Source organism: Pedobacter terrestris (genome assembly GCF_052343045.1).
Lineage (GTDB): Bacteria > Bacteroidota > Bacteroidia > Sphingobacteriales > Sphingobacteriaceae > Pedobacter.
Window position 1 is genome coordinate 2,362,671 of the sequence record NZ_CP180264.1, and the last position, 57,671, is coordinate 2,420,341.

Here is a 57,671-nt window from a genome sequence, read left to right on the forward strand (position 1 = left end):
TTAAGCCGAATATCTCATCTATGGTTGGAGAGTTATATCATGAAAAAGACAATAGACGTGATGCAGGTTATGGTTTATTTTATGCAGGTATAAATGTTGGCGGTTTTCTTGGCGGTGCAATGTGTATTTACCTTGGTAAATACTACAGCTGGAATTTATGTTTCCTTTCTGCGGCATTGGTAATGGCTTTCGGACTAAGCACCTTCATTTTCACCAAAAAATACCTTGGCCCTATCGGGATGTCTCCTTTATTGCACCTTGAGAAAACAAAGCAAAAAACCTTTGAAATTGCAGTTTATATCGGTTCGTTATTGTGTATTCCATTAATATTCATCATGGTAAAAAACACCGATTACACCGACTATTTCATGTATACACTTGGTGTGGTTGCATTGCTGTATTTTATTTATGAAACCATCCGCATTAAAGATGCAAACTCACGATACAAATTGCTGGCTGCATTTGTGTTTATATTTTGTTATTTCATTTTTATGGCCATTTCTGAGCAAAGTGGTGGTTCGTTATCACTTTTCGCAAAAGATAACCTCGATCATAAAATCCTGTTTTTCAATATCGATCCAAATGTGGTAAACAATAGTGTAAATTCATTTTTTGTTATTGTGTTTAGTCCGATTGTAGGTATTTTATGGCTGGGCATGCACAAACGTAAGCTGGAACCTAATACAGTTGTTAAATTTGGTTTGGGTTTTATTTTACTTGCGGCAAGTTTCTATGCCTTTTATGCAACACGTTTTTTTGCAAATGCAGAAGGCATCAGTTCTCTAAATATCTTTACCTTTGCATATCTCTTGCTAACGATTGGCGAACTTTGCATTGGCCCGATTGGTATGTCTATTATTACTAAACTTTCCCCAAAAAGGATGTTTGGAATGATGATGGGTATGTGGTTTTTATTTAGTGCTTTTGGACAGTTAGCCGCCGGAAAACTGGGTGCAGAAATGTCTAGCATTGAAAACGCCAGTTTAAGTACAAAACTAATGACCTATACAGAAGGATATAAATCCCTGGCTTTGTATTCATTAATTGCTGGTGTTGCATTAATTTTGTTTTCGCAGCTGATTAAACGCCTGATGCAAGACGTTCGTTAAAATCCTTTTAACAATATTTAACCCGTATCAATATTCTTGATACGGGTTTTTTCATATTTAATTTTTACTTTCGCAGCTTAAAATGCTGAAATTAAATCAACACACGTGTCCGATAGTTTAGTCATAATACCTACATACAACGAAAAGGAAAATATCGAGAAAATTATCCGTAAGGTCTTCTCTCTTACACAACCTTTTCATGTTCTGATTATTGATGATGGTTCTCCAGACGGTACAGCCAATATTGTAAAATCATTGCAAAATGAATATGCAGACCATTTATTTATCGAAGAACGTTCTGGCAAACAAGGTTTGGGCACTGCTTACATTTATGGTTTTAACTGGGCTTTGCAACGCAACTATCAATACATTTTTGAAATGGATGCTGATTTCTCTCACAATCCGGATGATTTGGCCAGATTGCGTGACGCATGCGTGCAAGGCGCAGATGTATCCATCGGATCGCGTTATGTAAAGGGTGTAAATGTGGTAAATTGGCCAATGGGCCGTGTATTGATGTCGTACTTCGCTTCAATGTATGTACGTTTCATTACACGCATTAGCATTCAGGATGCAACTGCAGGTTTTAAATGTTACCGCCGTTTGGTTCTGGAAACTATCCCTTTGGATAAAATCCGTTTTGTAGGTTATGCTTTCCAAATTGAAATGAAGTTTACGGCAATCAAGTTTGGATTTAAAGTAGTTGAAGTTCCAATCATTTTTACTGACAGAACCGAAGGTACATCTAAAATGAGTACACGCATTTTCCGTGAGGCATTTTTGGGTGTAATCCAAATGAAAGTAAACAGTTGGTTTAGAAATTACAAGCGTTAGAAAAGCGTTTATATAGGCTTAACTAAGTATTAGGTCATTTTGCTTACCATTTGTTATACTATGTAGAATTACCATATAGAAACATAGAACATACAGTGGAGCTGGTTTAGAGAAATTTTCATTGTATCTAATCTCAAATTCTTTCGTGACTTCAGTGTTTCCGTGGCAACTATATAGACCTATAGAACTTATAGTGGAGTTGCTTAAGAGAAAATTTTCTTCGGCATCTAATCTCAAATTCTTCCGTGACTTCAGTGTTTACGTGGCAACCATGTAGACATATAGTGGAGCTGGTTTAGAGAAAATTTTCTTCGGCATCTAATCTCAAATTCTTCCGTGACTTCAGTGTTTCCGTGGCAACCATATAGACATATATGGAGCTGCTTAAGAGAAAATTTTCTTCGGCATCTAATCTCAAATTCTTCCGTGACTTCAGTGTTTCCGTGGCAACCAAATAGACATATAGAACATATAGTGGAGTTGCTTAAGAGAAAATTTTCTTCGGCATCTAATCTCAAATTCTTCCGTGACTTTAGTGTTTCCGTGGCAAACAGTTTGTGTGACTAAATCTAAACTCCAGCTACAAAACTCCCGATTTAACGTAAATTTCTGAATGCCATTCGTTTATCAATTTAAAATTATCTGCTTTTTTCCGCTTCGGAAAACAACTAATTTTTCTACCTTTGTATCCCGTACAAAAAGCATCAAAATACATTTGTTGCACTAAAAGAAATCCATGACTAAGTATATTTTTGTTACGGGCGGTGTTACTTCCTCTTTAGGTAAGGGCATCATTTCCGCTTCTTTAGCTAAACTTTTACAGGCACGTGGTTACCGCGTAACCATTCAAAAATTCGATCCATATATCAATATTGATCCGGGAACTTTGAATCCATATGAACATGGAGAATGTTTTGTAACTGAAGATGGTGCAGAAACAGATTTAGATCTTGGCCATTACGAACGTTTCTTAAACGTTCCTACCTCGCAAGCCAATAACATTACCACCGGCCGCATTTATCAAAATGTAATCAACAAAGAACGTAAGGGCGAATATCTTGGAAAAACTGTTCAGGTGGTTCCGCACATTACAGACGAAATAAAACGCAACATGCGTATTCTAGGCGATAGCGGCGAATACGATATTGTAATTACAGAGTTAGGCGGAACAGTTGGAGATATTGAATCTCTTCCTTTTATTGAGGCTGTACGCCAGTTTAAGTGGGAAGAAGGCAATACCAATGCCATTGTAATCCACCTTACTTTAATTCCGTTTTTGGCTGCCGCGGGCGAGTTAAAAACCAAACCTACACAACACTCGGTTAAAGCTTTGCTTGAGTACGGTATTCAGCCAGATATTTTGGTTTGCCGTACAGAACACCATATTAGTCAGGACATCAGAAAAAAAATTGCACTTTTTTGTAACGTAAACATCAATGCAGTAATTGAATCAATGGATGCATCAACAATTTATGATGTGCCTTTATTGATGTTTAAAGAACAACTGGATAAAACCGTTTTGGCGAAGCTAAAATTGCCAACTAAAAACGAGCCGGATATGGAAAGCTGGAAAGATTTCTTGGGCCGTTTAAAAAACCCTACTGCCGAAGTTAAAATCGGGCTTGTAGGTAAATATGTAGAATTGCCAGATGCATATAAATCTATTATCGAGGGTTTTGTACACGCTGGTTCTAAAAATGAATGTAAAGTCCGGGTAGAATATATTCACTCAGAAAGTATTTTTCCAGATAATGTTGCAGAGAAGCTTGGTCATTTACAAGGCGTTTTGGTTGCGCCTGGTTTCGGAAGCCGTGGTATAGAAGGAAAAATAGATACCATTAAATATGTACGGGAAAATAATATTCCTTTCTTCGGAATTTGTTTGGGTATGCAATGTGCGGTAGTAGAATTTGGTAGAAACGTACTAGGACTTAAAGATGCGCATACTACAGAAATTGAACCGGAGACAAAAAATCCGGTAATCAATATGATGGAAGAGCAAAAAAATATTGTAAATATGGGCGGAACCATGCGTTTGGGTTCTTATCCTTGCGATATTAAAAAAGGAACAAAAGCTTTTGCAATTTACGGAAAACAACACATCACAGAACGTCACCGCCATCGTTATGAGTTTAATAACGACTATCTGAAACAATATGAAGCTGCCGGAATGATTGCTTCAGGAACAAATCCTCAGACGAATCTGGTGGAAATTGTAGAGCTTAAAAACCATCCGTTTTTTGTTGGCGGACAGTTTCACCCAGAATTAAAATCAACAGTTGCGAATCCTCACCCACTTTTTGTTAAATTTGTGGCCGCTGCGATGGAGTTTGCGAAGAAAAAAACCAATTAACAGCAGCATAGACACGTATAATGGATAGAAATACCTTTACAGGATTATTCCTGATTTTGATCATTTTGGCTGGATCATTCTACTTTTTTAAGCCAAGCGAGGCCGATATGAAAAAGGCCAAGCAAAGAGACAGTATTGAAGCAGCAACTAAAGCAGGTCTTCCCGCAACGGTAAAAGATACCAATAGCAAATCTGCATCTGTTACTCCTGCAGTTGATTCATTGGCGCTTAAAGGTCCATTTGGAACAGCATTAACCGGAGCAGAAGCAACTTCAGTTTTAGAAAACGAAAATCTTTTAATCACTTTTACCAATAAAGGCGGTAAAGTATTATCGGTACAGGTTAAAGGACAAAGAACCTATAACGATAAACCACTAATTCTGTTCGATGGCAACAGTAATAAATTCGGGTTGAATTTGAATGCTGCAGGTAAAGTAATTAATACAAACGATCTTTATTTTACGCCAACTAAAAGCGGAAACACGATAAGCATGCGTGCAAATTACGGCGCAAATGCATATATAGAATATGTTTATGATCTTAAAGCGTTAAGCAACAAAGTAGATTTTAAAGTAAACTTAGTTGGATTGCAGCAGGTAATTGCCGGAAATTCTATCGGTTTAAACTGGCAAACCACTCTATTGCAGCAAGAAAAATCTATTGAAAGTGAACACCGTTACTCGGCTCCATATTACAAATATCTGGATGGCGATGTAGATCATCTAAGTATATCTAAAGATGAAAAAGAAGATTTATCTAAAGGAAAAATCCAGTGGTTTTCATTTAAACAACACTTTTTCTCGGCATCTTTAATTGCGAAACAAGGTTTTGAAAAAGGTAGTTTGGAAGTTAAAATCCCAACAGAACCTGGTGTAGTTAAGTTTTATGATGCCAATATGCAATTGCCATATAGCCACGTAGCCAATCAAACATATGATTTGGAGTTTTATTTCGGAACGAATAAATTCTCTGCATTAAAAGATCAGGGTTATGATTTGGAGAAACAAGTTGATTTGGGTTACTGGCCTTTAAAATACATCAACCGTTTTATTGTACTTCCGGTATTTAACTTCTTAAATAACTTCGGATGGAATTTTGGTTTGATCATTTTAGTCTTAACCATTCTTCTTAAAGTGGCGCTATCTCCCCTAACCTACAAATCATACTTGTCTATGGCAAAAATGAGGGTTTTGAAGCCAGAAATGGATGAGATTAAAGCTAAAGTTGGTGAAGATAATCCAACACTTGTTCAACAGGAATATCTAAAATTATACAAAAAAGCAGGTGTAAATCCACTTGGTGGTTGTTTACCAATGGTACTTCAATTGCCGCTGGTAATGGCTTTCTTCTTCTTCTTCCCGAATTTATTTGAGTTAAGAGGCGAAAGTTTCCTTTGGATGAAAGATTTATCCACTTATGACGAGTTTATTAAATTCGGTGTTAAGATTCCTTTCATTGGCGATCACTTGAGTTTGATGTGTGTATTGATGACCATTTCTCAATTAATCATGACCTACTTCAACAACCAGACATCGGGCGCAACCGGACAGATGAAATACATTGGTTATGTTATGCCAGTAATATTTTTAGGTGTTTTGAATAGCTATCCGGCAGGTTTAAATTATTATTACTTCCTGGCCAACTTAATGACTTTCGGTCAGCAGATTTTGATCAGAAGAATGGTAGACGATAAAAAAATCCATGCCTTAATTCAGGAAAACAAAGCAAAACCTGAAGAAAAAAAGAAAAAATCTAAGTTTCAGCAACGCTTAGACGATTATATGCGTCAGCAACAACAAGCGCCGAAGAAATAATTCAGGTATTATAAATTTATAAGTCCCGCTGGTACAATTACCGGCGGGATTTTTTTTTTGCACAATTGCCACTCACAATGTAATATTTGGCATACAAGTTTCAGAATGCCCTAAAAATTTCCAATTTTAGAAGATTAATATCAAAACCAAAATTAATTCTGTAAAATGCAAAAAAGACTTACACTCATCCTTTTATTTGTGGTCAGCTTTGCCTATGCCCAGAAAAAACCGTTAGACCATTCGGTGTACGACAGCTGGGAATCTGTAGGAAGTAAGCAATTATCTAACAATGGCCAGTGGGCCATGTACAGTATCTTGCAACAAGAAGGCGATGCGCAATTGTACTTGCTCAATTTAAAATCAAATGTTAAGGCTAATGTTCCCCGTGGTTTAAACGCTCAATTTACCAACGATTCTAAATTTGCTGTTTACAGTATAAAGCCTTTATTCAAAGATACTCGCCAGGCGAAAATTAAGAAGAAAAAGGCTGACGAAATGCCTAAAGATTCATTGGGAATTACCAACCTAACCAACAATACGACAATTAAATTTGATCGCGTAAAATCATTTAAACTGGCAGAAGAAGGAAATACTTTTTTAGCCTATTTAAAAGACAAATTAGATACGGCCAAAAAAGCTGTTGCTGCACCAAATAAGAAAGACAGCGAAAGCGATTTTGCTGATGATGAACCTGCCGGAAAAGGAAAAAGTGAAGAAGGAAGCGACCTTATTGTACGCAACCTAACTACCGGAGCAGAAAAAACATATAAATACGTAAACGATTATACTTTTAGTAAGGACGGTAAACAACTAGTTTTTTCTGCTACCGGATCAAAGAAAGACAAAACGGCACCTCAGGGTGTGTTTATGTTGAATACAGAAAAAGGTACTTTGAAAACGCTTATTGCCGGCAAAGGTTCCTTTAAAAACTTTGTATTTGACGAAGAAAGCGAACATGTTGCCTTTGTAGGAGAACAAAGTCCGGAGAAACAGGAAATTAAAAACTGGAATATTTACTATAACTCGCTTAGTTTAGATACAGCACAAATTCTGGTAGATTATGATATGCCAGGCTTGCCTGCTAAATGGTCTGTAAGTGGCGACGGACGTGTAAATTTCAGTAAAGATGGCAAGAAATTGTTTTTCGGTATTGCGCCAGTGAAAAAACCGAAAGATACTACAATTGTAGATTTTGAAGTGGCTAAAGTTGATGTATGGAATTACAAAGACGATTATTTGCAGCCAATGCAACTGCGTAATGCAGATCGCGACAGCAAAAAAACATATCTTTCGGTAATTGATGTATACAGCAGCGATCCAAAAGTTATTCCATTAACCGATGTTCAACTGCCAGATGCCAATATGGTAAGTGAAGGCGACGCCGATTTCGTGCTGGCGTCTACAGACTTCGGTCACCGTATAGAATCTCAATGGAGTGGTTCTACTTCCAAAGATTATTATTTGGTAGATACCAAAAATGCTTCAAGGAAAAAAATAATCAGCAGTTTAAACGGATATGCAATGGCTTCGCCGGGAGGCAATTATGTCATTTATTTCGATAGAACAAATGGAAACTGGTACACATACGCCATTGCGAGCGGAAAAGTAGTTCAATTGAATGCAGGTTTAAATGTGAAATTTGTTGATGAAGATAATGATGTGCCAGATTTGCCATCTGCATATGGCATTGCAACCTGGACGGAAGGCGATAAAGCTGTTTTAATTAACGATAGATATGATATCTGGTCATTTTCCCCAGATGGAAAATCTGCTGCAAAAAATATTACAAATGGCTTCGGACGTGCAAATAAACTAACTTTCCGTTATGAGCGCGTAACGCAGGAAAACCGTTTCGAAAGAAATGTAGATAACAAGTTTGTTAAAGGCAATGAAGTGGTTTGGTTGGACGGTTTTAATAATGAAACCAAAGAAAATGGTTTTTACCGCACTAATGTTGGTGCAGTTAAAGCGCCTGAATTGGTGGTAATGGCCAAATTCAAATATTCTAACTTGCTGAAAGCTAAAGATGCAGATGTCTATATCTATGATAAAGCAAATTATGTAGAATCGCCAAATGTATATGTAACCACAGATTTTAAAACCGAACGCAAGCTGAGCAACACCAATCCACAGCAACAAAACTACAACTGGGGAACCGCAGAACTTGTAAAATGGACAACGCCAAAAGGATATAAATCCGAAGGAATATTATACAGACCAGAAAATTTTGATCCGAATAAAAAATATCCGATGATCGCTTATTTTTATGAGAAACTTTCTGATGGTTTATACACCTATCAAGCGCCGGCACCAACTCCATCTCGGTTAAATATCTCATTCTTTGTAAGCAATGGTTACCTGGTTTTCGCTCCGGATATTAGTTACGAAAATGGCCATCCAGGGCAATCGGCTGTAGAATACATCAATTCTGGCGTAGAAAGTTTAAAGAAAAATAGTTGGGTAGACGGAACAAAAATTGGTATTCAAGGACAAAGTTGGGGCGGTTATCAGGTTGCATATCTAATTACGCAAAACGATATGTATGCAGCAGCCTGGGCAGGCGCACCGGTTGCAAACATGACTTCTGCTTACGGCGGTATCAGATGGGAAAGCGGTATGAACCGTCAGTTTCAGTATGAAAAAACACAAAGCAGAATTGGCGCAACACTTTGGGAAAAGCCAGAATTATATATCGAAAACTCTCCTTTATTTATGTTTCCGAAAGTAAATACTCCGGTTGTGGTAATGGCAAATGATGCCGATGGCGCAGTTCCATGGTATCAGGGTATTGAAATGTTTACAGGTTTACGCCGATTGGGCAAACCTGTTTGGATGTTGAATTACAATGGCGAAGCACATAATTTAGTACAACGCCAAAACCGTAAAGATATTCAAATCCGCGAGCAACAGTTTTTTGATTACTATCTTAAAGGTGCGAAAGCGCCGGCTTGGATGACTTCGGGAATCCCGGCCACGGAAAAAGGAAAAACCTGGGGTTTTGAACTTACAGATGAAAAACCATAAAAAGGTTAATAAATAGAAGATGGGGAAATAAATTTAAAATTTATTTCCCTTTTTTATTGGCACAAGTTTATAGACCAATTGCGCCAAGGAGGCTTTTGCTGATAATATCAATCACACCGTTTTTAAATTGATCAATTGCAATTAATGCAACGCCCGCATTGGTTAATGCCCGCATTTCAAGCAAGTCTTTTTCACCAAAAATTAAATCTTTAAATTCCAACTCACTAATGTCACCAGCAATGAGTTGAGTGGTATACTTAACCAGATTTGGCTTAATCTCTTGTAAAAAAGCTTTATTTTCTTCAGCCAGTTTTTTTATTGTGCCACCAAAAGTTTCTTTCGCCAGTGTTGAAATGGCCGTTCCGATACTCTTTAGCAATTCATCTATATTAATGTTCTGAGCCATAATTTATTTGATTTTACTTGCTTCTAGGGTAGATATTTCATCGAAAGCTTTAGAAAGCTGAACTTTCTTATTTTCGATATACGTTTTACTAAGCTTTTTCTGTTCTGCCCATAAACGCATTGCGCCGCCAAACAAATTGCCTTCAGGATCAACAATTAATTTCCATTGCGCTGTTGTAATTTCATTTTTTGGTCGAAACCGCTCATATTCATATGCTTTTAATAATTTCATTTCCAGCGCCTTAACGTCAGTAACTTTCTCCGCATAATTATTTGTTCCTTCATCCAATAAAGCCAGTGTTTCAACCTTTAAAGATGTAGATTGCACATACGCATATTGATCAAATTTGCTGATTAAAGAACAGGCAGAAAATAATATCGCGATATATAAAAAAACGATCGACTTAATTGCCTTGTGGTTTTTGATGCTCCTAAAACCGCGTAAATCAGACTTGAATTTATAATTTCCCTGTATCATTTTGCAACTTGATTTAGTTAAAAATAGCGTTAAACTTTCCATCAACAATTCTCATTTCCAACACCTTAAATTAACACTTTAAAAAAACACTTCAAAACGTTTATCGTTATCAAAAGATTAAGCTTGCTTGCACATTCAGAATGTTGGTACGATTTTAAAATGTGCAAAACAAAACGCTAATATTTTTAGTCGGGAATTAAAATATAGGTATTTTTGGCACCAGTTTATGAATAATCCTACGTCCGATCGTCCTTTAATTTTAGATTTTCTCGAACAAACCAATCAGCCGATTTTTCTCACGGGAAAAGCCGGAACCGGGAAAACCACACTTTTAAGAACAATTAAGGAAGAAACGAAAAAAAATTATGCGGTGGTAGCGCCAACTGCGGTTGCCGCAATTAATGCTGGTGGCGTTACGCTCCACTCCTTTTTTCAGATTCCATTCGGGCCGCTTCCGCCTACGCCAGAAACAGAGCAACCACTCAAATATTCTGAAGAAAAAACCAAATTATTGCGTTGCCTTGAATTGCTTATTATCGACGAAATTAGTATGGTGCGCGTAGATATTATCGATTTCATAGACCGTACTCTAAAAAAATTAAAGGGTTCTAACCTGCCTTTTGGAGGTGTTCAGGTTTTGATGATCGGCGATCTTTATCAGCTTTCGCCCATTTTTCATGATGCGTGGCACATTTTGGGCGCACATTATAAAAGTCCGTATTTTTTTGATGCACAGGTTTTCAGGCACATTAAAATGGTCACTTTTACATTAGAGAAAGTTTACCGGCAATCTGATCCATTATTTCTGGAAATTCTGAACCGAATACGTGAAAACACGATGGACGCTGATTTGCTGGCGAAATTGAATGAACGTTACGATGCAGATCTGGAAACCGGCTGGAAAGAAAATTACATCACACTAACTACGCACAACCAGCTGGTTTCAGAAATCAATATTGGTTGTTTGGCGATATTGCCTGGCGAAGCTTTCACGTATAAAGCCGAAGTTTCTGGTGATTTCCCTAAAGATGGTTTTCCGGCAGATGAAGTACTCGAGCTTAAAGTTGGTGCACAGATTATTTTTATCAAAAATGATTCATCGGGCAAAAAACAATTCTACAACGGAAAAGCGGCAAAAATCACACATCTCTCAGAAAACAATATTCGTGTTCAGTTTTCCGATACTAGCGATGAAATTGAAGTAGAGAAAGAAATCTGGCAGAATGTAAAATACAATCTGAATACAGAAGATAACAAAATTAACGAAGTAAATGCAGGCGCTTTTGCGCAATATCCGTTTAAACTGGCCTGGGCAATTACAGTGCATAAAAGTCAGGGCTTAACATTTGATCGGGCCATTGTAGATGTAAGTGCGGCTTTTGCCCACGGACACGCGTATGTGGCATTAAGTCGGTGCAGAAGTTTGGAGGGTTTGATCCTCAAATCTCCGGTAAAAATGGAAAATATTATTACCGATGCACGCGTTGCGAACTTTACGGAATTGTCCAGTTCAGAATTGCCTACGCCAGAAATTCTGGAAAACCACAGCAAACAATATAGTTGGAATCTAATTAAAAGTACTTTCGATTTTCATTTCATCCAACGCGATTGGCTGGCTTTGTCTAATTCTAAATTTAGCAGTCTGGAAGATAGAAATGTATTTTTGATGGTTTATGATCAGGTTGATGCGATTTTATCGCCGCAAATCATTAAGGTTGCAGAACGTTTTATTCACCAGGAATTTTCCAAAACCGATCAGAATACCAATCCAACCATTCAAACTGCTTTTATTACGCGATTGATTAAAGCTTCAGAATATTTCATTCCAAAATTTGAGGCAGTATTAAAAGAAATTGAAAAATTACTCGAAATTAAGCTGTATAACGATGAGCATTCTGATAAAATTTCGACATTATTGAATGATGTTCACAGCGCATTAAAAATCAAAACATCCATTTTCGGGCTGGATTGGAAAACATTTACAATAGAGGATTTTATTGGCCTAAAACACAACGCAAGCAGTAAATATCAACTCCATGAAAAGAAAATCCCATTTAAACCATCTTTTATCGAAAAAGAAATCAGCAATCCAAAACTATATCAAAACCTGGTAGACTGGCGAAAAAGTATTGCTACGCAACGCAACGTACCAGAACACCATGTACTCTCAGATCAGGCATTGCAATCTATCTCCGCAAAATTGCCCAAAAATACCGAGCAGCTCGCTGCACTAAAAAGTGTTGGTATGGGAAATGCAAAAGAATTGGGTAGCCAGATAATTAAATTGATCAATGCATTTCTAGGTACTAGTGAACTGTTTTAACAACCAAGCTTCAGTTATTATTAACTAATACCTGCCATTTGATTGTGAATATAACAATACAACCAACGCTCATTAGGTTCTGATGAAATGACAACGGGATGAGATTCTTTACGGCAATGGTGAGACATGTGTTGCATTGGTGATGAATCGCAACATAAGGTTTTGCCACAGGTTTGGCAGGTTCTCAGATGCACCCAATCGCTACCAATTTTTACGCATTCTTCACATAGAAGTTCTTTTGCCAGCTTGAGCGTTTTGATATTGCTGATGTCTGTACATATATTTTTCTGTTCCATAAGTTAAATTTTTAAGGTTAAAGTTTGGCCAAATATTGGTGAACTTGTGTAACGGCCATTGCACCTTCGCCAACGGCAGAGGCAACACGTTTTACAGAATTAAAACGCACGTCGCCTGCAGCAAAAGATCCTGGAACACTGGTTTCTAAATGATAAGGTGGTCTTTCTAATGGCCAGCAACTTTTATATTGGTCCAGTGTGATCAAATCATTTCCGGTGTACAAATATCCATTTGGATCTCTACAGATTGCCGTTTCTGATGCCCATTCTGTGTTCGGTTTTCCTCCAATACAAATAAAAAGTTTTGAGGTATTGTACCAGGTTTCAGAATCATCCTGGTTGTTGCGGATTTTAATTTTCTGAAGATATTCATCTCCTTCTAATGCCGTAACTTCTGCGTGGTATAAAACATGAATATTTTTGATAGTTGCGATACGTTTAATCAGATATTCAGATAGCGTTTCTGCTAAATTTCCTTTTCTAATTACCATAAAAACTCTTTTCGCAAAGCCCGAAAAATAGGTTGCCGCCTGTCCGGCAGAGTTTCCACCGCCAACAATGTATAAATCTTTATCCTGACAGAAAAACGCTTCACTGGCACCTGCGCCGTAATACACACCTTTATGAAAAAAACGAGATTCATCGGGCAAGTTCAGTCGGGCGTACTCCACTCCTGTTGCACAAATATTGGTCTTGGCCACCAGTTTTTCTCCGGAAGCGAAATCAACATGAATGCGGTTATCGTAAAATGTTCCCTTTACGCCTTCTTTTAACAACAGAATTTCTACACCAAATTTAAGTGCTTGCTGCCTTGCGCGTTCGGCGAGCTCGGCGCCGGAAATGCCTTCGGGGAAACCCAGGTAATTCTCGATTAATGAGCTTGTTCCGGCTTGCCCGCCAATGGCTTCCCGTTCTACTAAAATTGTTTTCAAACCTTCTGATGCTGCATAAACCGCTGCGCTTAACCCCGCCGGACCAGCGCCATAGATAGATAAATCGTATTCATTGTATTTGGGTTTTATAATCCAGCCAAGTTCTTTGGCGATTTGCTCTAGAGATGGATGAATGAGTACTTTGCCGTCTGGAAATTCTATTACCGGATGTTTTTTCTCCGCAATATCGCCAATATATTTGCTTTGCGTGTTAATGTCTATCCATTCAAAATCGACTACACTGCGTTTTAAAAAATCCCTTATCGGATAAATCTCCGGAGAATCCGGTTCTCCATAGATTTTAAGTTTATTCATCATCAGAACGTACAAATAAGGTTCAAAAAATTAAATCAAAAACAAATACTTTAATCTAAGCGACTGGGAATTTTACAAATCAACGCCAGCTGATCTTCATCAGCAGAAATTCCGTAACCATTCACAAATACGCCCAATATAGATTTATCTATGGATGAAATGGCATATAAAACCGCTTCATCTTCTGGGTTAGAATCGCCTTCGAAACGGTAAACACTATCTATAAGAAACTGTTCTGGATTTTGTTTCAGAAGCGAAACACTTCCATTTTCATCAACACGGTTAAAATCTATTGTATAACCTTGTTTGTTTAATTCTGCCAGAACATGGCTCAGCGTATTCATTTCTTGCATATAGATTTTCTTTGATGTTGAATTTGAGAATAATAGCGCATGTGATATTTTAACCAAAGCATGATCCAAACCATAACAATTTAGCAATCAAAGAACTACATTCAAAACCTTTTTATAGAGAATTACGACATATCGTTAATTTATGAATGTTTTAAAATGCAAACTTAATTTTTGGATATAAGAATTAATAGCTGTGTTTTTTGGCCAAACCGAGACGTTTAATTTTAGAATTTAAAGTTGTTGCAGGCACGCCAAGTAATTTCGCAGCACCATTTGGCCCGGATATTTTTCCGTTGCATTTTTCCAAAACAGCAAAAATATGGTCGCGTTCATTTTCATCTATAGTTTTTACTGAATTGCACGTAGTTCGCTCTGCGAATCCATTTTTTTCAGCTTTTGGAATATCTATAGATGTAATTAACGGCCCGGTACTCAGCACAACCTGTCTTTCTATTAGGTGCTCCAGTTCTCTTACGTTGCCCGGCCAGTTGTAGATTTTCATCTCACCAATTACTTTTTTTGAAAATCCCTCCAGTTGTTTATTTGTTTTGGACGCAAACTTTCTCAGAAAAAATGCTGCCAGCGCCGGAATATCTGTTTTTCGATTTCGCAACGCGGGGATGAAAACCGGGAATACATTTAGTCTATAAAAAAGATCACGCCGGAAACGGCCAAGCTCAACTTCTTCTGCCAGGTTTCTATTTGTTGCAGATATAATCCGTACATCGGTGAAAATTGTAGTTTTACCGCCCACTCTTTCTATTTGTTTTTCTTGCAAAACGCGTAGAAGTTTCACTTGCAAATCAAGCGGCAGTTCTCCAATTTCATCCAGAAAAATAGTTCCACCATGCGCCAGTTCAAATTTGCCAATTCGTTTATCTGTAGCACCGGTAAAACTGCCTTTTTCATGCCCGAACAATTCTGATTCGATCAAATTCGGTGGAATTGCCGCACAATTGATTTTGATCATGATTTGTTCTTTCCGAACTGAAGCATCATGAATAGCTTTGGCAATCAATTCTTTACCGGTTCCGGTTTCACCCAAAATCAATACAGTTGTTTCAGAATCCGAGACTTTACTGAGCAGATTAAACACCACATTCATCTGTTCGCTTTTCCCGATAATCTCCGGATAATGCAAAACTGTCTCAATTTCAGTTATAGGTTCTGCCAGAAATTTATCGTTTAGTGTTAAGTTTTCAATTGTCGACTTACACTCGTTAAGTTCTGTTTGCAACAAGAATTGATTAATGACTTGCGATAAGAAAATATTAAAAACCGAGTCGAAAACCGCAGTAATCGTTTGATGATCTGTAAACGATTCATACGTTAATAAGATAAATGCGGGCTGATTCGGCATTTCTAACGGAATATACAAGAGCTGTTTTTCGCGCTTTTTTTTAAAATTGTTAAGCTGTTTAGGTGTGAGATTAATCTTCTGAACTTCTGCAATATCCATTAAAGTAACTTTGGGATAAAGTGTTTCCATCTGTTGATCAAGAATGCCCCAGGCCATCAAATCAGCAGCATGGTTATCGGCAAAAAATGCCGCAAGAATGTTTTCAAATTCTTCTTCGTTGCGGGCCTTTGCTGCGTTTTTAGTAAGTAAGCTAAGTTGCAGTATGCGATTTTGCTGATGCTCAACGCGAATATTTTCGCTACAGCCGCAAACATTTATTGAGTTTTCTTGAAAATTATGAAGAGAACCGGCTAGAAAATCTGAAATGGTGCAACAGAAAGTCAGTCCGTCTTCGCTCAGCTCGTGCTTATGGTTGTGTAATTCTAAAGTACCGATAACCTTCCCGTTCACTTCCAGCGGAAGGTAACAATGAAAATGATAATCGCCGGTGTGGTTTGGCAAACAATGGTTTTCGCCAAAATCTGAGATCCAATCTTGTCTGGATTTTAATACCGGAAATTGAAATTCCGCAATTTCAGTTGTTAATAAAGACAATGCAATTGGATTTGAAACGGTCTCTAAACAGGAAATTTCACCATTTTCATTTTTCTCGGAGAGATAAGCACGTTGGATACTTATTCTGGGCGCGTCATACAGAATTATTGCTGCACAGTCTATTGCAAAAAGCTGATGGATCTTGGTAAAAACACTTTCGAAAAGATCAGAAAGATTAAGCATCAGCGGAGCAAAAGCCTGCTGTTTTTCTGTTGAACAGTTGACGATTTGGTCGCTTTCAAGTTCTGATGTATGCTTTTCCATTTCTTTATAAAATTTAACTACAATACAAGGCGTATTGAGTCTATTTTTCAAAGAGTATGCCAGCAGACTAATCCGCTGGAAAACACAGATTTCGTCCTGATGCATTAAAAACGACGCACCACATTTCGCTATTTAACGAAGAATTTCCGCGAAATATCGTAATATGGTGCGCGATGATGACGGGCGCTGGTGTGCTGACCCAATCGTCCTTTCGAACGCCTTTTCAGGCGGAGAATCTATTAAACCGCTGTTTTTTATAGCGGTTTATCGCCGCTCGTTGAAAACCTGAAACTCTGCTATAGATGCTGTTTCTGCGGAATGTTCTATGCGGATTCTGAGCTTGCTGCTCCATACACGATTGAAACGATGGATTTTAATTCTCTCGCTGTTTTTCCCTTCAAAAAGAATTTTCCAGGTTACGCCATTCCAGTATTCCAATGCATAGCGATCAATATTTGCTTTTTGTTCTGCAACAACGATCATATTAACGGGTTGTTCATTCTGTAAATCTACTTCAAACCAAGGCTTGGAAATAGTGGGATTGGAAGTCCACGAGGTTCTGTAACTGTCGTCATTTGCAAAATCCATAATATTCATATCGTCACTCCAACTCGCATTTGCAGGTTTTTTGATTGCAATATTACTAGAAATAATAGGTAAATCTAAAGCAGGCAACTTCGCAACTGCGCCTTCATTTTTCCAGATTTTTCCTACTTCTTTTAAAGCAGCAATAGCATTGTCATCAATCAATCCATCGCGATTTGGCGCAACATTTAAAATGAAATTACAACTTTGCGCATTTAGTGGTTTAATCAGATTATTTACAATTTCTTCCGGTTTACGTACCGGAACCGTCGGAAAATCTGTTTTCCAAAACCATGAGGTATTGATAGGCAAACAAGCCAGAGAAGGCATAATTTTGCTGTCTTTAGCCATGCGTTGGCCCGCACCCATTTCGTAGGTTTTAATATCGGTATAATACAAACCTTCTGCAGGGTATTTCGCGCCATTCAAATCCATTACCAAACATTCTGGTTGCAATGTTTTTATTAAGGTATAAATGTCTTCAAAAGGAACTTCATCGTAAGAAATTCTAGACCAAGGTGCATCCCAACCATCAATAATCAAAGCCTCAATTTTCCCATAATTTGTAAGCAATTCTGTAATTTGTTGTTTAATCATTTCCACATCTTTGTGGGTAATCTGGTTCGGTCTAATCTTGTGGTGTGTATCCAGAATAGAATAATACAACATTACTTTTAAACCGTTTGCACGGAAAGCGTCTGTAAATTGTTTAACAATATCTTTTCTGTACGGACTATGCATTACATTATATTCTGTGCTTTTGGTATCCCAGATACAGAAACCGCTGTGGTGTTTGGTGGTTAAACATCCGTAACTCATATTGGCAGATTTCGCGGCTTTTGCCCATTGGTTGGCATCAAGATGTTTGGGATTGAACAGGTCTGGTGATGCTTCCGGATCTGGCCAATCTGCATTTGCATAGGTTGGAATATTGTAATGGATAAACATTCCAAAACGAAGATCTACAAATTTCTGCTGCAAAGCATTGAGTTTTTGTGATTGAACATTGTCTGGCTGTTGTGCGGATAGTGATGCTGAAATCAGCATTAAAAGTATTACTAAAACGTTTTTTAATTTTGTCATGAGATGAGTTTTAAGGTTTAGGGTTTAATTTTTTTTAGAGAGATGTTTGGGTAAAATCAATTTTTTTGGACGAGAGTGCCCAGAAGATCCAGAGGAGAATACAAATCATTAATGCCGTTTCCGGATAGAAAAATGAGACTGCAAATGCAGTTAAATAGGTTGGAAAACCGTAAAGATAATTCTTACTGAGTTGCCGGATTGCAGCTTCATTAATATCTGGCCGAAGCAATTCCGGATGTTTTGCCGCTTGCTGCCAAAGCAAGTTAAACGCCAGATTTACAGCAACAAAAAGCGCCGTATATAAAGTAACAACTAACTGTTTTGACGGACTGGCATAAAACCGGGAAAGTAAGGCACTGGAATACGAAACGATAGATACCAGAAAAAGGATTAAACCATTGGCGAACATAATGCCGGTATTGCGTTTGTAAATCTGTTTAAACACTTTGTGGTGATTTACCCAGATGATAAAAATGCTGAAAAAGGAAATGGTGAAGGCCAAATATGATGGCCACTCTGAAAAGAATGACGCCATCAATTTTACTGGATTTTGCCCCAAATCAATCTCCGGAACATGCAATTCCAAAACCAATAAGGTAATAGCGATGGCAAAAACACCATCGCTAAATGCTTCAATCCGGGCAGTTTCCTTCTCCATTTCCATTAAATAAATTAGCTGAATATTAATTTATTCACTCGGTTAATCTCCGATTGAGTGATGGTATGACCCATATCGCGATAGATAATTTCAGTAACTTTTGCACCCATATTTTCGAGCACAGCGGTACTTTCCTGTACGCGAGATACGGGAACATGAAAATCCGGATCGCTGCTGCCGATAAAAATTGGCGTTCCATCAAAATCACCTGTGTAATTTCTATGGTCAATTTGTTCGCCAATTAATCCGCCGGTGAAAGCAACAATTCCCCCATAACGCGCTGCATGTGATGCGGCAAATTCAAGAGATAAACATGCGCCTTGAGAAAAACCTAAAATATAAATCTGCGATTTTGCAAATCCTTTTTCTATCAATATATCAACAAGTTGAGCCAGTTGATTTAATGCATTAGATAAACTTGGCTCATTAGCGGTTCTTGGTGCCAAAAACGATTGCGGATACCAGGAACCGCTTTGTGCTTGTGGCGCAATAAGCGCAAAATCTTGTACATTCAACTCCGCGGAGAGTGATAAAATATTTTCTGCAGAACCACCGCGCCCGTGAATCATAATGAGCGCTTTTTCAGCTTCATCCAGCGCTTTCCCAGCTGTTACCGTATTTTGTAGCATAATTAAGATTCGTTTACTTTGTTCCAGATATCCTGATAAAGCGCTTCGTGGCGTTTAAATTGCGCATGTACGTAAGGGCACATTGGGATTACCATCAGTTCGTTTTCCCTCACATAGGCCACCATTGCATCGAGCATCAGCTTTGCATAACCTTTGCCTTCATGTTCCGGCTCAACTTCTGTATGGTAAACGGTTAAATTTTTACCTTGAATATCGAAAATCATTTCGCCGGCTTTGCCGCTCTCATCGTACACTTCGAATGCACTTGGTCCGTCTTCCGGATGGATTAATTTTACTTCTGCCATTTGATTATGAATTTAATTTTGGTAAGATATTTTCGAGTTCTCCTCGTAAATGAGCGTGTTGGTGCGGCAACATCAGGCTTTTGCCTAGTTCGCTAAGTGGCTCATCTACTGTAAATCCAGGATTTTCTGTAGCAATTTCAAAAAGTACGCCGCCTGGTTCTCTAAAATACAAAGAGAAAAAGTAATCGCGGTCAATCTTGGGCGTAATTTGAAGGTTTTTACTTAGAATTTTTTCTCTAAATTCCATTTGAACCTGTTCGTCTTTAACTCTAAAAGCAACGTGGTGATTGGTTCCTGCAGCATTTCGTCCGCGGTGCCCTGAAGGGATTTCCAACAAATCAACAATAGACGCATTTTCGACAGCATCGGTAATAAAGCGATAGCGATTGCCTTCCTGGTTTAACAAACGATAGCCAAAAATATCGGTCAATACCTTTGCCGTTTTGTCAATACTTTGCAAACTCAAAGTGGTACTGTGAAAACCTCTTGTCGCGGTATCACTTTTGATATCTGGAGTTTCCCAAGGTTTTCTTTTGTCTTCTGCAGTTGGTACAATGAGCGCTAATGAAAGTCCGTCTGGATCTTTAAAAGCCAGAAATTGTTCGCCAAAACGTTCAGCAATTTCGCCAACTTTTACCTTATTTTCCAGTAACCGCGATTGCCAAAATTCTAAACTTCCTGCGGGAATTGCGTAACCAATTTCTGTAGCCATACCAACTCCTTCCGTTCCGCGGCCAATACCTTCCCAGGGGAAAAAAGTTAAAATCGTACCGGCAGAACCGCTTTCATCGCCATAATACAAATGATAAGTGCCCGGATCGTCAAAATTTACCGTTTTTTTAACCAACCTTAAACCAATCGTATCGGTATAAAATTTAAAATTTTGTTGTGCATTGCCAGCGATTGCTGTAATGTGATGCAACCCTAAAATACTGTTTTCCATATTCATTAATAATTTTGGCTTTAGGCCAGATTAATTTTCTATTTCATGATGCCCGATAAGACTTATCAATCTGCGCATCGTATTGGGGATGGGTAGTAATAAATTTAGCAATAAACGGACAATAAACCATAACCAGCCGGTGTTTTTGTGCTGCAAATGCAAAGGCGAAAACTGCCAGTTGCGTTGCCAAACCGCGGCCAGCCAAAGCCTTAGGCACATAAGTATGCATAAAGGCAATGTATTTTTTATAAAAGCGATAAGACAGGTATGCAATCTCATCTTCCTGTTCTATTTCAAACTGGAGGTTTACTTCATTGTGCCTTATTTTGTATTCTTCCATCCTTATATTTTGTTGTAAAGTGCTGTGGCTCCTTCTTCTTCCAGCAACAATCCTTCGTGTTTTTGAAAACAAACATCTAGAATAAGTCCGCCGGCATTCCACATTCTGATGTGGCCGTTCAACTGCTCGGTTAATCCGGTCATTAAACTCATGCCTAAAGATTCGCTGTTTTCAATCTCAAATCCATCGGGTAAGCCTACTCCATCATCCACAATTCTCAATTCGCAAATTTCATTTTGCATAAAACGAAAAGAAATGGAAACCTTCCCTTTCCTATCCTCCGGAAAAGCATACTTAATAGCATTACTGATGGCTTCATTGAGAATTAAACCCAACGGAACGGCTTGTGCAACATCGAGTTTAATGGCTTCTACATCTAATACGAACAGAATTTTCCGATCGGTATCAAAACATTCGCGCATATAATCTACCAGTTCTTTGATGTACCATTTCATATCAATTTCGGCCAGATTATCAGACCGGTACAGTTTATGGTGAATGAGTGACATAGCATGCATGCGGTTCTGGCTATTTCTAATCGCAACCAGCGCATCTTCATTATCCAGGTAGGCAGATTGCGTGTTAAGTAAACTGATCACAATTTGCAGGTTGTTTTTTACGCGGTGATGTATTTCTCGAAGCAACCATTCTTTTTCATTGAGTATTTTTTTCAGCAAATCGTTCTGCGCATTGATTTCGGCCTGTTTTTCTTCTAAAATAAGATTGCTCCGTTTTTTTAACCTGTAACGGTTATACATTAATGCGGCAAATAATGCTGCGAGTGATAAACCCACAATAAAGAATGCTCTGATAGTACCATCTTGCTGAATGCGAATGCGCTGAATCTGGTTCCGCTGACTTAATAAAGCGATGTCTTTATCTTTCTGCTCGGTTTGATATTGAACCTCCAAACGGGAAATCTGCTTTACTTTATCTTGATTTGAAATCGAATCTGAAAGCCGTTTAAACGTTTTGTAATGCTCAATTGCTGCCCAGGGTTTGTTTAAGCCAGAATCTACAGTGAACCACATTCTGTGCAATTGCCACAAGGCCAAAAGATTACTTTGCGCTGTGGCCTGTTTTTCATGCGCAAGCAAGTATTTCTCGGCAAGGGCGAAATTTTTATCGTGTGTATACTTCCGGATGATACTTCTGTAGAGATACGTTTGATTGATATCGTCATCTGGCAGCTCTTGATGAAATTTCATCAGCGTTTTAAAATAAAGCTCTGCTTTATCGTACTCTTGAATATCGTAATACGTGTTGAAAAGCAAATAAGGCAACCTTAACTTCATTTGCGTTTCCGTAGGCGGATAATTTTTAGCAAGATCTTTCAGTTCGGCTATACCTTCTTTAAACTGTTTCATCCGGATTAAAACTGAAGCGATATTGGCCACAACCGTCTGAATATAACCGGCATCGTGATATCTTTCGGCAAGTTTTCTGGCTGCACGCCAATACTGCAAAGCCTTTTTATCATCGCGGAGGTAATAATATGTTAAAGCAATATGGTTGTAAATGGAACTTTTCTGCAAACTGGTATCCTGAACCAGATCTGCCGTTTTTTCGGCCATAAGTCCGTATTTCAAAGCTTCAGAAAAATTCCCCAATTCGTTGTACGTAATCGCCATATTGTTGTACACACCTTGCAATTCTTTAAACTTTATTGATTTATAAACCGAAAGTGCGGTATCCATCAATTTAATAGCATAAGCCGGACGGGCTTTTAACATATAATAATCGCCTAAATTCTTGAGCGAATTGGCTTCTTCCAACTGATTGGAAGATTGCCGGTATAAGGATAAAGCTTGCTCGTTCAGTTCAATTTTTCTTTGCAGCTGCGCACCTTCATTGTTGTATAATTGCCCTTTTGCCGATAAAGCTTTGGCCAGATTATCTTTTAAATTTTTCTGTTGTGCCAATTGAATGGCTTTATTATACTCTTTTTCGGCATCAGCAGCGCGCCCGGACTCCCGCAGAATATCTCCTTTTAGAATCAGACTTCTGACCAGCGCTGTATGTAAATTTTCCCGATTCGCGACAGCAAAAGCCTGTTGCTGAAAATTTGTTGCCTGTTCAAGATCTGTTGGATTTTCTCCTTGCAAATTCAGGTAATAACCGCCGATTTCAAGCAAAATACTCGCCTTACGCTCTGTATTACCGATTTTAGCGAGTTTCTTCAGTGCTTCATCTAATTCTGGTTTGCTGCGTATTTCTTGGGCGCGTAAGCCATATTTCGTGCTTAAATTAAACAGCAAACAGATAATCGCACAGCGGAAGAAAAACTGAATTTGGCGGCTATTATTCATGCGCAATTAATTGCTGGAATTTGAAGGTATACCAGAAGTTTTTGTAGAGAGGTAACAAATGACCATTGCAACGCCTGGGATAGCGATACCCACTAAACCGAAAAGTTTACCCACGTACGCACCGAACACACAACCCAACAAAAAACCACCCAGCGTAACAATTCCTTTAAAAATTCCTGCATTTGCTGTAGCATCAGTAAAACGACTGGTGAGAACATTTCTAATATCTAATGCAAACTGCGTTACATTTCCCGTCATCATCGTCGTTGGTCCATAAGTTTCCTTTGCATTCAGTTTGCCAAATGCGTTTTGCAAACCCATTGCAAAAACCACAATCATGGTAACGGCATACATTGGCCAGCTTAATATGTGGTCGTCTAGAAAACCGAGTGAGTAAGCTAAAATGCCGCCTGCAATAAGCAAAACGCCCTCTAAAAAAAGAATAAAATGTTTGTTTAAGAAGCGGATGGCAATCCATCCGCCGGCCATTACAGAAATCATAAATACAGGAAAAGTAATCAGCTTTATCCATGCTTCGCCTTCTGCCCCATTCACCATTTGATAGGCAAAAACGATAAAGTTTCCTGTTACATGTGCCGAGAAAATTTTATCTGCAGCCACAAAAGTAATACTATCGCAGTAGCCTGCCACAACCGTCAGCACGAGCGTAACAAACCAGATGTTGTCTTGTTTCTTTTCCATCTTTACTATTTTATGCCAAATGTGCTCTTAACATCCAAGCCATAGATTCATGCTTTTCCATCAAACCAGTAATGTAATCGCTTGTGCCTAAATCTTTAAGCGGAACAGCGAATTTGTCTATATTTTCACGTAGGTGAATCAGAATACTTTCATGATCTGCAAGAAGCATTTTGATGTAACCCTGACTATCATTTTTTGCGCGATCGTCTTCTGTTAAATGGGTAAGCTCCAGAAATTGCTTTAACGATGCCGGTGCGTAATGACCAAGTTTACGGATGCGCTCCGCAACATCATCAACAATATCTGCCAACTGATTGTATTGCTCTTCAAAAAATTTGTGTTTGTTGTAAAAATCTGGTCCTTCTATATTCCAGTGTGCTTTACGTGTTTTAGTGTATAGTACAAATTCATCTGCCAGAACTTTACTTAAAGAATGTGCAACCTCTGCAAGGTGTTCTGCACTAATTCCAATTTTTGTTTCCATGTTTTTTTTATTTTAAATGTTAAAGAATGTGTTTAGTATGTAATGATCTGCAGAGTATGTTCCCGGCCCTATAAACCAGAGAAACAACATGGCGAGTGTGTACATATAAGGCACATCACGTACTTCTGCAGAATCTTTTCTATGGACGATAAAATATCCGATTGCAGTTACACCGATTGACGGCAATAAAAACAAACGCGTGCCCAAACCAAGCGCAACAAATACAGGAACTACAGTATCAGAAACCGTAGCCATCAAATTATTTAGTTGTTCTGGCAAATGAAGTGGATTAGGGACATGCTCTTTTTCGCCATTTTGCAACCTGAATTTTTTCATTCCATGTACTCTGAAAAGTTCGAGCATCAGCAATACCCGAAAAACCAGCGCTGCAATGTTGTTGATTTCTGATCCCAGATCTGATACCAACAAAAATTTGATAATGTTATCCATGTTTTAAAAAGCGAAGCATGAACAACCCAGTGCGCCCCAAAACACGGTATAATTATTAATTGGCAGATTGCTTTGCCGAACAGCATCGTGCTGGTGCGCATGCACATTGCAACTGCCCACACATGAATGTACCATAGCAACTACTGAAGGTTTTTGCCCTTTCGTTATTTCTGCGCCATGTTGTAAAGGCGAGTAATAACCGTTGTAACGGTTTGTCGGCGACCAATCTGGCAATACCGGGATTTTTGGTGGTGAGAACGAAGAAAAATCGCCTTTGGCATATACAATCTTTCCGTCTACAACAGTTAGCTCAGATTCAATCTGTTTAATTTCTTCATCAGGAATTTCAAAATAATCGCGGTCTAAAACGGCCAGATCTGCCAGCATACCAACAGCAATATCTCCTTTTTTCTGCTGTTCATTTGAAAACCAGGCACTGCCGCGCGTATACAATTCAAGAGCTGTTTGTCTCGATAAAACGGTTTCATCGTCATATATTTTTAAACCGCCAACTGTTTTGCCTGCACTTAACCAATACATGGAAACCCAAGGATTGTAACTGCTCACACGTGTAGCGTCAGAACCGCCACCAACAGGCACGCCCATTTCCATCATTTTTTTTACAGGCGGCGTTTGCAATGCAGCTTTCGTACCGTAACGATCGCTAAAATATTCGCCTTGATAGGCCATTCTGCTTTGAATGGCAATGCCACCGCCCAAGGCTTTTACGCGCTCTATGTTGCGTTCATCAATTGTTTCGGCATGGTCAAAAATCCACGGAAGTCCGTTAAAAGGAATATCCTGGTTTACCTTCTCAAAAACATTTAAAAAACGGCTAATACTTTCGTTGTAAGTGGCATGGAGCCTGAAAGGCCATCTTTTTTCGACCAGCAAACGTACAACACGCTCCAAATCTGCTTCCATATTTTCTGGCAAATCTGGTCTGGGTTGTAAGAAATCTTCAAAGTCTGCTGCAGAAAACACAAGCATTTCACCCGCTCCATTGTGGCGATACATATCGTCGCCTTGATAAAGTTCAACGGAATTTGTCCATTGATCAAAATCTTCAAATTCCTGTTTTGGCCGTTGTGTAAACAAATTGTATGCAATACGAACAGTGAGTTGGTTTTGCGCATTCAGCTCATTGACAACTTTATAATCGTCTGGAAAATTCTGAAAGCCACCGCCGGCATCAATTACACTTGTAATCCCGAACCGATTCAATTCGGTCATAAAATGACGTGTAGAATTAACCTGATGTTCGTAAGACAATTTGGGACCTTTTGCCAATGTAGAATACAAAATCATGGCATTCGGATTGGCAATAATTAATCCGTTAGGTTCGCCAGAGGCATCTCTTTGTATTTCTCCGCCCGGAGGCGCCGGCGTATCTTTTGTATATCCAACAGCGCGCAAAGCGGCTTTGTTCATAAACGCACGATCGTATAAATGCAATATGAAAACAGGTGTATCCGGAGAAATTGCATTAATTTCATCAAGCGTTGGCATTCGTCTTTCTGCAAACTGAAACTCTGACCAACCGCCAACAACGCGCACCCATTGTGGTGATGGCGTACGGTCTACCTGTTCTTTTAACATACGCAAAGCATCTGCCAAAGAAGGTACACCATCCCAGCGAAGCTCTAAATTATAATTTAAACCTCCGCGAATTAAATGGATATGCGAATCGTTAATTCCGGGTACGGCAAGTTTTCCTTTAAGGTCTACAAGTTTAGTTTGCGGACCAGAAAAAGCCATTATTTCGGCATCGGTACCCACAGCAACAAACTTTCCGTCTTTAATTGCAACGGCACTTACCTTTGTTTTATGGGTTGCAATGGTATGGATTTTACCATTGAATAATATCATATCTGCACTCATGAATTTTAGTGTTTTGGTTTTTTAATTTTGAATTGCAGCAATGGCTTCTTTAATTCCTCCACCGGCAACGGTAAAAAACGACGGGCCAGCAAGTAAAATCACTTTATTTAATTTTTGTGTTTCTGCCATTTGTTTTTCTTTAAGCCAAAGTTGTGTGCGGTAAGCCTGAAAAATGCCTTTTACCACGTTTCCTGCAACCAAAGCTGTTGGCGAATCAATGCCGGCATCTTTAAGATCGCTCGCGAAAGAGAAATTGCTAACGCCAAGTTTTAGTGCTTCTCTCGCAGCTACAGCGCCTATTCCTGTCATTAACTCCGGCGTAAAAACGTTGCGATCGCCAAGGCCAATCAGTAAGAGTTTTTTTCCGCCGATGTAACCTTTCGGCGGACTAATCAAAATGGTTTCATAGGCATGGCCGAGAAATTTTCCGCTTTTGCGCAGTTCTGTAATTATCCCTTTCATATCATGATCAAGATGAACCATTCCATTTAATGCGGCCGGCAATGCGGGGGGCGAATTGAAAATATCGCCTTCGGTATATTCAAAAACACAAGCCACCTGAAGATCACTCACCTGTGCAGATGGCCCTTGCACAACGCCTTCAATCTGTATTCCATCTACGGTTCCCCAAACTTTTGACGTACCTACTGCAGTAGTTTCTTGTGCATTTACATTGAGCGTTAAAATAACTAACGTGGCGATTATCCACCATGTGTTTTTATAATTTTTCATCTTTTTTGTATGTTATGGGTTAAAACTTGAAAGAGATTTGTGCGTTAAAAAATTGCGAATTGCCCCAATCCGGAACAATATCTTTAATGAAACTGCCTACCTTAAAATATTGCCCGCCACAACTTGCAGAGAGGTAATTGTTGAATTTGTATTCGGCACTAAGCAAATAGGTTGTACCGATAAACCGATGTCCAGATAAAGAACCTGCAGTATTAAAATTGCCACTTGGACGGTAAATTCCATCTTGCAAAGTGTTACGCCAGTTCAAAACCAAATCTGCTTGTATCGCAAGTTTTGGTGTCATATTTAACGTTATATAAGGATGAAGATCAATCAGGTTTGATGGGCCAATTAATGGATTGAAACCAAAGTATCCGCCCCGTGGATATAAAGGATTAAAGGTTTGCAAATGCCCGTCGCCAGCTTTACGATCACCAGAAATATAATCATTACGTAGATTTATTGATGGCGTAAAACGTGTATGTTCAAACAAATAGCCAAACTCAATCGCTGTAGTCCAGGCACTGATCCTGCCATTGTCAAAACTTCCAAACTGGTAAGCAGCTTCCACGTTATAGATAAAACCGCCGCCACTTTTCCAATACCGAGTAGCGATTGTATGCCGCAACTCTTTTCCGATTCCTTCTTCAAAACGTGCCTGATCCCGGCGGATGCCTAGATAGTAGAAATCAAAATTTCCGCCTTTTTCTATCATCAAATTGGCGTAAGTGCCCCACAAATTGGCTTGCTTACTACCTTTATTATCAAATATGCCAGGATTAACTTCATCAGCTTCGAGTACAAAAGCATCAACTGAAAACCGTTTACTTGCAAACATCATTTTAGCACCGGTAAAATATTGCCGTGCAGTAGTACCTTCGCGCACAGAAATCAATCGGCCAGAACCATAATTAATTTCCTGCCGGCCAATGCGCAAAGCGAGATTAACATTATCAGGTGTCAAAAGCTGATATTCGGCAAAAAGATTCTCTACCACCAGTTTATCTTCATCAACCGGCGATGGCCCGTATTTACTTCCGGCTTCTAAAGCGCTGTTAATCTGCGCAAAAAACCGAAGTTTAGTGCCCAGATGTATATCGCTGTAGACGCTGTAGCGTTGCAAAACGGAATGGTTATATCCCTGATTTTTAATCCAATCTTCATTAAACTTGCCGCCATATTCGGCGCGCATTTCACCACCAAAAGTGATGTAAGATTTACCGTCGCCTGTAATCGGCAGGAATTTGAAACGGTTGTACAAATTCCTGCTCGAATCCTTCAGGTTGCTGTAATCCTCGTCATAACGCATTAGTTTTATACTTTGCGCAAACGCGAAATTCACCTTGAACTGTAAAATGCAAAATGTGATCAATGCAACGGTGAAGTACAGGATTCTCATTTGTGTGCAGAGAATTAGTGTTTAATCATTTTATGCGCGTACTGGATGCCTAAGCCATAACCTGCACCGTATTTTTTCATTAAATCTGTAACCGGAACATACGTTTCTGTTCTGGCCCAATCGCGTTGCAGCTCCAATAAATACTGAACAGCAGTTACAGGTTTTACACCTGCATGCACCATTCTCTGGATTGCACGTTCATGCGCTTCATTACTTACGTCGCCACAAGCATCCGTAATTACAAAAACCTCATAACCTTCTGATAAAGCAGAAAGCGCCGGACCAACAATGCAAACGCCTGTCCACAAGCCAGCCAAAACCAGTTTCTGTTTTCCTGTTCCGGTGATGGCTTTATAAGCCGCTTCATCTTCCCAGGTATTCATCGATGTTCTGTCTATATAACCTGATGTAGCTTGCGGATAAACTTCTTCAATTTCTGGAAAAACTGGTCCGGCGAAAGAATCTTCAGCAACCGTAGTTACAATAGTTGGCACATTAAAAATTTTTGAAGCCCCAGAAACAATCGCAACATTGGTGCGCAATTCAGTAATTGAAATGCTTTTTGTAGCGAAGGCCATTTGCCCTTCAAAATCGATTAGTACCAAAGCATGGTTTTCTGGAGACAGTAAATTTGGTGATGGTTTCATAATGATATTTTTGTTTCCACCATTTATCCAACAAACATACCACGCAGCAAAACGCTAACGCTCAGTAAATTGCCAGAAAAATGCCAAAAATTCACTTATGATATATCGTTGATTTACGAATTGCTGAAATATTTTAAGGAAACAGTCTACAAATGCCGAGCAAATAGCAAGTGGTGAAAATTGATGTTAACGATTTGTCGTTATATTATTCATTTTGGCGAATATCCGTCCAAAGAAAAACAAATTTATAAAAATGTTAATTCACTAATAATCAATTCATTAAAAAACACTAAAACGATATTTCGTTATTGGTTTTAAAATAATTTACAACCAAAATATTCTTTATTTTGATACCTTTACAAGCATGAAAAGCAACGCCGAAGAAACAGAAACTCAGAATTATGTTGCGCAGCATGTTACGTTATCCGATTACCAGCAACACGTTCTGGTTATTAACAAGATTAAAAACAGAAGTGATCTGTTAACGTTTTTGCAAAATAAATTTGAAAACCGCTTTAAATACGATAAAGCAGTTTTCATTTTTAATGAAACCGAGGCGCCTGAAGATTATCGCTTTCTGGAAACAGATACTGGCGAAACCTGCGTCAAGCGCTCACCTATAGATTTTAATCTGTTCGATACGATTTCAACAGCGTGTGAAACAGAAATTATAGACCTTTCTTCATCGGCATTGCCCAAACAACTTTCTGTATTTTATCGTGAAGGTTTCAAGAATTTGCTTGCCTTTAAAATGAGCGGAAACATTGGCGCATTACTGTTATTTTATACAGAAAGTAATATTCCTTCGGTACAGGAAAGCACATCCATTCAAATGCTTATTCCACACCTTTCTTCGGCGGTTGAAAATGTTTTCCTTCGGGAGACACTTCAAAAGAAAGACCGGGATGCCAGCATTTTACTTGCTTTAAGCAATTCTATTGCAACAATTCGCAATAAGCTTGATCTTTTTGATGTGATTGATCAACAACTCAAGAAACTGTTTCATTTTGAAGATTTTGTGATTTGCCTGATTAACGACGATAACCTTAGTCACAGTCCTTTTATTTACAACCACCGCGAAGATTTTCTGAAACAGGAAGGTATTGCCCCTGCCGAATCTAAAAAATATACGCTCGATGATGGCATGTGCAGGGCAATGATTTCAACTGCAGAACCCGTTGTTTTTAATGTAGAAGAGGTTTTAAAATGGCCAGATGCTCCGGCCTGGCTTGGTTTCTGGCACAATATGGGCATTCGCGAAATGATCGCTTTGAAGCTTACCGATCGGGATGAATGTATTGGCTTTTTTTATCTCTACGCCAAGAAAACCAATGCTGTTTCTAATATCTACTATGGTTTATTAAAAAATATATCGCTTCAAATATCCGTTGCCGTATCTAATATTAAGGCAAATGAAAAAATTGAACGGCAGCTGAATGAAATCCAGTTGTATAAACAGCAACTGGAAGAAGAAAAAACCTATCTGCGTGAAGAAATCGAACTCAAATTTCAACATTCAGAAATGATTGGTCAGAGCGAAGTTTTAAAAAGAGTTTTTTATTTATCGGAACAAGTAGCAACATCAGATAGCAGCGTGCTGATTCTTGGCGAAACGGGAACCGGAAAAGAACTTATTGCGAGAAACATCCATAAAATGTCGCCACGTGCAGATTTCTTACTTGTTAAAGTAAACTGTGCCGCGCTGCCTACGCAATTGGCAGAAAGTGAATTGTTTGGCCATGAGAAAGGCAGTTTTACAGGTGCAACAGAACGCCGGATTGGAAAATTTGAACTTGCACATAAAGGCACGTTATTTTTGGACGAAATTGGAGAGCTTTCTCCCGATTTACAAGTGAAGTTGCTGCGTGCCTTACAGGAAAAGGAAATTGAGCGTGTTGGTGGTAACCAAGTGATTAAAACCGATGTACGTATTATTGCGGCAACCAACAGAAACCTTTTAAAAGAAGTAGAAAAAGGCAATTTTAGAAGTGATCTGTATTATCGCCTAAATGCATTTCCTATTCCGGTACCGCCACTGCGTGCACGCCGAGAAGATATTCCGCAATTAACGGCCTATTTCATTTCAAAAACTGCAAAAAAGACCGGCAAACCATTAAGCAGTATTTCTAAAAGCGCGTTGAATAAATTACAAGCATATTCCTGGCCAGGCAATATACGTGAGCTTGAACACTTTATAGAACGCACCATTTTACTTAACAAGGGCGAGCTGATTAAAGAAATACATTTACCGAAAACAGAAAACCCGGAAAACTTTGATGATGGAAATAGCCGTATAAAAAGCATTTATGAAAATGAGCGCGCGCATATTTTATCGGTTTTAAAAAGCTGTAATGGTAAAATTTCGGGTGTTGGTGGTGCGGCAAAGGTTTTGAACATTCCGCCAACTACACTCAACTCAAAAATTAAAAAGTTTAACATTAAACGGGCGCACATCCAAAAATAAAAGAACCGTCATCCCGATGAAAAAAATCCTTGTTCATTCGCTCAGACTAATTTTTGCGCTCATCAGTATCTTATTTTCTGCAAAATCTATTGCGCAGCCAACTTTTTACAAACCTTTGCAAGGGCGTGATCGGTTAAGCAATACTGCGCTTCGTAAATTGCTCGCACAACCATTGGCAGATACATTGCGAACACAATATTTGCTTGCTTTGGCAGATACATATATAGACCGAATTGGAAGTGAAACCCGCGATTTAGACAGTGCAGCTATTTACCTTGCCGAAGGATACCAACTCGCTTTGCGCGTGCATTCTATAAATTGGCAACATAATGCATTGATGGAATATGGACAGTTTTATGCAGAATCTAAACAAATTGAAAAGCAGGAACAAATTTATCAAACGGCGTTAAAGCTTGCGCAAAAAACCAAAAACAAAAGGCATGAAGCGGATACCTGGTTTTACTACGCCCATAATGTAGATTTTGAAGATCCGTCTTATACCCGAAATATTGCATACTGCAAAAAAGCGATGGCTTTATATCAATCTCTCGGATTAGAAGAACGCCAGTCTTTTTTACTAAAATGTATTGCCGATTTTCACCTCATGACAGGTCAATACACGCTTGCAGAACAGGAATTATTAGCAGTATTAAAACGCTATAAAAAAATCCATTACCCGGATTTGTTTTACACGTATGATTTACTCTCTGCTGTAAGTAATAAAAAAGGAAATTTAAGCAAAGCTTTATATTACGCGCTCTGCACCGTTAAAGCTTGTGAAACCGAAAAATTACAGGTGCCAGGAGTATTTTTACGCCGCGTTTCTGAAGCGTATGTAGCTATTGGAAACAGAAAAGAAGCTATAGACTGGGCCAGACAAGCATTTAACTATTTCTCTGAACATGACGATATGAGCATGCTTTACCTGGGTTTATATGAATTGAGCGAACAACTTGTAGAAAATAATGAAGCCGGCAAAGCACTGAACCTGGTTTTACAAACACGACGCAAATTTCAAAAAGCAAGTCAAAGCGATATTTTTTATTACGATATGGCGCGCGGAAACTGTTACCTGAAAATGGGAAAATTTACCCAAAGCGGTCGTGCATTTTTGCCTTACAACAATTCGTATAAACTGAAACAAATGGATGGCGCGGCACAAGCAACAGCGTATTTTAACATCGCCAGATATAGTGTTGCACTAAAAAACTTCGCAGCTGCGGCGGCAGCATTGAAAGAAATGGCGTCTGTACAAGCGCCAATAAACATTCCGGTACAAATGGAAGTAAGTAAAATGCTTTTTGAAATAGACCGTAAACAAGCGCGTCCGGAAAGCGCCATTCAACACTTGCAACGCTTCCACGTACTAAGAGATTCTTTGTTTTCTTTTGAAAAGCTAAGTCTGATTGAACGCCTGCAAATTGAGTTTAAATCGGCACAAAAGGAAAACGAGAATGAACTGCTTCGTAAAAAGGATCAATTGCAAAGTCAGGAACTGGAGCGGGAAAAAATATTAAAAAATGCCATTTTAGGGGGCATTGCGCTTTTACTCATATTTATCGTGCTGTTGTACAGCCGTTTCAGGCTAAAAAAGCGACTGCACAATTTGTTATTGTTACAAAACAAAAGTCTTGATGAAGCGTATCACGAGCTTCAGGTGTCTATAGAACAGAAAAACCAATTGCTTGAGGATAAGGAATTTTTGATCAAAGAAGTCCACCATCGCGTAAAAAACAATCTTCAGCTTACCATGAGTTTGTTAAACAGCCAGAGTTTCTATCTGGATGATGCCAAAGCGGTAGCGGCAATAAAGGAAAGCCAGCATCGCATGAAAAGTATAGCCTTAATTCACCAAAAACTCTATCAAACTGAAGGAATGGCATCAATCCGCTTGCGCGATTATATTCTTGAGCTCATTTCCTATTTGCAGGAAAGCTTGGATCATCACCGAAAAATTAAATTCAAAACTCATATTGCAGATATAGAACTTGATGTATCACAAGCGGTTCCATTGGGTTTATGTATTAATGAAGCCGTTACCAATATTTTCAAATATGCCTTTCCGGATAACCGCGATGCTTGTGTGGACATTTCTTTTGAGGTAAAAAATGACACAGAATACCTGCTATTTATCCGCGACAATGGAATTGGTTTGCCTGCAGACTTTGACCTGAACCAAAGCGATACACTTGGCATCACATTATTAAAAGGCTTAAGCCGTCAGCTGGGAGGAGAACTGAAGTTTATTCCGCACCACGGCTTAACGGTATTGATAGAATTTTTCAAAAAAGACAGTTTAGCGGAAATTGGATAGTATATGAAACAGATACTAATTGTGGAAGATGAATTTATCGTAGCCCACGAACTGCAAATGATTTTACAACGTGCAGGATATCAGATTAAAGGCATTGCCGATTCTTACAATAGCGCATTGACAATTCTGGAAAAAGATACCGTTGATCTCGTTTTGTTGGATATTTACCTGAAGGGTAAACAAACTGGAATTGATTTGGCGCAACAACTGATGAGCAGACAAATTCCGTTTATCTACATCTCGGCAAATTCCAATGAAAAAGTACTTGAAGCTGCTAAATCTACTCTTCCTTATGGTTTTATTGTAAAGCCTTATCGTGAACGCGATATTTTAATGAGTATAGACATTGCCCGTTACCGAAAAGAAAATAGCAATGCAATGAAAAATAGCAGCGCAGTTTTTATGAAAGACTTTATTGTAGACATCTCAATGAAATCACTAAGCTGGCAAAAAAAATTACTATCACTGGCCAGTGCTTTCCAGCCGTATATTCCATTTGATTTTATTGCACTGTCTGGTATGGATTATAAAGGAAAACGATACAATGAAATTGGAATTACACGCGAAAATTTTGATCAGTATGATACATTCACGGTTCAGGATTTTTTAAAGTTTAGCAACATCAGCCAAAAGAAGTTTCATCTACTCAATCAGCTGGTTCCTGAAACCACTCAAGATGCAATTTATATAAATCATAATTTTGAAGCTGTTAAAGAAGTTGCGCCGATGAAGAAGCTCATGGCAGAAACATATACATTAAATGCGAACCTGGTAAAGACTTTCTCTACAGCAAATGGCGACCGGATTACATTTTCTTTTTACAGCAGAATGCCTTCTATTTATACCCCTGAACATCTTGAATTGCTTCAGTTTTTATCGCCAACTTTAGAAAATAAACTTAACCACATTATTGAACTTACCGAGGCTGGGTACACTCCTGAGCATAACCAACCCTACCGGGCAAAACAAGTGAGCTTCGAAAATATCATTGGTAAAAGTACCTCAATATTAACCGTATTAGACAAACTTTCTGTAGTTGCACCAACAGATACTTCGGTTATGATTACGGGCGAAAGCGGCACAGGAAAAGAAGAGATTGCGCGCAGCATTCACCGTTTGTCGCCCAGAAAAGATAAACCTATGATTGCGGTAAATTGTGCGGCTTTACCAGCAGATTTAATTGAATCTATTCTCTTCGGGCACGAAAAAGGTGCGTTTACCGGAGCGCTAAATAAACGCATTGGCAAATTTGAAGAAGCCAACGGAGGCACCATTTTTCTGGATGAAATTGGCGAAATGCCGATAGATTTGCAGGCCAAATTGTTGCGTGTATTACAAGAAAAAGAAATTGAACGCATTGGAGGCAAAACACCTGTAGCCGTTAACATTCGTATCATTGCCGCCACCAATCTTCATCTTGAAAAAGAAATTGCAAAAGGGAGGTTTAGGTTAGATTTGTTTTTCAGACTTAACGTTTTTCCGCTGCATATACCGCCATTGCGCCAAAGAAAAAGTGACATTTTGCTGTTGGTAGATTATTTTATAGAAAAACACGCTAAGAGTCTTTCGCGTCAAATCCATCAGATTGATGAAAGTTATAAAGCACAGCTGATGTATTACAACTGGCCCGGAAATATCCGTGAACTGGAACATGTAATTGTAAGAAGTTTAATTCTCTCCAATTCAGGTGTATTGGATGCATCACTTCTGGACTTGGGTTTGGAAATACCGAATGAAGAAGGCGACAACACAGTTAAAACCATTTCAGAAAACGAACGTGATCATATTGTAAAAGTTCTGCAGTTGTGTAAAGGCAAAATTTCGGGCAGTGGCGGCGCAGCAGAACTGCTCGGTATTCCGGCAACTACGCTCAACTCCAGGATGAAAAAACTCGGAATAGAAAAATAATTATTGATGTCATTTCGTGAATTGGCGACATATCATCAAATCACCTTATGCCCGCAAATGATAATTTACTGACGTAATGAGCATTAACCATTGGTATCTAAATTGATAAAAGCAACACATCTGCCAACCACAAACCTACTTTCGCCAGAAGGCTTTGCTCAAAAATTTCTGAACGAAAATGGACTGCAAAAGCAGGTTAATTTAACGTGGCTTAAAAAATGAAAGAAAAAATTTTAATTGTAGAAGACGAATTTATCGTAGCCAATGATCTTCGGATTATGCTGGAAAAATCCGGTTATAAAGTGTGCGGCATTGCGCCCTCGGTTATTAAAGCTTTAGAACTAATTGAATCTAAACAGCCAGACTGGATTTTGCTCGATATTTTTCTGCAAGGCGATAAAACCGGTATAGATTTGGCCGGCAACCTTACTGAAATGGACATTCCGTTCATTTACATCTCTGCAAATACCAACCAAGGAATATTAGAAGCAGCTAAAGCAACCCTTCCTTACGGTTTTCTGGTAAAACCTTTCAGAGAAAAAGACCTGATGGTTATGTTGGATATTGCCCGTTACCGCCACGAGCAAAACTTAAAATACCAGCACCATGAAGAGCCTACGTTTCAAAAACAAATAGAACATATTCTTACTAAGCAAGAAACGCTAACCGAAAAACTAAAGCAAGTTGGCGCAGTATGGCAAAATATAGTTCCATTTGATTTTCTTTGGATTACCCGCGCCATACCGCGTACAAGCAACCGCGACTTAAACATCATATATAACGGCGGAAATTATACCGTATTTAATGCCGAAAAATTAGCGGCAGAAATGTCTGTTTCTTTACGCGATTTCAAAAATACAACAACACTTTCAGTTCCAACTGCTGGGAAAACTATTTTCAATGGATATGATTTTAGAAAGCTGAGAATGGAACATGGCTGGATAAAATCGCTTTCAGATTATTTTGAGCTTGAATCTGCCTTGATTACAGAAGTACAACATGAAACCGAAACCTTTCAATTTGTATTTTTCAATACTTCGGCAGACCTGTACACAAAAGTACATTCTGGCGTACTAAATCAATTCAGGAAAATCTTAGAATTGATGGTTCAGAAGATTGTTTACGGTAAAGAAGTTGAGGAGATTAAAACCGAAGAGAAACCGCTTACCGTTCAAAACAATAACGAAAAACCGGCAAAAATACCTGCACAAAGTTCAGATTTTAATGGAATTATTGGCAACAGCAGTTTGCTGCGCGATGCTTTTTCAAAAATAGAATTAGTGGCGCCAGACGAAACTTCTGTTTTGATTTTAGGAGAAAGTGGAACCGGAAAAGAACGGATTGCGCATACCATTCACAAATTATCGCCCAGAAAACTTAAAACAATGGTTACTGTAAATTGTGCTGCACTTCCGCTTACATTGATAGAATCTGAACTTTTCGGCCATGAGAGAGGTGCGTTTACAGGCGCTAATGAAAAGCGAATCGGAAAATTTGAGCAAGCTGATGGCGGAACAATTTTTTTGGATGAAATTGGAGAATTGCCGTTAGAGGCACAGGTAAAACTACTTCGTGTGTTGCAAGAAAAAGAGATTGAACGTCTTGGTGGAAACTATACCAAGAAAATTAACGTTCGGATTATTACGGCAACCAACAGAAATCTGGAAAAAGAAGTTGCCGAAGGTCGTTTCAGGTTAGATTTGTATTACCGATTAAATGTATTTCCGATAGAGTTGCCAGCGTTGCGACAGCGCAAAGAAGACATCTCCTTATTAACGGAGCATTTCATTCGCAAATACAGCAAAAAATCTTCATCGCAGGTAAATGCTATTTCGCCAGATGCAATGGAACTTTTATTGCAATACGATTGGCCGGGAAACATTCGCGAGCTGGAACACCTGATTGAGCGTACCATGCTACTTACTGAAGGCGAAATTATTACGCATATCGAAATGCCTGCAGCAAACGCATTACATGCACAAAAAGCCATCCACGGGGTTAAAATTAAAACCATGGAAGAAATGGAACGCGACCATATTCTGAGCATTTTAACCCTTTGCAAAGGAAAAATATTTGGACCTGGAGGTGCAGCAGAAATTTTAAACATTCCCTCTACAACACTAAATTCAAAAATCAAAAAGTTAGGAATCAAATACGAGTTTGTAAAATAGAAGTTCTATCTAAATGTGATTGATGCATTTTGATTTTACCTATAACATAAAGCTAAACTGCCCGCGTAATACATCTGAGCTATATTGCGTGGGCAATTATCTTTTTTGAAGTACAGATTTGAGTAAATTGATTTTTACTTACCTTGCACCGCTTTTCTTTTTGGGATTTTAATATCCGATAAATCGATCTGAATTTCCTGTTTGCGAATCACTTCGTCGCTAAAAGATTTCTCTTTTCTGATTTTGTACAATTCCTGACGTTGCAAATGATATAAATCGCGCAGAACATCGTTATATATTTCCATCTCAGCAGATTCTACAGCTTCGCATTCCATAGATTCTAATCTGCGCGAAGCATGACTAAGGTTATTTTCCAGATCGGTTTTCAGCGCCTTTACAAGTTCGATGTCTTCTGCTTCATCTGCATATTTTTCTTTAATCCTTTTTAAAGAAATGGTAAGCAAACGGAGTTTAATTGTAGCTTCCTGTTGTTCTTCCGGCACTAAAGGATCAATCTCTTCTATCTTAATTAATTTAATTAGATAAGGCAACGTAAGACCTTGAAAAACAAGCGTAACCAAAATCACTACAAAGGTGATAAATATGATGAGATTGCGGTGCGGGAAATGCACATCAGACGAAATCATGATTGGCAAAGAAAGTGCCGCAGCCAATGAAACTACGCCACGCATACCAGCCCAACCAATAATTAACGGCCCCTTCCATCCGGGAGCAACTTCCTTTTCTCTCACCTTTTTAGAAATCCATCGAGGCACAAAAGCTGCCGGATAAATCCACAAAATGCGAATGACAATGACAACAGCGCTGATAATTAATCCGTAGGTAATCGCTTCCCAAAGAGAATATCCTTCTAAACCAGCGGTAATAACCGGCAACTCTAAACCAATTAGAATAAACACCAAAGCATTCAAAATTACCGCAAGTGTTGCCCAAACATTTATGGTTTGCAGTCTGCTTTGGCCGTCTACGAAAATTTCGTGAGAGCGATAAGACAAGAATAATCCGCCAGAAACCACTGCCATTACACCAGAAAAATGAAATTGTTCTGCCAGTAAATACATAAAATATGGAGAAACCAATGTTAACGATGCATCAATACTGGGGGTGGTTGGTAAAAACCGATGAATAAAATACATGATGTGGGCAACCCCAAGTCCGATGGCAATGCCAACCACGGTACTCAGAAAAAAGTCTATTGTGGCCTGCCCCATTGAAAATTGCCCGGTAATAACCGCAGCAAGTGCAAAACGCAAAACAATAAGACTGGATGCGTCATTAACCAGACTTTCACCTTCCAAAATGGTGGTAATTCGTTTTGGGATTTTAATATTTTTTAATACCGAAGTTGCGGCAATGGCATCTGGCGGAGATACAATTCCACCAAGCAAAAAGCCCATTGACAATGTGAAACCCGGAATCATAGAGGACGTTAAAAACGCTACCGCTAAAGAAGTCATAATGACCAAGCCAAAGGCAAGCAGAGAAATTGGCCTGCGCCAGCGCCAAAAATCATTCCATGAAGTGTACCACGCTGCTTCATAAAGTAATGGCGGGAGAAAAATTAAGAAAATAATTTCCGGATCTATAGACATTTCCGGAATACCTGGAATATAACTTATGCCTAAACCCGCCAGAACTAAAAATATAGGATATGAAATCTTCACTTTTTGAGCCAGCAAAATGAGCAAAAATGCTACAGAAAGTAAAATCAGGTATTGTAAAAGCGTATGGTGCATATTATTATCTATACAAGGATCAAACCAAAGGCCCAATATACAAATAACCAATAATTTGCTGTGAAATTCTTAAACTCCGGCTAGTGCAATCATTACGATATATCGTTATTTTACGAAAAAGTATGGGAATTTGTGTGGAAGAGAATATCGTAAATTAAAAAGCGTGTCTTTTCACAGAACACGCTTTTCAACCAATTATACGATCTGATTTTAATTAAAAATTGGCTTCTACAATTAACTTGCTTCTGGAAGAATCAACAAAATCCATTGGAATAATACCATACTTGCCAGAATTATTTGTAAAAAATGTTGCAATACGGGGATTAATATTATTTGAAACAGATGGAATATTCGGTATACCGAACAATCCGGAGGTATAACCGCTTGAGAAGTTAATGTATAGACGATTAGATTGATCCACTTTCGCTTCATTTAACAAATTTTGAATATTCGTCCATTTAGTATCCACATTACTAACCGCGTAAGCATCCTGAACTTTAATTAGAGCCGAATTGGTATTCATTTCGAACGTCTTATTATCTTGCCAACTAGAAGCATCGATACCTGCTGTTGTACTCGCTGAAAAACGTCTCAAAAGAACAATTTTTCCGCGGCTCGACCCTACTGTTGGAATACTTTGTGTTAGATTCCATTTCGCAGGATTCTGATCAATATAACTATTGAAGGTAGCCTCGAAACTGCGTGTAACATTCGAAGAATTATATTCCTCTTTTATACTCATCACGATTGTCTCTGTAGGATTGCTATTCAAAAAGGTATAGCAAGAAGACAAAACCTGATCAAAAGTCAAATTTTGATCAACGTAGGAATGATAAATCCGGAAAGAATTGTTCATGTGTCTACAGCGAATGTCAAGAAAACGTACACCGGCATTCAGCTGATCTGGAATACTTAAGTTCTGGTTTTTTGCAGTACCGGTCAATGGTTCCAGCGTAGCACCAGAATCGTGCGTACCAGGAACAGAAAGCATTGATAACGAAGTGTCGTCGTTTATAAATCCCATCCAATTGATCATTCCGAACGTAGCCGCCTTTGTGGCATCATTGACAGACAATTTAGAAGTACTCAGCTGCAAATCTTTTTTACAGGCATTTAAAGTAATAATCGCTGCAATGAGAAATAAAATGTTTAGTTTTTTCATTTTTTAAATTGATGTTTATGTGTATAAATTGGTAAATTCATGTTCAAAGTAATTTGGATACTCAAGGGATGAAATTTTATACTACAGGGATGTTTTCTACTCTATCGATGAAAACAAAATGCGCTTTAACATCAATTATATACATGTCAATCCAAAGGCGATAAGGTACCAACCAAGAATGTTAGCTTTAGGTTATGTTATTGTTAATCTGATTTGCTCCATTAAATGAAATAAAACAATCTGATTTTCATAAGCATACAGAAACACGCAAAAAAAAACATTTAACTAAATAAATTTCAAGAAAGTATGCAACATTCTTTGCGGGATGGCGACTACCATACAGAAACAGTAAGAAACTATATTAACAAACTCGCGATTGGAAACCAAAGAAAAGATACCCGATCAGGAATTGATGAACATGTGCCGCGAAGGAAAAGACCTCGGATTTACTTTGTTGTACAACAGATATTCCAAACGTGTATACAACTCAATTAGTCGTTTTATTTCCCACACGGGCGAAGCCGAAGATATTTTGCAAGAAACCTTTTTTACCGTTTTTGGCGAGCTGAGTAAGATGAAAGAGATTGTAAGTTTTGAAGCCTGGACAAGGAGAATCGCTATAAACCGATCTATCTCTCATCTAAGGAAACAGAAAATTCAGTTTTCTGATCTCGGAGAGATGGAAATTCCAGCCGGCGAAATATATGATCCGAGAGAAAATGAACTTTTTGAATGTAAAGTAGAAGATGTAAAAAATAGCATAGCGGCTTTGCCTACAGGTTATAAAACTATTTTAAACCTCTATCTATTTGAAAAGATGACGCAAGAAGAAATTGCCGTAATGCTGGGCGTATCGCACACAACAGTGCGCTCGCAATACCACAGGGCAAAGAAAAAAGTATTAGAATCATTAAAAGATAAGCCATATTATGCATGATCCTTTAAAGAAATTTGTAGATGAACACCGCAATGAATTTGACGAGCTTGAGGCGCCGGAATTTAATATGGCAATGTTTAAAGCCCGCCACGAAGTGGAAGAAATACCGCTACCAAAAAGAAACATTGTATTTCTTTTTGGCACTAAATGGCTAGCCGCAGCCTGTGTGGTTTTATTTGCTGGAACAGCTTTTTTAATTTATCAGCAAAGCGAAACCAGCGAAAACGGTGTTGCTGCAGTGGTATCAAAACCGATAATTAAACCGATTATCCCTGCTGCGATTAAGAATGAAATTGTTTCTCCGAATGAAAAACAATATGAGGCTGCAGTAAAGAAAATTGTGTTGAAGAAAATTGATCAGCAAGAACTAGAAAAAACAAATTGGAACGCAAAATTGCTTGATAGCAGTTCGGCAGCCAACAGATTGACTGCGATATTGAATATCGGCCAATCCAAAAATATCAGCAATGCGGATTTGGATCAATTGGCCAGAACGCTAAATCAAGATCAAAATTCTAATGTACGCCTTGCTGCTTTGGATGTGCTAAAAAAATACAGCGACGATGATCATGTTGCTGCGCTATTACTAAATGCATTAGACGTACAAACCGATCCGATGGTGCAACTGGCTTTGGTGGCTTTGTTTGGAAATTCACACAATCAAAAAGTAAACGAACGCCTTTATGCACTGGCCAATAACCCGGAAACATTTGAAGCGGTAAAAGATGAAGCCTTCAGTATTTTACTGGAGCAGAATAAACTCTAACAAACAGGAAATTGAAATATAGATTATGAAAAAGAAAATTACACTATTACTTACACTTTTTGCACTTAGCCTAGGTACATTTGCACAAAAAGAATACAAACTTGCAAAATCCAGCGGACGTTTAAATATTAACCTTCCAGGTGCTACCATTATTGGTTACAATGGCAAAGACATTGTTTTCTCTGCTGCAATTGATGAAGAAGGAGGTGAAGATTTACGCGCAAAAGGTCTTAAAATGATTAATGGAAATGGATTTACAGACAATACCGGACTTGGAATTGATGTTTCTGTAAGTGGCGAAGAGATCAACGTAAACACCGTTGGAAAAAAATTAGATGGCGCAATTACGATTAAAGTGCCGGAAAATATCAAAATTGTTTACAAATATAGCTCTACATTTAACCGCGATTCTGTAATCCTTCAAAACCTGAAAAATGAAATTGAAGTTTCAGCAAGTTACAACTCCATCAAATTGCAAAACAATAGCGGCCCAATGAATATAAAAACGCTTTATGGATCTGTAGATGCAACATTCAATTCAGATATTAAAGGCCCGGTAAGTATTGTTTCTGTATATGGTTATGTAGATGTAGCCATTCCACCGTCTACAAAAGCCAATGTAGAACTCTCCACAAGCTATGGTAATCTTTACTCTGCCGATGGTTTAAAAATTGCTATTGATAAAACCGCCACAGCAAGTACGCCAGAAAAACAAAATGGGCAAACAATGGCAAACGTTAGCGCGCTTACACGTAAGCCCAATGCTACAAGTTCGGTTATTGGTGCAAATGAACCCGCAGTTGCAATTGCTACAAGCAATAGCACAGTACAAGGAAAATTTACAACATCAAGCAGTAGCAGCAATACAAACACGCAAACCATCAGTACTGTATTTTATGGAACCAAAGAACCTGAAGCCATAAAAGGAAAGTTAAACGGTGGAGGCACAGACTTGATTCTCAAATCAAACTATAAAAACGTTTACCTGCGTTCTAAATAACAAACTACATAGCAAAAGAAGGTCGGCCAAATTCAAATTTGGCCGATCTTCTTTTAAAATAACCTACTCTTTAATTTTTTTATCGTAAGCTTTCTGCAATTCTGCTAAAGTGAGGTCATAACCTTTCTGATCAATAAACGCTGACGGATTATAAGCGTCGCCAGGTTTATGTTTCTGATGAAGATTGAACTGACTGGCATGTGATGACAACCAAATATCAAAAGATAGATTTTTCAACTCGCGCAAGGTGTACGCATAATCTTCTTTAATAGTAGGATAATCTGTAATTGTAGAAAATTTCTTATCGGTTACAATACTTGGCATATTCGCGATCAAAACACGGTAACTTTTATCCGGATCTTTAACATCAAAAATAAAACTTGAAGAACCTTTTGTATGCCCCGGATGGTGCAAAACCGTAAGTTCCATATCGCCAAGCTTAACAACTTCCCTATCTTGCAGCAATTTATCGGGCTTTAGAGGTTGATAACTGGCTACTGCATTTCCGAGCGCATAATCAGACGCGCCACCGCTTTCCATTACATCTGCATCTTTTGCATCAACCATTACGGCTGCTTTGGTCATTTCTTTTAGCTTCGCCATAGCGCCCATATGGTCAAAATGCGCCTGTGTGGTCAATAAAATCTTGGTGTCGCTTAATTTAAAACCAAGTTTTTCTATACTCGATTTTATTTGATCTGCTGAACTTGCAAGTCCGGTATTGATCAGAATATTTCCTTTTGACGTCACAATCAGGTAACAAGCCAAATCATACGTACCAACGTAATATAAATTGCCAACAATTTTAAAAGGTTGATAGGTTTTAGACCAACTGGGATCTGTACCTTGAGGTTCTTGTACCGTTTGGGCTTTTGTATCGGTTGATAAAACAGTGAAAGCTGCAATCACAGCAAAGACCAGTAGTGTTTTCTTAAACATAGTTGTGCTAAATATTTGCAAATATATGAAATTAAGATGCACTGACGTGTTCATCAAACAGTGTGTCGCAACAGGGAAATTGTTGATTTGTTTGAAATTAACATATTTATCCGAGATGTTCTGTGCCCTCTGTTTCTGTATTCAAATGGCTAAGTAACATACGCAAAACCTGATCACGTTGTTCAAAACGTTCCGCATTTTCTGGTATAATCTGAATAAGATTTTGATCAATTGAACTGTTTGCTGAGGGCATTTCTTCTGAGAATTGAAAGGAATTGTTCATCGTCGGGATTTTTAGTTTTCTTAGTTATGGATCTGACTCTAATTTTGAACACATACTTCCCAAAATGGTTTGATAAATTTTAAATTTAACAACCATTGCATTGCCAGCAAGATTTTGCTGCATATAAAAATGTGACGCAATGACATCCAGTTGCTTTTTAGTGGAATAACAATTCTTTTAACGATTCGGTTAAAACCCCGGTGATGGCAGCAAATGCAAACAACAAAATACCAAGAAAAATTAGCAAATCCTCCCTGTTGAACCGAGAAATCCAATATTTTGGCGCTACCCTAATGTGCAGCAAATAAGTTAAAAATAAAATAAAACGCCGGCGCAAAAGATTAAACTTCCCCATATTAACCGCCAAAAATTGAGATTAAAAGGAGATTAGAACTTAATTCTGCGTACACAGAACCGGATTTGAGATTTGAGGCATTAATAAACTGCTGATACATTTGGTTAGAAATAATATTCTATAACATAAATTTAACCATTTGGTTTTGATTGTGAAACAAACAATCAGTAATAATGTGGTGTCATCTTGTTTTAGTTACGGAACTGCTACCTAAATACTATACCTGCTTAATACAATTTTTTAAGATTCCATTGTTTCCCCAGCAACAACTGATCAACAATGATAAGCAATTCCATCACCATCAACAATCAACACAAACAATATAAATATTTGATTATAAGATACTTAAAACACTGGCACAACTATTGAAATTGGCCTGAGCGTAAATGTGATTTAATTATGGAGAACAATCAATTTAAAGAGAAAGGTCAGGATGCTATACGTTTTGCTTATTGGGTACCTAATGTAAGCGGTGGTTTGGTGGTGAGCAAAATTGAACAGCGTACCAGTTGGGATATCAACTACAATAAAAAACTAGCTCAACTGGCAGAGCAAAATGGTTTTGATTACGCATTAAGCCAAATTCGCTTCACTGCTGGTTATGGTGCAGAATTTCAGCATGAACCCGTAGCGTTCAGTCATGCTTTGCTTGCAGCAACAGAAAGGCTAAAACTAATAATTGCTTTATTGCCCGGCCCCTGGAATCCTGCAGTGGCGGCAAAACAATTGGCTACGATAGACCAGCTTACTGAAGGACGTGTAGCCGTAAATATTGTAAGCGGCTGGTTTAAAGGCGAATTCCACGCGATTGGCGAACATTGGCTGGATCATGACGAACGTTATCGCCGCTCAGAAGAATTTATTCATTGCCTGAAAGGAATATGGACAGAAGACAAATTCACTTTCCGTGGAAACTTTTATCGTTTTAATGACTATACGCTTTCGCCAAAACCAATACAGCAACCACATCCGGAAATATTTCAGGGGGAAGCTCAAGAGCGGCAAGAGACATGGTTGCACGCGTTTCCGATTGGTATTTTACCAATGGAAATACACTTGAAGGTATTGCAGCCCAAATTGAAGACATAAAAGAAAAAACCAGGCAAAGTGCGCGTCACGTTAAAATTGGCGTTAATGCATTTGTAATCGCCAGAGATACCGAAGAAGAAGCCAAAGCTGTTCTTCATGAAATTATAGACCAAGCCGATACAGATGCGGTGAAAGCCTTCGCCCAGGCTGCAAAAAATGCTGGTAAAGCCTCTCCGGAAGGAGAAGGAAATTGGGCACACTCTTCTTTTGAAGATTTGGTTCAATACAATGATGGTTTTAAAACCAACCTGATTGGTACACCAGAACAAATAGCTGACCGCATTATAGCGCTTAAAAAAATTGGTGTAGACCTGGTACTTTGCGGTTTTTTACATGCACAAGAAGAAGTAGAGTATTTTGGCAAAAGAGTATTACCGCTAATAAGAGAAAAAGAAGAGAAAGCCAAAATTAAAAGTGCACAATATGTATAAAGTAGTTCTGCTGTCGGGCAGTCCGGCACAACAATCAAAGTCAAACCAGATTCTTCAGCGTTTATCGCATCAGCTAACAAATTTAGGCTTTCAAACACATTTGGTTAGCGTAAAAGATTTCGCTCCTGAAACGTTGTTGTATGCTAAAATTAGTGATCCGAGCATTCAGGATTTCATTACACATCTACAATCTGCAGATGCCTTTATCGTAGCTACGCCTATTTATAAAGGGACGTATACCGGCGCATTAAAAACAGTTTTAGATATACTGCCACAATATGCCTTAAGGCACAAAACCGTTTTGCCAATTGCAACAGGCGGCTCCGTAGCGCATCTGCTGGCGATGGATTACAGCATTAAACCCGTTTTATCTATCCTGGGAAGTTCAGACATTTTGCAAGGCGTTTTCATCAGCGACAATCAATTTTATGTATTGCCTGCTGGCAATTTTAAACTCGATGACGACATTCAAACCCGTTTGAATGAATCTGTACATCATTTGGTTAAAGCCATAAAAAATAAGGTCAGTAAGGAGCAACTGCTCGAAAATTAACCCGATGGAATAAAAAAATATCCATCCTAAACAAAACACGATGAAAGTATTATGGTTTATCCCAACTTATGGAGATAGCAGATATATTGGCTCTGCCGTTGGCGCACGCGGAACGGATTTGGCGTATTTAAAACAAGTAGCGCAAGCGGTTGATGATTTAGGTTATTACGGCGCGCTACTGCCTACCGGAAGAACTTGTGAAGATGCATGGATTACAGCATCTGCCCTCGCTACCGTAACCAAAAGAATGAAATTTTTGGTCGCCGTACGCCCAGGCTTAATGTTGCCTTCTGTTGCCGCTCGAATGGCCGCAACACTTGATCGTTTCTCTGACGGAAGATTGCTTGTAAATGTTGTGGCTGGAGGCGATCCGGTTGAACTGGCATCCGACGGAATTTTTCAGAAACATGATGAACGCTACGACACTGTAGACGAGTTTTTACAAATCTGGCGCCGACTCTTAAGTGGCGAAGAGTTTAATTTTAATGGCGATCATTATCAGGTGCAAGACAGTCAACTTTTGTTAAATAGTGTGCAAAAACCACATCCAGAGTTGTATTTCGGCGGTTCCTCTCCGGCCGGACAAGCTGTTGCCGCGCGCCATACAGATGTTTACCTTACCTGGGGCGAACCACCTGCACAGGTAAAAGAGAAAATTGATGCCATGCGTACACTGGCCGCAATTGAGGGCAGAACAATCCGTTTTGGTATAAGATTACATGTTGTAGTACGTGAAACGGAAGAAGAAGCCTGGCGTGCGGCCAATGATTTAATTCGATATGTAACGGATGAAGGCATACAAGCAGCTTTAAATGTATTTAAACGTTTTGATTCTGAAGGTCAACGCAGAATGACCGAATTGCATTCCGGTAACCGCGATAAACTGGAAATTAGCCCGAACCTTTGGTCTGGAATTGGATTACTACGTGGCGGTGCCGGAACAGCTTTGGTTGGAAGTCCCGAAATTGTGGCAAAAAGAATGCAGGAATATGCCGATCTTGGCATCGAAGAATTTATTTTATCCGGCTATCCACACCTCGAAGAAGCCTATCGCTTTGCAGAACTGGTATTTCCTTTACTGCCCAACCAAAAAGTGCAGAATGATGAGGTTCTTACGCCATATGTAAGTCCGTTTGGAGAAATAAAAGCTGCACAATAAAACATCCCAGGAAAATAAAATGGCAACATTATCACATACAGATCAAACAGTGCAAACAAAGATTTCTGCTTTAGAAACCGCCAGAAAAGTTGCAATAGCTTTAGATGAAACGGCTGTAGAACGCGATAAACAAGGCGGAACGGCATACCACGAGCGTAATATTATTCGACAAAGTGGATTGCTGGGTTTGATTGTTCCGAAACATTTAGGCGGATTTGGCGAAGATTGGACTTCGGTAATGCAGATTGTTCGCCTGTTCGCATCTGTAGACAGTTCTATGGCGCATATCTTCGGTTTTCAACATCTTATTCTGGCTTCAATTGAATTATACGGAACTGAAGAACAACGCGATTATTACTTTACAAAAACCGTTTCAGAGAATATTTTCTGGGGAAATGCATTAAATCCACTCGATAAAGGCACTCAGGTTGTTGAACAAAGCGGCCATTACATTTTTACCGGAACTAAAGGTTTTTGCTCTGGAGCCACAGATTCTGATATGTTGCTTGTTTCTGGCTTTTTAGATGATAAACTGGTAATTGGTGTTACGCCATCAAACAGTAAAGGCATACAGATTAACCAAGATTGGAACAACTTTGGGCAACGCCAAACCGATAGCGGAAGTGTAAAATTTGATGGATTATCAATTTCAGCGGAAAACATGTTGCTTGTGCCTGGTCCAATGGGAAATGTACGCTCTACCCTTCGCTCCTGTATTGCACAGCTTATTCTCACCCATATTTATTTAGGTTTGGCCGAAGGCGCATTTAATGAGGCAAAAAAGTATACTTCTGCCCAAACGCGTGCATGGCACAACTCTGGAGTGAACAGCGCTGCAGAAGATCCCTTCATATTAAAGCGTTACGGACAAATGTTTTTGAGTCTCCAAAGCAGTGTTCGACTGACTGAAATGGCAGTTTCCTCTCTACAGCAAAGCTGGAATCTTGGCGATAAAATTACGGAAAAACAACGCGGACGTACTGCTGTAGACATTGCACTGGCTAAAGTTCAAGCTTCTGCAACAGGACTGGATATTTGCAGCCAGATGTTTGATGTTACCGGCTCTCGCGCTACCAATGGTTTTGCAAGGTTAGATCGTTTTTGGAGAAATATCCGCACACACAGTTTGCATGATCCGGCAGACTATAAATTGAAAGAACTTGGAGATTTCGCTTTAAACGGAACTATTCCAGCTCCGGGGTTTTATTCATAAGTTTTTTTCCCGATTTTGCATTCGGCTTTACGATTGAAGTAACTCCCCGACTTTTACATCCGGTTGGCCAAAATCCTTAATCGTAATATATTTATCAGCTACAATGTCCAATCGCAAATATTTAATAGAACTCCCAACAGGTACCACAAGTCCACTTTCCATACGCGCAAAAGTGCTGGTTTTTGAAGATCCAAATTCTCAAAAACTATTACAGCGTGTGCGGAAAATTGCCCCAAGTGGAGCAAATGTGATTATTATCGGTGAAACAGGTACCGGAAAAGAACTGCTGGCGCGAGAAATTCACAATTTGAGCGACAGAAAAAATCAACCTTTTATCGCTGTAAATTGTGGTGCTTTTAGCGAGGCTTTAATAGAAAGCGAATTGTTCGGCCACGATAAAGGTTCATTTACAGGTGCAATCTCATCAAAAAGCGGTTGGTTTGAAGAAGCCAACGGTGGAACACTTTTTTTAGATGAAATTGGTGATATGCCTTATCCGCTTCAGGTAAAAATGCTTCGCGTAATTCAGGAAAGACAGGTGGTTCGGCTGGGCTCCAGAAAACCAATTGATATTGATGTTCGCATTATTGCGGCAACCAACGTTAATCTTGAAGATGCGGTAAATGCAGGTCGCTTTCGCGAAGATCTATATTATCGCCTAAATGTGGTCAACCTCATTTTATCACCCTTAAAAGATCGGCCGAAAGATATTCTTCCACTAGTGAATCATTTTATGGGTGTTTATACCAAACGTTTGGGAATTACAGATATGCAGCTCAGTACAGAAGCTACCCGCACATTGGTAGAAGAATATTCCTGGCCGGGTAACATCCGGGAGCTGGAAAATGTAATTCATCAGGCGTTACTCGTTTGCCGTGGCAATATTATAAAACCGGAAGACCTGAATCTATCCAATAAAATTTCTAAAAACTCAAAAACAAACGATACATTTTCATCAAATGAACCAAAAAACGGCAAGCAAATGCTTCGTGAGGCTTTGGCGCAATTGTTTGAAGAAAACCATCAGAATTTGTATTCGGTTATTGATCAATCTGTTTTTCAAAATGCATTCGAATATTGCTACCACAACCAACTGGAAACATCAAAACTGCTAAACATCAGTCGCAATATTTTGCGCTCCAGATTGATTGAATACGGATACCTGAATCCGAAATTCAGAAGCAATAAAAACACATAAAAAAAGCTATGAACATTAAATATTCACAGCTTTCTTAATTTTAAATCTCGATTGTTAAATGGCCTTTGTTTTGACTTTTAGCCATTCTTTTTCTTCTGTTGATAAATGCGGACTCAGTTTATCAAAAACAGTTTGATGGTAAGCATTTAACCAAACAATATGTCGGTTCTCCAGCAGATCTTTCTGGATTAATGCGGTTTCAATTGGTGCCAGAGTTAAAGTTTCGAAAGCATAAAAAGATCCAAATTCACTTTCCTGATCAACAGTTGTCAATACCAGGTTTTCTATACGAATACCATGTTTACCGGGGCGGTACAAACCTGGTTCAATAGAAGTAATCATGCCGGGAACCAATGCAACAGCAACATTTGTTGGGTTAAAAACCTGCGGACCTTCATGTACATTTAGATAAAAACCTATCCCGTGGCCGGTCCCATGACCGTAATTTAAGCGGTAATCCCAAAGCGGTTTACGACAAATGGCATCAATCTGATAACCGCAGGTTCCTTTCGGGTATTTTGTTAATGAACCTTCAATCATACCTTTTAAAACTAAGGTATAATCCATTTGCTCTTCCTCGGTCAAAACTTCAAACGCAATCATTCTGGTAATATCGGTTGTACCATAATGGTATTGACCGCCAGAATCAACCAAAAACAAACCTTCATTTTCTATCGTGCTGTTGCTGCTTTCTGTTGCAGAATAGTGAGGCAATGCTCCATGTGCACGATAACCAGAAATGGTATTGAAACTGTTGCCAACAAAACCCTCCTGCTCTGCACGGAACTGCTCCAGAACGGCAGCTGCAGAAAGTTCGGTTATTTTTTTCTGGCCAATATGGTCTTCAATCCACTTTAAAAATTTTGTCATCGCTACGCCGTCTTTCACCATCGTTTTACGCATGCTTTCAATCTCTGTTTCGTTTTTTACCGCTTTAGAAAACGTAGTTGGATTTACATCTTGAATAATGTTCAATCCTTTTGGCAACAGTTGATACAAGCCAAAACAATTTCTCTTCGGGTCAATCAGAATTGTACCTTGTGCTGGCAGTTCTGCAATCGCTTTATCAATATCTTCATAAGCAGCTAAGCTTACGCCGGCATGCTGAAGTTTCTGTTGTTCCTCTCCTGATAATTTTTCTTTATTGATGAAGAGTGTTGCAGTTTGTTGTGTAATTAAAGCAAAGCTGAGTACAACCGGATTAAAACTTACATCTTTTCCTCTGATGTTAAAAAGCCAGGCCAAATCGTCAAGAGAAGAAATCAACTGAAAATCTGCCCGTTGGCGCTTTAATTCTTCACGCAACTCAGCAATTTTATATGAAGTAGATTTTCCGGTATATTTTTCGTCAATCAAAAATGCCGGCTGGCGTGGCAATTCTGGTCTGTCTGCCCAAATTGGATCAAGAAAATCGAAATTTTTCAATTGAATATTTTTCAGCGCAAATTGTCTGGTCAATAATTCGCCCAATAAAACCGATAAAAGGCGATCATTGCAGGCAACCACTGAGCCATCTGGTAAATTGTTGTTTAGCCAATCTATGTATTCTGGTGTATGCTGCACTTTGAGTTTCATCAATGCATAGCCAGAACCTGAAAGTTGTTCTTCCGCTTGTTCAAAATATCTAAAGTCCGTCCAAAGTCCGGCAAAGTCTTGAGTGATTACTAATGTACCAGCAGAACCCGTGAAACCTGAAGCAAATGGAATACATTTAAAATGATCGGGTAAATATTCGCTGATATGCGGATCTGCAGAAGGAATAATGTAAGCTGCAACGTGTTGTTTTGTCATTTGTTCACGTATTGCAGCTAACTTTTCGATGTAGGTCATGGTATTAATTTTAGTTGTGCAAAGGTATTGTTATCGGTCAAAAAGACGTCAGAAAGCCGTAATTTTTGCATTTTCCAACTTTTGAGTGGATACAATACGCATCGTTTAAGTAGCAATCGGATGTATTTCAATGGGAACTATTTTCCTTTGTTTATTTGCTTAATTCAGTTTGGTTCCTGGAGTAATTTCATAGGGTTCAGTTCCCGGCTCAAAAACTCTTGTTGATTCCGTTCCTTCAACAGAGATCTTTTCTCCAATTCTTCTAATCCAGTTTCCTTCGCGTAAGCCAACTACCTTAACATTGTTCTGTGTTAAAAACTCCATAATTCTGGTTTCACGCGTTTCGCCATTGTGCCGAAGATCCGGATTCGGATCTAAATAATGTGGATTCAGATTAAATGGGACCAAACCCATACAATCGAAACTGGATGGATATACAATAGGCATATCATTCGTTGTTTTCATATTAAGTCCGCCGATGTTACTTCCGGCACTGCATCCCAAATACGGTTTACCGGCACAAACATGATCTTTCAAAACAGACATAAGCTGCTGTTCATGCAAAATTTTAACCAATAAGAATGTATTGCCGCCACCAGTAAAAAAACCTTTTGCTTCATTTATTGCAGCCACAGGATTTTCAAACTCATGCAAACCGCGAACGCCAATGCCAATTGTTGCAAAAAAACTTCTTGCTTTTGCAGTGTAGTCATCATGAGAAATTCCACCCGGCCGCGCAAACGGAATAAAAACAATCTCTTCAATTCCGCTGTACAAATCAATTAGTTCTGATTGTAAATATTCCAGATAATTCCCTCCAAATAAGGTAGATGTTGATGCAAGTATAATGTTCATTCTAATAATTTGTTCTAATCTTCAAACAACTACAAATATACTCATCACAAATCTTTTGGCCATTCATCAAAGCAACGCGTTCAAAAAAAGTAAATGTTTATTAAAATTCCACAATCAATAGTCTATTAAAGACATAGATTTTATAGAAAATATTTTCGCTCGCCCAATTTGTTGCGTATCTTTGTATTCATTTACATAGATATCCCACAAATGAACATAAAATCCCTTTTGTTATTGGCCACAATTTCTGGCTTAACAATAACTGCTCAGTCGCAGAATATTTCCCAGGCTGATCAGAAAAAAGCATCAAAAACACGTACAAAAACTGCACTTGGCACTTGGCGCGGTGTTTTTAAAACCCGGCCGGATGTAGAAGTTCCTTTTAATTTTGATATTGAACGTAGTAAATCAAACACGGAACGTATTGTTTTTCGCAATGCGGAAGAACGTTTTGATGGCGGACAAGTGACTTACCGCGGAGATTCTGTTTTTGTACACCTAGATCAGTTTGATAATGAAATGGCTTTAAAGCTTTCTGGCGACTCTTTAACGGGAGTTTTAAGAAAACAGGGGCAGACCGAAATTACAACACCAATTACTGCAACCAGAGGAACCAATTACCGCTTTAAGCCAAACGGCGAAAAAGCACTTGCAGATTTTTCCGGCAAATATGATATCGTTTTTAAATCGGCTAATGGAACCGAAGAAAATGCCGTGGGCATATTTAAACAGATCGGGAACAAATTAACAGGAACGTTCTTACGCATTACCGGCGATTCCCGTTATCTTGAAGGAGCGGTAGAAGGCAATACTTTCTATCTTTCAAGCTTTATTGGTTCGGGTCCGTCTTATTTTAAAGGAGAATTTCTGGCAAACGGAACGCTAAATGGCGAAGTAATTTCTGCACGCGGAAACCAGCCTTTTAGCGGAGCAAAAAATGAAAATGCGGCGCTGCCAGATGCAAATAAATTAACTTTCCTGAAAGATGGTTACAAAACACTCGATTTTTCCTTTCCGGATGTAAACGGCAAAAAGATTTCGTTAAGCGATGAAAAATACAAAAATAAAGTAGTCATTTTAACCATTACCGGTACATGGTGCCCCAATTGTGTAGATGAGGCATCGTTCATCGCACCCTGGTATAAAGCCAATAAAAAACGTGGTGTAGAAGTAATCGCTTTACATTATGAACGCCAGCTGGATTCTGCCTACGTACGTAAAGTCCTTACACGTTTTCGTGAGAAATTTGGTGTACAGTACGATCAGTTAATTGTTGGAAAACCAGATAAGCAAGTTGTTGCAGAATCTCTACCAGCCTTAAAAAACTTCTTATCATTCCCTACTACCATTATCATCAACAAAAAAGGCGAAGTAGCGAAAATCCATACCGGTTACAGCGGGCCTGCTACGGGAAAGTATTATACAGATTTTGTCAGAGAATTTAATACCGAAATTAACCAACTGTTAAAAGACTAAATACTTTGGCTCTATTGCAAAAAAGGGTTTCTGAAGCTGTTCAGAAACCCTTTTTTGGTATATGACACAATGCATTAACTGCCCCAGTTTACTTGGATATTGTGTTTTTCTGCATAAACTTTGGCCTTATCCATCAGATTGGTAAACTGCTGATCGAAATTGGCTCCGTATTTCTCATCAATATTTTTGATGATCTCATTCTTCTCTTCGGCGCTGCCTTTCGTATCACAAAGCTTTGCGTATTTCTGGTACTCGTTTTTATATACCGGAAGTATAAGTGCGTATAAATTAAGCGAAAGCTGTTTAATTTCTTTTTCCTCGTCGTTAGAAGCGGTTAGGTTTTTAACTTTTTCTACAGCTTGATCCATATAGGCAATTTTGTTATTTACAAAGGTTTGCGCTTCATCGCCTTTCTTCTTGCTTGATGGAATATCTGGATACTCTTTGGTTTCGAGTTCAATATATCGTGCAAGGTTTGGACTGGCAAAATCAGTAAACATATTGCTGTTCAGCACGGCGATATCGAAAAACTTCTCCGGACTTTCTGGTATGGAACAGGAAGAAATAAAAAAAGACATAAACGCCGTAAGCAGTAGAACGGCGTTTCGAGAAAATGTTGGGGATGGCTTCGTCATATTATAATCTGAAATTTGTTAAAGCCGCTTAAATACAAATATTAAGCCAATGCCGGCGAGAGCGACTGGTTTTATTTGGGGCATAAAATGGAAATCTTTACCATTTCTTATGCAAAAGCCTGACTATCAATTGCGGCTACGCTTTAACAAAAATAAAATTGTATTTAACAGAATTAAGACTTTCGAAAAAGGTTTCGAGATTCTTGTTATACTAAAACAAACAACAGATTGTAAATATGCAACAGCAAGCATCTGTCGGAATTCTCATTCATGAACTCGGTCTTGCACTTGGTTTGTTTCCTGAACAAACACGCTTAGACAGAGACCAACATGTAGTTATCAACTGGAATAATATTGATGCGGCGTTTCAGTACAACTTTTATAAATATGACGCAACGTCGCGTCAGAATGGGACGTCAGTATCCGGAACAGATTACGGCTTGTTCGATTCCTGGTCAATTATGATGTACCCATCAAATGCATTTGCAATTGATCCAAACGTTCCCACAATTACAGATTTATTGGGAAATACATTCCAACCCAAATTAGTTATTTATCACAGACAGATGTAAGCGCAATCAATTATCTCTGTACACCATAAAAACCATCTTAGATATTGTATGCACAAAAAAGGAGTTTTGCCGATGGCGAAATTCCTTTGAATGGTGCTACTCTTTACCAGAATAAAATCTAACAAATCTGTTTCATCTTCCTGATTTCTGCAATCTGCCCTGAACTTAGCGTAAAAATGAAAAGCAAAAACTGATCATTCTCCTGTATCTCTATTTGGTCCACTTTACCAAAAATATTGTTGGGCAGTTCAATCATCTGTCCGGTTTTAATTTCCAACAAAGTTGATGTGGGCAAATCGTTATTTAACAATATCATATTCTATTAATCAGTTGTATATTTAGTTGTTTTGCAAAAATATTGCGCACAAGTATAGCATAAATTGACTAAACGATAGATACGCGACATCGTTTCTGGATAGAATTGCCTCAACAAACTCTACTCTACTTTCCAGTTGTTTGCGGATTACAAATTGTGGATAGTTTAATTGTATAATCTGCTTCAAGCGGTTCATTTGTTTGTGCCAAACGTTGAGAACCGGTATTCGCCGGACAGGCAATATCTCCTGCGGCATCGTAAACAATCACTTTTCCGCCAGCAACTAATTCTTTCGGAACATATACCTGAACACGCGTAATGGCATATCCTGAAGGGAAATAACGAATGTAATAACCGTCGGGATGTTTGGTCCAAATGCCGCTGGGTACATCAGAACGCGGAGGCGCCATACCAGCAATAATGGCATATTTTTCCATATCTGCGTAGCTGTAGTTTCCTGACGAAACCAATTGGCGAATATTATTTTCAGCTTCAAAAACAGCCCGAACACCAGATGGAAGTTGATCTTTTGCTTTCTCCATTACATCAAAAGGCAAAACACCAAGCGCGCCACCTTCCAATTGCGTAAGTTGTTTAGGCGTCAAAAGTTTTACCGCGGTTAATTTTACATCACCAGAATAATCAGAAAATCGAGTGCGTGCAATAATTGTCCACAGCAGCATTTGG

The 57,671-nt window shown here is 38.7% G+C and carries 48 protein-coding genes and 1 pseudogene (2 of these 49 cut by a window edge); 20 read left to right on the forward strand and 29 right to left on the reverse strand.

What is annotated here, in order from left to right; translation table 11 throughout:
* The 5 genes from ACJVDH_RS10055 to ACJVDH_RS10075 all read left to right on the forward strand — a co-directional run.
* Positions 1–1,109: the 3' portion of a peptide MFS transporter gene (locus tag ACJVDH_RS10055; RefSeq protein WP_443947440.1), read on the forward strand. The gene continues 385 nt to the left of window position 1, outside the view; only the last 1,109 of its 1,494 coding nucleotides appear in the window; the start codon falls outside the window, past its left edge; it ends in the stop codon at positions 1,107–1,109.
* A 105-nt stretch (positions 1,110–1,214) separates the two neighbouring features.
* A complete protein-coding gene (locus ACJVDH_RS10060) occupies positions 1,215–1,943 on the forward strand; it encodes a polyprenol monophosphomannose synthase (RefSeq protein WP_443947441.1) in 729 nt (242 codons plus the stop codon).
* A 736-nt stretch (positions 1,944–2,679) separates the two neighbouring features.
* Positions 2,680–4,296 (forward strand): CTP synthase, encoded by a 1,617-nt coding sequence (locus ACJVDH_RS10065; protein WP_443947442.1) that lies wholly within the window; start codon positions 2,680–2,682, stop codon positions 4,294–4,296.
* Between the two features lie 20 nt (positions 4,297–4,316).
* Positions 4,317–6,110, forward strand: coding sequence for a membrane protein insertase YidC (gene yidC, locus ACJVDH_RS10070; protein WP_443947443.1), 1,794 nt, complete (start codon positions 4,317–4,319; stop codon positions 6,108–6,110).
* Between the two features lie 165 nt (positions 6,111–6,275).
* A complete protein-coding gene (locus tag ACJVDH_RS10075; RefSeq protein ID WP_443947444.1) occupies positions 6,276–9,134 on the forward strand; it encodes a S9 family peptidase in 2,859 nt (952 codons plus the stop codon).
* 67 nt (positions 9,135–9,201) lie between these two features.
* Here the strand turns inward: ACJVDH_RS10075 and ACJVDH_RS10080 are convergent, their stop codons facing one another.
* Complete coding sequence (locus tag ACJVDH_RS10080; protein WP_443947445.1) at positions 9,202–9,540, reverse strand: hypothetical protein; 339 nt, start codon at positions 9,538–9,540, stop codon at positions 9,202–9,204.
* 3 nt (positions 9,541–9,543) lie between these two features.
* Positions 9,544–10,017 carry a hypothetical protein gene (locus ACJVDH_RS10085; protein ID WP_443947446.1) on the reverse strand — a complete coding sequence of 158 codons (474 nt, stop codon included), beginning with the start codon at positions 10,015–10,017 and terminating at the stop codon, positions 9,544–9,546.
* A 226-nt stretch (positions 10,018–10,243) separates the two neighbouring features.
* On the opposite strand from ACJVDH_RS10085, the gene ACJVDH_RS10090 reads away from it, so the two are divergent.
* Entirely contained in the window at positions 10,244–12,340 is a 2,097-nt protein-coding gene (locus ACJVDH_RS10090; protein WP_443947447.1) for an HRDC domain-containing protein, read from the forward strand.
* 20 nt (positions 12,341–12,360) lie between these two features.
* Here the strand turns inward: ACJVDH_RS10090 and ACJVDH_RS10095 are convergent, their stop codons facing one another.
* From ACJVDH_RS10095 to ACJVDH_RS10180, 18 genes are all read right to left on the reverse strand, one after another.
* The gene (locus ACJVDH_RS10095) at positions 12,361–12,636 is read right to left on the reverse strand and encodes a UBP-type zinc finger domain-containing protein (RefSeq protein ID WP_443947448.1); all 276 of its coding nucleotides are present in this window, start codon (positions 12,634–12,636) and stop codon (positions 12,361–12,363) included.
* Positions 12,637–12,653: 17 nt separating this feature from the next.
* The gene (locus ACJVDH_RS10100; protein ID WP_443947449.1) at positions 12,654–13,886 is read right to left on the reverse strand and encodes an NAD(P)/FAD-dependent oxidoreductase; all 1,233 of its coding nucleotides are present in this window, start codon (positions 13,884–13,886) and stop codon (positions 12,654–12,656) included.
* Positions 13,887–13,933: 47 nt separating this feature from the next.
* Entirely contained in the window at positions 13,934–14,236 is a 303-nt protein-coding gene (locus ACJVDH_RS10105) for a phosphoribosylpyrophosphate synthetase (protein ID WP_443947450.1), read from the reverse strand.
* A gap of 184 nt (positions 14,237–14,420) precedes the next feature.
* Positions 14,421–16,454: a sigma 54-interacting transcriptional regulator gene (locus tag ACJVDH_RS10110; protein WP_443947451.1), complete on the reverse strand. Its 2,034-nt coding sequence runs from the start codon at positions 16,452–16,454 to the stop codon at positions 14,421–14,423.
* A 264-nt stretch (positions 16,455–16,718) separates the two neighbouring features.
* Positions 16,719–18,122, reverse strand: a complete 1,404-nt coding sequence (locus ACJVDH_RS10115; RefSeq protein ID WP_443947452.1) for an alpha-L-fucosidase — start codon at positions 18,120–18,122, stop codon at positions 16,719–16,721.
* A 34-nt stretch (positions 18,123–18,156) separates the two neighbouring features.
* Positions 18,157–18,780, reverse strand: a complete 624-nt coding sequence (locus ACJVDH_RS10120) for a TMEM175 family protein (protein WP_443947453.1) — start codon at positions 18,778–18,780, stop codon at positions 18,157–18,159.
* A gap of 14 nt (positions 18,781–18,794) precedes the next feature.
* On the reverse strand, positions 18,795–19,409 hold the full coding sequence (locus ACJVDH_RS10125) for an alpha/beta hydrolase (protein ID WP_443947454.1): 615 nt from the start codon (positions 19,407–19,409) through the stop codon (positions 18,795–18,797).
* Positions 19,410–19,411: 2 nt separating this feature from the next.
* The gene (locus ACJVDH_RS10130; protein WP_443947455.1) at positions 19,412–19,714 is read right to left on the reverse strand and encodes a GNAT family N-acetyltransferase; all 303 of its coding nucleotides are present in this window, start codon (positions 19,712–19,714) and stop codon (positions 19,412–19,414) included.
* 4 nt (positions 19,715–19,718) lie between these two features.
* Positions 19,719–20,657 (reverse strand): ring-cleaving dioxygenase, encoded by a 939-nt coding sequence (locus tag ACJVDH_RS10135; protein ID WP_443947456.1) that lies wholly within the window; start codon positions 20,655–20,657, stop codon positions 19,719–19,721.
* 43 nt (positions 20,658–20,700) lie between these two features.
* Entirely contained in the window at positions 20,701–20,997 is a 297-nt protein-coding gene (locus tag ACJVDH_RS10140) for a GNAT family N-acetyltransferase (RefSeq protein ID WP_443947457.1), read from the reverse strand.
* Between the two features lie 2 nt (positions 20,998–20,999).
* Positions 21,000–23,306 (reverse strand): histidine kinase dimerization/phosphoacceptor domain -containing protein, encoded by a 2,307-nt coding sequence (locus ACJVDH_RS10145; RefSeq protein WP_443947458.1) that lies wholly within the window; start codon positions 23,304–23,306, stop codon positions 21,000–21,002.
* A 6-nt stretch (positions 23,307–23,312) separates the two neighbouring features.
* The gene (locus ACJVDH_RS10150; protein WP_443947459.1) at positions 23,313–24,008 is read right to left on the reverse strand and encodes a YoaK family protein; all 696 of its coding nucleotides are present in this window, start codon (positions 24,006–24,008) and stop codon (positions 23,313–23,315) included.
* 10 nt (positions 24,009–24,018) lie between these two features.
* Positions 24,019–24,492, reverse strand: a complete 474-nt coding sequence (locus ACJVDH_RS10155; RefSeq protein ID WP_443947460.1) for a Dps family protein — start codon at positions 24,490–24,492, stop codon at positions 24,019–24,021.
* Positions 24,493–24,504: 12 nt separating this feature from the next.
* Positions 24,505–24,942: a DoxX family protein gene (locus ACJVDH_RS10160; RefSeq protein WP_443947461.1), complete on the reverse strand. Its 438-nt coding sequence runs from the start codon at positions 24,940–24,942 to the stop codon at positions 24,505–24,507.
* A 3-nt stretch (positions 24,943–24,945) separates the two neighbouring features.
* The gene (locus ACJVDH_RS10165) at positions 24,946–26,823 is read right to left on the reverse strand and encodes an amidohydrolase (protein WP_443947462.1); all 1,878 of its coding nucleotides are present in this window, start codon (positions 26,821–26,823) and stop codon (positions 24,946–24,948) included.
* Between the two features lie 21 nt (positions 26,824–26,844).
* Positions 26,845–27,555 carry a M17 family peptidase N-terminal domain-containing protein gene (locus ACJVDH_RS10170; RefSeq protein ID WP_443947463.1) on the reverse strand — a complete coding sequence of 237 codons (711 nt, stop codon included), beginning with the start codon at positions 27,553–27,555 and terminating at the stop codon, positions 26,845–26,847.
* A gap of 19 nt (positions 27,556–27,574) precedes the next feature.
* Entirely contained in the window at positions 27,575–28,954 is a 1,380-nt protein-coding gene (locus tag ACJVDH_RS10175) for an alginate export family protein (RefSeq protein ID WP_443947464.1), read from the reverse strand.
* Between the two features lie 14 nt (positions 28,955–28,968).
* Entirely contained in the window at positions 28,969–29,601 is a 633-nt protein-coding gene (locus ACJVDH_RS10180; RefSeq protein WP_443947465.1) for a hydrolase, read from the reverse strand.
* Between the two features lie 364 nt (positions 29,602–29,965).
* On the opposite strand from ACJVDH_RS10180, the gene ACJVDH_RS10185 reads away from it, so the two are divergent.
* The 4 genes from ACJVDH_RS10185 (at position 29,966) to ACJVDH_RS10200 (ending at position 38,458) form a co-directional block, all read left to right on the forward strand.
* Positions 29,966–32,065: a sigma-54-dependent Fis family transcriptional regulator gene (locus ACJVDH_RS10185; protein WP_443947466.1), complete on the forward strand. Its 2,100-nt coding sequence runs from the start codon at positions 29,966–29,968 to the stop codon at positions 32,063–32,065.
* A gap of 16 nt (positions 32,066–32,081) precedes the next feature.
* Complete coding sequence (locus tag ACJVDH_RS10190; protein WP_443947467.1) at positions 32,082–34,379, forward strand: sensor histidine kinase; 2,298 nt, start codon at positions 32,082–32,084, stop codon at positions 34,377–34,379.
* 3 nt (positions 34,380–34,382) lie between these two features.
* Positions 34,383–36,287, forward strand: coding sequence for a sigma 54-interacting transcriptional regulator (locus tag ACJVDH_RS10195; RefSeq protein WP_443947468.1), 1,905 nt, complete (start codon positions 34,383–34,385; stop codon positions 36,285–36,287).
* A gap of 218 nt (positions 36,288–36,505) precedes the next feature.
* Positions 36,506–38,458 carry a sigma 54-interacting transcriptional regulator gene (locus tag ACJVDH_RS10200; protein WP_443947469.1) on the forward strand — a complete coding sequence of 651 codons (1,953 nt, stop codon included), beginning with the start codon at positions 36,506–36,508 and terminating at the stop codon, positions 38,456–38,458.
* A gap of 134 nt (positions 38,459–38,592) precedes the next feature.
* Here ACJVDH_RS10200 and ACJVDH_RS10205 read toward each other — a convergent pair whose 3' ends face one another.
* Both ACJVDH_RS10205 and ACJVDH_RS10210 read right to left on the reverse strand, forming a co-directional pair.
* The gene (locus ACJVDH_RS10205; RefSeq protein ID WP_443947470.1) at positions 38,593–40,215 is read right to left on the reverse strand and encodes a Na+/H+ antiporter; all 1,623 of its coding nucleotides are present in this window, start codon (positions 40,213–40,215) and stop codon (positions 38,593–38,595) included.
* Between the two features lie 214 nt (positions 40,216–40,429).
* On the reverse strand, positions 40,430–41,377 hold the full coding sequence (locus tag ACJVDH_RS10210) for a phosphatidylinositol-specific phospholipase C (RefSeq protein ID WP_443947471.1): 948 nt from the start codon (positions 41,375–41,377) through the stop codon (positions 40,430–40,432).
* A 376-nt stretch (positions 41,378–41,753) separates the two neighbouring features.
* Between ACJVDH_RS10210 and ACJVDH_RS10215 the strand changes: the two genes are divergently transcribed.
* Genes ACJVDH_RS10215 through ACJVDH_RS10225 form a run of 3 tightly spaced genes read left to right on the forward strand, consistent with a single transcriptional unit; the run spans position 41,754 to position 44,080 of the window.
* Positions 41,754–42,314, forward strand: a complete 561-nt coding sequence (locus ACJVDH_RS10215; RefSeq protein WP_443947472.1) for an RNA polymerase sigma factor — start codon at positions 41,754–41,756, stop codon at positions 42,312–42,314.
* Complete coding sequence (locus ACJVDH_RS10220) at positions 42,307–43,080, forward strand: HEAT repeat domain-containing protein (protein ID WP_443947473.1); 774 nt, start codon at positions 42,307–42,309, stop codon at positions 43,078–43,080. Before ACJVDH_RS10215 ends, ACJVDH_RS10220 begins: the two co-directional genes overlap by 8 nt.
* A 25-nt stretch (positions 43,081–43,105) precedes the next feature.
* Entirely contained in the window at positions 43,106–44,080 is a 975-nt protein-coding gene (locus tag ACJVDH_RS10225; protein WP_443947474.1) for a DUF4097 family beta strand repeat-containing protein, read from the forward strand.
* 63 nt (positions 44,081–44,143) lie between these two features.
* Here the strand turns inward: ACJVDH_RS10225 and bla are convergent, their stop codons facing one another.
* Both bla and ACJVDH_RS10235 read right to left on the reverse strand, forming a co-directional pair.
* Entirely contained in the window at positions 44,144–45,019 is an 876-nt protein-coding gene (bla, locus tag ACJVDH_RS10230) for a subclass B3 metallo-beta-lactamase (RefSeq protein ID WP_443947475.1), read from the reverse strand.
* A 106-nt stretch (positions 45,020–45,125) separates the two neighbouring features.
* Positions 45,126–45,302: a hypothetical protein gene (locus ACJVDH_RS10235; RefSeq protein WP_443947476.1), complete on the reverse strand. Its 177-nt coding sequence runs from the start codon at positions 45,300–45,302 to the stop codon at positions 45,126–45,128.
* A 754-nt stretch (positions 45,303–46,056) separates the two neighbouring features.
* On the opposite strand from ACJVDH_RS10235, the pseudogene sfnG reads away from it, so the two are divergent.
* The 5 genes and pseudogenes from sfnG (at position 46,057) to ACJVDH_RS10260 (ending at position 51,300) form a co-directional block, all read left to right on the forward strand.
* A pseudogene (gene sfnG / locus ACJVDH_RS10240) lies at positions 46,057–47,177 on the forward strand (dimethylsulfone monooxygenase SfnG).
* Entirely contained in the window at positions 47,170–47,730 is a 561-nt protein-coding gene (gene ssuE, locus ACJVDH_RS10245) for an NADPH-dependent FMN reductase (protein ID WP_443947477.1), read from the forward strand. Before sfnG ends, ssuE begins: the two are co-directional and overlap by 8 nt.
* A 40-nt stretch (positions 47,731–47,770) precedes the next feature.
* A complete protein-coding gene (gene ssuD, locus ACJVDH_RS10250; RefSeq protein ID WP_443947478.1) occupies positions 47,771–48,889 on the forward strand; it encodes an FMNH2-dependent alkanesulfonate monooxygenase in 1,119 nt (372 codons plus the stop codon).
* Positions 48,890–48,908: 19 nt separating this feature from the next.
* Positions 48,909–50,102: an acyl-CoA dehydrogenase family protein gene (locus ACJVDH_RS10255; protein WP_443947479.1), complete on the forward strand. Its 1,194-nt coding sequence runs from the start codon at positions 48,909–48,911 to the stop codon at positions 50,100–50,102.
* A 103-nt stretch (positions 50,103–50,205) separates the two neighbouring features.
* Complete coding sequence (locus tag ACJVDH_RS10260) at positions 50,206–51,300, forward strand: sigma-54 interaction domain-containing protein (protein ID WP_443947480.1); 1,095 nt, start codon at positions 50,206–50,208, stop codon at positions 51,298–51,300.
* 54 nt (positions 51,301–51,354) lie between these two features.
* Here the strand turns inward: ACJVDH_RS10260 and ACJVDH_RS10265 are convergent, their stop codons facing one another.
* Positions 51,355–53,130: an aminopeptidase P family N-terminal domain-containing protein gene (locus tag ACJVDH_RS10265; protein WP_443947481.1), complete on the reverse strand. Its 1,776-nt coding sequence runs from the start codon at positions 53,128–53,130 to the stop codon at positions 51,355–51,357.
* A gap of 159 nt (positions 53,131–53,289) precedes the next feature.
* A complete protein-coding gene (gene pepE, locus ACJVDH_RS10270; protein WP_443947482.1) occupies positions 53,290–53,985 on the reverse strand; it encodes a dipeptidase PepE in 696 nt (231 codons plus the stop codon).
* Between the two features lie 210 nt (positions 53,986–54,195).
* Here pepE and ACJVDH_RS10275 point away from each other — a divergent pair, with 210 nt between their 5' ends.
* Entirely contained in the window at positions 54,196–55,461 is a 1,266-nt protein-coding gene (locus tag ACJVDH_RS10275) for a peroxiredoxin family protein (protein WP_443947483.1), read from the forward strand.
* Positions 55,462–55,535: 74 nt separating this feature from the next.
* Here ACJVDH_RS10275 and ACJVDH_RS10280 read toward each other — a convergent pair whose 3' ends face one another.
* The gene (locus tag ACJVDH_RS10280) at positions 55,536–56,096 is read right to left on the reverse strand and encodes a hypothetical protein (protein WP_443947484.1); all 561 of its coding nucleotides are present in this window, start codon (positions 56,094–56,096) and stop codon (positions 55,536–55,538) included.
* 227 nt (positions 56,097–56,323) lie between these two features.
* Between ACJVDH_RS10280 and ACJVDH_RS10285 the strand changes: the two genes are divergently transcribed.
* Complete coding sequence (locus ACJVDH_RS10285; protein WP_443947617.1) at positions 56,324–56,668, forward strand: M12 family metallopeptidase; 345 nt, start codon at positions 56,324–56,326, stop codon at positions 56,666–56,668.
* Between the two features lie 118 nt (positions 56,669–56,786).
* Here ACJVDH_RS10285 and ACJVDH_RS10290 read toward each other — a convergent pair whose 3' ends face one another.
* Positions 56,787–56,984, reverse strand: coding sequence for a hypothetical protein (locus ACJVDH_RS10290; RefSeq protein WP_443947485.1), 198 nt, complete (start codon positions 56,982–56,984; stop codon positions 56,787–56,789).
* A gap of 125 nt (positions 56,985–57,109) precedes the next feature.
* Positions 57,110–57,671, reverse strand: partial view of a hypothetical protein gene (locus ACJVDH_RS10295; protein WP_443947486.1) — the 3' portion only. It continues 452 nt past the right edge of the window; the window shows 562 of its 1,014 coding nt (coding positions 453–1,014); its start codon lies beyond the right edge, outside the window; its stop codon occupies positions 57,110–57,112.

Coding starts and splice junctions, on each gene's coding strand:
- ACJVDH_RS10290 (WP_443947485.1), bottom strand. CDS start 56,984: ATGATATTGTTAAATAACGATTTGCCCACATCAACTTTGTTGGAAATT.
- ACJVDH_RS10220 (WP_443947473.1), top strand. CDS start 42,307: ATGCATGATCCTTTAAAGAAATTTGTAGATGAACACCGCAATGAATTT.
- ACJVDH_RS10185 (WP_443947466.1), top strand. CDS start 29,966: ATGAAAAGCAACGCCGAAGAAACAGAAACTCAGAATTATGTTGCGCAG.
- pepE (WP_443947482.1), bottom strand. CDS start 53,985: ATGAACATTATACTTGCATCAACATCTACCTTATTTGGAGGGAATTAT.
- ACJVDH_RS10205 (WP_443947470.1), bottom strand. CDS start 40,215: ATGCACCATACGCTTTTACAATACCTGATTTTACTTTCTGTAGCATTT.
- ACJVDH_RS10125 (WP_443947454.1), bottom strand. CDS start 19,409: ATGCTACAAAATACGGTAACAGCTGGGAAAGCGCTGGATGAAGCTGAA.
- ACJVDH_RS10175 (WP_443947464.1), bottom strand. CDS start 28,954: ATGAGAATCCTGTACTTCACCGTTGCATTGATCACATTTTGCATTTTA.
- ACJVDH_RS10090 (WP_443947447.1), top strand. CDS start 10,244: ATGAATAATCCTACGTCCGATCGTCCTTTAATTTTAGATTTTCTCGAA.
- ACJVDH_RS10140 (WP_443947457.1), bottom strand. CDS start 20,997: ATGGAAGAATACAAAATAAGGCACAATGAAGTAAACCTCCAGTTTGAA.
- ssuD (WP_443947478.1), top strand. CDS start 47,771: ATGAAAGTATTATGGTTTATCCCAACTTATGGAGATAGCAGATATATT.
- ACJVDH_RS10170 (WP_443947463.1), bottom strand. CDS start 27,555: ATGAAAAATTATAAAAACACATGGTGGATAATCGCCACGTTAGTTATT.
- ACJVDH_RS10065 (WP_443947442.1), top strand. CDS start 2,680: ATGACTAAGTATATTTTTGTTACGGGCGGTGTTACTTCCTCTTTAGGT.
- ACJVDH_RS10135 (WP_443947456.1), bottom strand. CDS start 20,657: ATGGAAAACAGTATTTTAGGGTTGCATCACATTACAGCAATCGCTGGC.
- ACJVDH_RS10155 (WP_443947460.1), bottom strand. CDS start 24,492: ATGGAAACAAAAATTGGAATTAGTGCAGAACACCTTGCAGAGGTTGCA.
- ACJVDH_RS10165 (WP_443947462.1), bottom strand. CDS start 26,823: ATGAGTGCAGATATGATATTATTCAATGGTAAAATCCATACCATTGCA.
- ACJVDH_RS10115 (WP_443947452.1), bottom strand. CDS start 18,122: ATGACAAAATTAAAAAACGTTTTAGTAATACTTTTAATGCTGATTTCA.
- ACJVDH_RS10275 (WP_443947483.1), top strand. CDS start 54,196: ATGAACATAAAATCCCTTTTGTTATTGGCCACAATTTCTGGCTTAACA.
- ACJVDH_RS10195 (WP_443947468.1), top strand. CDS start 34,383: ATGAAACAGATACTAATTGTGGAAGATGAATTTATCGTAGCCCACGAA.
- ACJVDH_RS10075 (WP_443947444.1), top strand. CDS start 6,276: ATGCAAAAAAGACTTACACTCATCCTTTTATTTGTGGTCAGCTTTGCC.
- bla (WP_443947475.1), bottom strand. CDS start 45,019: ATGTTTAAGAAAACACTACTGGTCTTTGCTGTGATTGCAGCTTTCACT.
- ACJVDH_RS10255 (WP_443947479.1), top strand. CDS start 48,909: ATGGCAACATTATCACATACAGATCAAACAGTGCAAACAAAGATTTCT.
- ACJVDH_RS10180 (WP_443947465.1), bottom strand. CDS start 29,601: ATGAAACCATCACCAAATTTACTGTCTCCAGAAAACCATGCTTTGGTA.
- ACJVDH_RS10260 (WP_443947480.1), top strand. CDS start 50,206: ATGTCCAATCGCAAATATTTAATAGAACTCCCAACAGGTACCACAAGT.
- ACJVDH_RS10130 (WP_443947455.1), bottom strand. CDS start 19,714: ATGGCAGAAGTAAAATTAATCCATCCGGAAGACGGACCAAGTGCATTC.
- ACJVDH_RS10105 (WP_443947450.1), bottom strand. CDS start 14,236: ATGCAAGAAATGAATACGCTGAGCCATGTTCTGGCAGAATTAAACAAA.
- ACJVDH_RS10145 (WP_443947458.1), bottom strand. CDS start 23,306: ATGAATAATAGCCGCCAAATTCAGTTTTTCTTCCGCTGTGCGATTATC.
- yidC (WP_443947443.1), top strand. CDS start 4,317: ATGGATAGAAATACCTTTACAGGATTATTCCTGATTTTGATCATTTTG.
- ssuE (WP_443947477.1), top strand. CDS start 47,170: ATGTATAAAGTAGTTCTGCTGTCGGGCAGTCCGGCACAACAATCAAAG.
- ACJVDH_RS10120 (WP_443947453.1), bottom strand. CDS start 18,780: ATGGAGAAGGAAACTGCCCGGATTGAAGCATTTAGCGATGGTGTTTTT.
- ACJVDH_RS10160 (WP_443947461.1), bottom strand. CDS start 24,942: ATGGATAACATTATCAAATTTTTGTTGGTATCAGATCTGGGATCAGAA.
- ACJVDH_RS10190 (WP_443947467.1), top strand. CDS start 32,082: ATGAAAAAAATCCTTGTTCATTCGCTCAGACTAATTTTTGCGCTCATC.
- ACJVDH_RS10200 (WP_443947469.1), top strand. CDS start 36,506: ATGAAAGAAAAAATTTTAATTGTAGAAGACGAATTTATCGTAGCCAAT.
- ACJVDH_RS10110 (WP_443947451.1), bottom strand. CDS start 16,454: ATGGAAAAGCATACATCAGAACTTGAAAGCGACCAAATCGTCAACTGT.
- ACJVDH_RS10265 (WP_443947481.1), bottom strand. CDS start 53,130: ATGACCTACATCGAAAAGTTAGCTGCAATACGTGAACAAATGACAAAA.
- ACJVDH_RS10150 (WP_443947459.1), bottom strand. CDS start 24,008: ATGGAAAAGAAACAAGACAACATCTGGTTTGTTACGCTCGTGCTGACG.
- ACJVDH_RS10225 (WP_443947474.1), top strand. CDS start 43,106: ATGAAAAAGAAAATTACACTATTACTTACACTTTTTGCACTTAGCCTA.
- ACJVDH_RS10085 (WP_443947446.1), bottom strand. CDS start 10,017: ATGATACAGGGAAATTATAAATTCAAGTCTGATTTACGCGGTTTTAGG.
- ACJVDH_RS10100 (WP_443947449.1), bottom strand. CDS start 13,886: ATGATGAATAAACTTAAAATCTATGGAGAACCGGATTCTCCGGAGATT.
- ACJVDH_RS10235 (WP_443947476.1), bottom strand. CDS start 45,302: ATGAACAATTCCTTTCAATTCTCAGAAGAAATGCCCTCAGCAAACAGT.
- ACJVDH_RS10210 (WP_443947471.1), bottom strand. CDS start 41,377: ATGAAAAAACTAAACATTTTATTTCTCATTGCAGCGATTATTACTTTA.
- ACJVDH_RS10080 (WP_443947445.1), bottom strand. CDS start 9,540: ATGGCTCAGAACATTAATATAGATGAATTGCTAAAGAGTATCGGAACG.
- ACJVDH_RS10280 (WP_443947484.1), bottom strand. CDS start 56,096: ATGACGAAGCCATCCCCAACATTTTCTCGAAACGCCGTTCTACTGCTT.
- ACJVDH_RS10095 (WP_443947448.1), bottom strand. CDS start 12,636: ATGGAACAGAAAAATATATGTACAGACATCAGCAATATCAAAACGCTC.